The 55,157-nt window shown below is 63.3% G+C and carries 60 protein-coding genes, 1 tRNA gene and 1 pseudogene; 30 read left to right on the forward strand and 32 right to left on the reverse strand.

The window, feature by feature from the left end; genetic code table 11:
• Positions 1-563: 563 nt before the first annotated feature.
• The 7 genes from IVB42_RS11440 (at position 564) to IVB42_RS11470 (ending at position 4,059) form a co-directional block, all read left to right on the forward strand.
• Entirely contained in the window at positions 564-1,346 is a 783-nt protein-coding gene (locus tag IVB42_RS11440) for a hypothetical protein (protein ID WP_247470180.1), read from the forward strand.
• 250 nt (positions 1,347-1,596) lie between these two features.
• Entirely contained in the window at positions 1,597-2,052 is a 456-nt protein-coding gene (locus IVB42_RS11445; protein ID WP_247470182.1) for a hypothetical protein, read from the forward strand.
• Complete coding sequence (locus IVB42_RS11450; protein WP_247470184.1) at positions 2,049-2,393, forward strand: hypothetical protein; 345 nt, start codon at positions 2,049-2,051, stop codon at positions 2,391-2,393. The genes IVB42_RS11445 and IVB42_RS11450 overlap by 4 nt, the downstream gene beginning before the upstream one ends.
• Positions 2,390-2,851: a hypothetical protein gene (locus IVB42_RS11455; protein WP_247470185.1), complete on the forward strand. Its 462-nt coding sequence runs from the start codon at positions 2,390-2,392 to the stop codon at positions 2,849-2,851. The genes IVB42_RS11450 and IVB42_RS11455 overlap by 4 nt, the downstream gene beginning before the upstream one ends.
• 13 nt (positions 2,852-2,864) lie before the next feature.
• Positions 2,865-3,026, forward strand: a complete 162-nt coding sequence (locus IVB42_RS11460) for a hypothetical protein (RefSeq protein WP_247470186.1) — start codon at positions 2,865-2,867, stop codon at positions 3,024-3,026.
• A 111-nt stretch (positions 3,027-3,137) separates the two neighbouring features.
• Positions 3,138-3,548 (forward strand): hypothetical protein, encoded by a 411-nt coding sequence (locus IVB42_RS11465; protein ID WP_247470187.1) that lies wholly within the window; start codon positions 3,138-3,140, stop codon positions 3,546-3,548.
• A gap of 49 nt (positions 3,549-3,597) precedes the next feature.
• Complete coding sequence (locus tag IVB42_RS11470; protein ID WP_247470188.1) at positions 3,598-4,059, forward strand: hypothetical protein; 462 nt, start codon at positions 3,598-3,600, stop codon at positions 4,057-4,059.
• A gap of 60 nt (positions 4,060-4,119) precedes the next feature.
• On the opposite strand, the gene IVB42_RS11475 is transcribed toward IVB42_RS11470, so the two are convergent.
• The 8 genes from IVB42_RS11475 to IVB42_RS11515 form a co-directional block, all read right to left on the reverse strand.
• A tRNA-Thr gene (locus tag IVB42_RS11475) sits at positions 4,120-4,195 on the reverse strand.
• 269 nt (positions 4,196-4,464) lie between these two features.
• Complete coding sequence (locus IVB42_RS11480) at positions 4,465-4,692, reverse strand: hypothetical protein (protein WP_018455400.1); 228 nt, start codon at positions 4,690-4,692, stop codon at positions 4,465-4,467.
• Between the two features lie 3 nt (positions 4,693-4,695).
• Complete coding sequence (locus IVB42_RS11485; RefSeq protein ID WP_018455399.1) at positions 4,696-5,427, reverse strand: Crp/Fnr family transcriptional regulator; 732 nt, start codon at positions 5,425-5,427, stop codon at positions 4,696-4,698.
• Positions 5,428-5,603: 176 nt separating this feature from the next.
• Complete coding sequence (locus IVB42_RS11490; protein ID WP_247362006.1) at positions 5,604-6,017, reverse strand: GFA family protein; 414 nt, start codon at positions 6,015-6,017, stop codon at positions 5,604-5,606.
• A 74-nt stretch (positions 6,018-6,091) separates the two neighbouring features.
• Positions 6,092-7,930 (reverse strand): PQQ-binding-like beta-propeller repeat protein, encoded by a 1,839-nt coding sequence (locus IVB42_RS11495; RefSeq protein ID WP_247362004.1) that lies wholly within the window; start codon positions 7,928-7,930, stop codon positions 6,092-6,094.
• A gap of 102 nt (positions 7,931-8,032) precedes the next feature.
• Entirely contained in the window at positions 8,033-8,746 is a 714-nt protein-coding gene (locus tag IVB42_RS11500; RefSeq protein WP_247362002.1) for a class I SAM-dependent methyltransferase, read from the reverse strand.
• Between the two features lie 67 nt (positions 8,747-8,813).
• Complete coding sequence (locus tag IVB42_RS11505) at positions 8,814-9,533, reverse strand: class I SAM-dependent methyltransferase (RefSeq protein WP_247362000.1); 720 nt, start codon at positions 9,531-9,533, stop codon at positions 8,814-8,816.
• A gap of 826 nt (positions 9,534-10,359) precedes the next feature.
• Positions 10,360-10,524 carry a hypothetical protein gene (locus IVB42_RS11515; RefSeq protein ID WP_007602663.1) on the reverse strand — a complete coding sequence of 55 codons (165 nt, stop codon included), beginning with the start codon at positions 10,522-10,524 and terminating at the stop codon, positions 10,360-10,362.
• 102 nt (positions 10,525-10,626) lie between these two features.
• On the opposite strand from IVB42_RS11515, the gene IVB42_RS11520 reads away from it, so the two are divergent.
• Both IVB42_RS11520 and IVB42_RS11525 read left to right on the forward strand, forming a co-directional pair.
• A complete protein-coding gene (locus IVB42_RS11520) occupies positions 10,627-11,001 on the forward strand; it encodes a hypothetical protein (protein WP_018455392.1) in 375 nt (124 codons plus the stop codon).
• A 304-nt stretch (positions 11,002-11,305) separates the two neighbouring features.
• The gene (locus IVB42_RS11525) at positions 11,306-11,560 is read left to right on the forward strand and encodes a hypothetical protein (RefSeq protein WP_018455390.1); all 255 of its coding nucleotides are present in this window, start codon (positions 11,306-11,308) and stop codon (positions 11,558-11,560) included.
• Between the two features lie 39 nt (positions 11,561-11,599).
• Here IVB42_RS11525 and IVB42_RS11530 read toward each other — a convergent pair whose 3' ends face one another.
• From IVB42_RS11530 to IVB42_RS11545, 4 genes are all read right to left on the reverse strand, one after another.
• Positions 11,600-11,842, reverse strand: a complete 243-nt coding sequence (locus tag IVB42_RS11530) for a hypothetical protein (protein ID WP_018455389.1) — start codon at positions 11,840-11,842, stop codon at positions 11,600-11,602.
• A 253-nt stretch (positions 11,843-12,095) separates the two neighbouring features.
• On the reverse strand, positions 12,096-12,803 hold the full coding sequence (locus tag IVB42_RS11535) for an outer membrane protein (RefSeq protein WP_085384994.1): 708 nt from the start codon (positions 12,801-12,803) through the stop codon (positions 12,096-12,098).
• Positions 12,804-13,089: 286 nt separating this feature from the next.
• A complete protein-coding gene (locus IVB42_RS11540) occupies positions 13,090-13,485 on the reverse strand; it encodes a hypothetical protein (protein WP_247364644.1) in 396 nt (131 codons plus the stop codon).
• 389 nt (positions 13,486-13,874) lie between these two features.
• A complete protein-coding gene (locus IVB42_RS11545) occupies positions 13,875-14,234 on the reverse strand; it encodes a hypothetical protein (protein WP_247299728.1) in 360 nt (119 codons plus the stop codon).
• Between the two features lie 242 nt (positions 14,235-14,476).
• On the opposite strand from IVB42_RS11545, the gene IVB42_RS11550 reads away from it, so the two are divergent.
• Complete coding sequence (locus IVB42_RS11550) at positions 14,477-15,019, forward strand: tetratricopeptide repeat protein (protein WP_247396136.1); 543 nt, start codon at positions 14,477-14,479, stop codon at positions 15,017-15,019.
• 115 nt (positions 15,020-15,134) lie between these two features.
• Positions 15,135-16,523: a serine hydrolase domain-containing protein gene (locus tag IVB42_RS11555; RefSeq protein ID WP_247396134.1), complete on the forward strand. Its 1,389-nt coding sequence runs from the start codon at positions 15,135-15,137 to the stop codon at positions 16,521-16,523.
• Here IVB42_RS11555 and IVB42_RS11560 read toward each other — a convergent pair.
• Positions 16,510-18,075 carry a peptidase S10 gene (locus IVB42_RS11560; protein WP_247361993.1) on the reverse strand — a complete coding sequence of 522 codons (1,566 nt, stop codon included), beginning with the start codon at positions 18,073-18,075 and terminating at the stop codon, positions 16,510-16,512. The genes IVB42_RS11555 and IVB42_RS11560 overlap by 14 nt on opposite strands.
• Positions 18,076-18,330: 255 nt before the next feature.
• On the opposite strand from IVB42_RS11560, the gene IVB42_RS11565 reads away from it, so the two are divergent.
• The 3 genes from IVB42_RS11565 (at position 18,331) to IVB42_RS11575 (ending at position 20,353) form a co-directional block, all read left to right on the forward strand.
• On the forward strand, positions 18,331-19,110 hold the full coding sequence (locus IVB42_RS11565; protein WP_085351151.1) for an NAD kinase: 780 nt from the start codon (positions 18,331-18,333) through the stop codon (positions 19,108-19,110).
• An 87-nt stretch (positions 19,111-19,197) separates the two neighbouring features.
• Positions 19,198-19,743, forward strand: a complete 546-nt coding sequence (locus tag IVB42_RS11570; protein WP_007611745.1) for a response regulator — start codon at positions 19,198-19,200, stop codon at positions 19,741-19,743.
• 31 nt (positions 19,744-19,774) lie between these two features.
• Entirely contained in the window at positions 19,775-20,353 is a 579-nt protein-coding gene (locus IVB42_RS11575; RefSeq protein WP_247361991.1) for an Hpt domain-containing protein, read from the forward strand.
• Positions 20,354-20,477: 124 nt separating this feature from the next.
• Here IVB42_RS11575 and IVB42_RS11580 read toward each other — a convergent pair whose 3' ends face one another.
• The 4 genes from IVB42_RS11580 to folE form a co-directional block, all read right to left on the reverse strand.
• Positions 20,478-21,653, reverse strand: a complete 1,176-nt coding sequence (locus IVB42_RS11580; RefSeq protein ID WP_247361988.1) for a DUF2336 domain-containing protein — start codon at positions 21,651-21,653, stop codon at positions 20,478-20,480.
• A gap of 204 nt (positions 21,654-21,857) precedes the next feature.
• Positions 21,858-22,895, reverse strand: coding sequence for a lytic transglycosylase domain-containing protein (locus IVB42_RS11585; protein WP_247335680.1), 1,038 nt, complete (start codon positions 22,893-22,895; stop codon positions 21,858-21,860).
• A gap of 131 nt (positions 22,896-23,026) precedes the next feature.
• Positions 23,027-23,449, reverse strand: coding sequence for a phosphoribosyl-AMP cyclohydrolase (hisI, locus tag IVB42_RS11590; RefSeq protein WP_085351148.1), 423 nt, complete (start codon positions 23,447-23,449; stop codon positions 23,027-23,029).
• A 27-nt stretch (positions 23,450-23,476) separates the two neighbouring features.
• Positions 23,477-24,169, reverse strand: coding sequence for a GTP cyclohydrolase I FolE (gene folE, locus IVB42_RS11595; RefSeq protein WP_007602630.1), 693 nt, complete (start codon positions 24,167-24,169; stop codon positions 23,477-23,479).
• 230 nt (positions 24,170-24,399) lie between these two features.
• Between folE and IVB42_RS11600 the strand changes: the two genes are divergently transcribed.
• Entirely contained in the window at positions 24,400-24,855 is a 456-nt protein-coding gene (locus IVB42_RS11600; protein ID WP_247470189.1) for an iron-sulfur cluster assembly scaffold protein, read from the forward strand.
• A 58-nt stretch (positions 24,856-24,913) separates the two neighbouring features.
• Here IVB42_RS11600 and IVB42_RS11605 read toward each other — a convergent pair whose 3' ends face one another.
• Entirely contained in the window at positions 24,914-25,813 is a 900-nt protein-coding gene (locus IVB42_RS11605; protein ID WP_247361986.1) for a hypothetical protein, read from the reverse strand.
• A gap of 253 nt (positions 25,814-26,066) precedes the next feature.
• Here IVB42_RS11605 and yidD point away from each other — a divergent pair, with 253 nt between their 5' ends.
• Positions 26,067-26,405: a membrane protein insertion efficiency factor YidD gene (yidD, locus tag IVB42_RS11610; RefSeq protein ID WP_247470190.1), complete on the forward strand. Its 339-nt coding sequence runs from the start codon at positions 26,067-26,069 to the stop codon at positions 26,403-26,405.
• Between the two features lie 91 nt (positions 26,406-26,496).
• Positions 26,497-26,709: a hypothetical protein gene (locus tag IVB42_RS11615; RefSeq protein ID WP_026232939.1), complete on the forward strand. Its 213-nt coding sequence runs from the start codon at positions 26,497-26,499 to the stop codon at positions 26,707-26,709.
• Here the strand turns inward: IVB42_RS11615 and IVB42_RS11620 are convergent, their stop codons facing one another.
• Positions 26,710-27,924: a hypothetical protein gene (locus tag IVB42_RS11620; protein ID WP_247371675.1), complete on the reverse strand. Its 1,215-nt coding sequence runs from the start codon at positions 27,922-27,924 to the stop codon at positions 26,710-26,712.
• A gap of 2 nt (positions 27,925-27,926) precedes the next feature.
• Positions 27,927-29,294, reverse strand: a complete 1,368-nt coding sequence (locus IVB42_RS11625; protein ID WP_247470192.1) for an amino acid permease — start codon at positions 29,292-29,294, stop codon at positions 27,927-27,929.
• Between the two features lie 326 nt (positions 29,295-29,620).
• On the opposite strand from IVB42_RS11625, the gene IVB42_RS11630 reads away from it, so the two are divergent.
• Positions 29,621-30,955, forward strand: a complete 1,335-nt coding sequence (locus IVB42_RS11630) for an alpha/beta hydrolase (RefSeq protein WP_247470194.1) — start codon at positions 29,621-29,623, stop codon at positions 30,953-30,955.
• A gap of 68 nt (positions 30,956-31,023) precedes the next feature.
• On the opposite strand, the gene IVB42_RS11635 is transcribed toward IVB42_RS11630, so the two are convergent.
• Together IVB42_RS11635 and IVB42_RS11640 are read right to left on the reverse strand one after the other, a co-directional pair.
• Positions 31,024-31,413, reverse strand: coding sequence for a hypothetical protein (locus IVB42_RS11635; protein ID WP_247470195.1), 390 nt, complete (start codon positions 31,411-31,413; stop codon positions 31,024-31,026).
• Positions 31,414-31,505: 92 nt separating this feature from the next.
• The gene (locus tag IVB42_RS11640; protein ID WP_247470196.1) at positions 31,506-32,678 is read right to left on the reverse strand and encodes an MFS transporter; all 1,173 of its coding nucleotides are present in this window, start codon (positions 32,676-32,678) and stop codon (positions 31,506-31,508) included.
• Between the two features lie 186 nt (positions 32,679-32,864).
• Here IVB42_RS11640 and thrS point away from each other — a divergent pair, with 186 nt between their 5' ends.
• The 3 genes from thrS (at position 32,865) to IVB42_RS11655 (ending at position 36,935) form a co-directional block, all read left to right on the forward strand.
• Positions 32,865-34,946 (forward strand): threonine--tRNA ligase, encoded by a 2,082-nt coding sequence (gene thrS, locus IVB42_RS11645; protein WP_247470197.1) that lies wholly within the window; start codon positions 32,865-32,867, stop codon positions 34,944-34,946.
• 93 nt (positions 34,947-35,039) lie between these two features.
• A complete protein-coding gene (locus tag IVB42_RS11650) occupies positions 35,040-35,603 on the forward strand; it encodes a nitroreductase (RefSeq protein ID WP_247470198.1) in 564 nt (187 codons plus the stop codon).
• A gap of 63 nt (positions 35,604-35,666) precedes the next feature.
• Complete coding sequence (locus tag IVB42_RS11655; RefSeq protein WP_085351139.1) at positions 35,667-36,935, forward strand: serine hydrolase domain-containing protein; 1,269 nt, start codon at positions 35,667-35,669, stop codon at positions 36,933-36,935.
• A gap of 390 nt (positions 36,936-37,325) precedes the next feature.
• Here the strand turns inward: IVB42_RS11655 and IVB42_RS11660 are convergent, their stop codons facing one another.
• The 3 genes from IVB42_RS11660 to IVB42_RS11670 all read right to left on the reverse strand — a co-directional run bounded on the left by IVB42_RS11660 (position 37,326) and on the right by IVB42_RS11670 (position 39,476).
• Positions 37,326-37,748, reverse strand: a complete 423-nt coding sequence (locus tag IVB42_RS11660) for a hypothetical protein (RefSeq protein WP_247335668.1) — start codon at positions 37,746-37,748, stop codon at positions 37,326-37,328.
• Between the two features lie 65 nt (positions 37,749-37,813).
• Complete coding sequence (locus tag IVB42_RS11665; RefSeq protein ID WP_247335666.1) at positions 37,814-38,053, reverse strand: hypothetical protein; 240 nt, start codon at positions 38,051-38,053, stop codon at positions 37,814-37,816.
• A 349-nt stretch (positions 38,054-38,402) separates the two neighbouring features.
• Entirely contained in the window at positions 38,403-39,476 is a 1,074-nt protein-coding gene (locus tag IVB42_RS11670) for a hypothetical protein (RefSeq protein ID WP_204511590.1), read from the reverse strand.
• Positions 39,477-39,718: 242 nt separating this feature from the next.
• Between IVB42_RS11670 and IVB42_RS11675 the strand changes: the two genes are divergently transcribed.
• Positions 39,719-40,759: a patatin-like phospholipase family protein gene (locus IVB42_RS11675; protein ID WP_085361736.1), complete on the forward strand. Its 1,041-nt coding sequence runs from the start codon at positions 39,719-39,721 to the stop codon at positions 40,757-40,759.
• A 16-nt stretch (positions 40,760-40,775) separates the two neighbouring features.
• On the opposite strand, the gene IVB42_RS11680 is transcribed toward IVB42_RS11675, so the two are convergent.
• Together IVB42_RS11680 and IVB42_RS11685 are read right to left on the reverse strand one after the other, a co-directional pair.
• Positions 40,776-41,204 (reverse strand): CBS domain-containing protein, encoded by a 429-nt coding sequence (locus IVB42_RS11680; RefSeq protein WP_085351136.1) that lies wholly within the window; start codon positions 41,202-41,204, stop codon positions 40,776-40,778.
• A 189-nt stretch (positions 41,205-41,393) separates the two neighbouring features.
• Positions 41,394-42,170, reverse strand: coding sequence for a rhomboid family intramembrane serine protease (locus tag IVB42_RS11685; protein WP_018455359.1), 777 nt, complete (start codon positions 42,168-42,170; stop codon positions 41,394-41,396).
• 526 nt (positions 42,171-42,696) lie between these two features.
• On the opposite strand from IVB42_RS11685, the gene IVB42_RS11690 reads away from it, so the two are divergent.
• Complete coding sequence (locus IVB42_RS11690; protein ID WP_247470199.1) at positions 42,697-43,251, forward strand: PAS domain-containing protein; 555 nt, start codon at positions 42,697-42,699, stop codon at positions 43,249-43,251.
• Positions 43,252-43,264: 13 nt separating this feature from the next.
• Here the strand turns inward: IVB42_RS11690 and IVB42_RS11695 are convergent.
• A pseudogene (locus tag IVB42_RS11695) lies at positions 43,265-43,650 on the reverse strand (hypothetical protein).
• Positions 43,651-43,795: 145 nt separating this feature from the next.
• Here IVB42_RS11695 and IVB42_RS11700 point away from each other — a divergent pair.
• Complete coding sequence (locus IVB42_RS11700; RefSeq protein ID WP_247335658.1) at positions 43,796-44,305, forward strand: GNAT family N-acetyltransferase; 510 nt, start codon at positions 43,796-43,798, stop codon at positions 44,303-44,305.
• Positions 44,306-44,370: 65 nt separating this feature from the next.
• Here the strand turns inward: IVB42_RS11700 and IVB42_RS11705 are convergent, their stop codons facing one another.
• Positions 44,371-46,368 (reverse strand): DEAD/DEAH box helicase, encoded by a 1,998-nt coding sequence (locus tag IVB42_RS11705; RefSeq protein WP_247470222.1) that lies wholly within the window; start codon positions 46,366-46,368, stop codon positions 44,371-44,373.
• Positions 46,369-46,736: 368 nt separating this feature from the next.
• Here IVB42_RS11705 and IVB42_RS11710 point away from each other — a divergent pair, with 368 nt between their 5' ends.
• The gene (locus IVB42_RS11710; protein WP_247470224.1) at positions 46,737-47,477 is read left to right on the forward strand and encodes a metallophosphoesterase family protein; all 741 of its coding nucleotides are present in this window, start codon (positions 46,737-46,739) and stop codon (positions 47,475-47,477) included.
• Positions 47,478-47,529: 52 nt separating this feature from the next.
• Positions 47,530-47,883 carry a cupin domain-containing protein gene (locus tag IVB42_RS11715; RefSeq protein WP_247470200.1) on the forward strand — a complete coding sequence of 118 codons (354 nt, stop codon included), beginning with the start codon at positions 47,530-47,532 and terminating at the stop codon, positions 47,881-47,883.
• Between the two features lie 37 nt (positions 47,884-47,920).
• Here the strand turns inward: IVB42_RS11715 and IVB42_RS11720 are convergent, their stop codons facing one another.
• The 3 genes from IVB42_RS11720 to IVB42_RS11730 all read right to left on the reverse strand — a co-directional run bounded on the left by IVB42_RS11720 (position 47,921) and on the right by IVB42_RS11730 (position 50,241).
• Positions 47,921-48,433, reverse strand: coding sequence for a hypothetical protein (locus IVB42_RS11720; RefSeq protein ID WP_085385015.1), 513 nt, complete (start codon positions 48,431-48,433; stop codon positions 47,921-47,923).
• 114 nt (positions 48,434-48,547) lie between these two features.
• Entirely contained in the window at positions 48,548-48,976 is a 429-nt protein-coding gene (locus IVB42_RS11725; protein WP_247470201.1) for a VOC family protein, read from the reverse strand.
• 113 nt (positions 48,977-49,089) lie between these two features.
• Entirely contained in the window at positions 49,090-50,241 is a 1,152-nt protein-coding gene (locus IVB42_RS11730; protein ID WP_247410743.1) for a zinc-binding dehydrogenase, read from the reverse strand.
• Between the two features lie 250 nt (positions 50,242-50,491).
• On the opposite strand from IVB42_RS11730, the gene IVB42_RS11735 reads away from it, so the two are divergent.
• The 4 genes from IVB42_RS11735 (at position 50,492) to IVB42_RS11750 (ending at position 54,596) form a co-directional block, all read left to right on the forward strand.
• Positions 50,492-51,739, forward strand: coding sequence for an MFS transporter (locus tag IVB42_RS11735; protein WP_245288415.1), 1,248 nt, complete (start codon positions 50,492-50,494; stop codon positions 51,737-51,739).
• A 52-nt stretch (positions 51,740-51,791) separates the two neighbouring features.
• Positions 51,792-52,958, forward strand: coding sequence for an MFS transporter (locus tag IVB42_RS11740; RefSeq protein WP_247377286.1), 1,167 nt, complete (start codon positions 51,792-51,794; stop codon positions 52,956-52,958).
• A gap of 68 nt (positions 52,959-53,026) precedes the next feature.
• A complete protein-coding gene (locus tag IVB42_RS11745; protein WP_007602573.1) occupies positions 53,027-53,638 on the forward strand; it encodes a PilZ domain-containing protein in 612 nt (203 codons plus the stop codon).
• 331 nt (positions 53,639-53,969) lie between these two features.
• A complete protein-coding gene (locus tag IVB42_RS11750) occupies positions 53,970-54,596 on the forward strand; it encodes a transglutaminase-like cysteine peptidase (protein WP_026232931.1) in 627 nt (208 codons plus the stop codon).
• Positions 54,597-55,157: the final 561 nt, after the last annotated feature.

Genomic DNA, 55,157 nt, shown 5'->3' on the forward strand with positions numbered 1-55,157 from the left:
ATTTTGCTGCCAGTTTCCGTCACAGTGCAGCTTCCATAATTCTTGTTTTCGTCTTCTGGACAGCTTGGGCAGCCTCTCTACTCCCCTACAGAAAAATACATCAGACATGTTTTACGGCGTAGGGGAATAGGAGACCTGCCCAAGCTGTCCAGCCGAAATTATGGAAAAGAGCGATCCACAATTTCATGAGGTCGCAAGTGTGATCGAAATCGCGATCAGGTTCGTGATGGTGAAACATCCCCCATTTGTTACCCCCGCCAAATTGCTATTGCGGAATTGCTGCATTTAAAGCGCTACGTGGCTGTCCGGCTTCATTTTGCTGATTTGCTGCTCAATGCTGCGATGGTGATTGCGTTTGTCGTCGTGATGGTCAAGTGATGATTGGGTGGCATTACTTGCGATATTCTTTGGTCGCCTTTTTCTTCACTCATCCCTTCGGTACATCGATGATATTCCTGTGTAATTACAAGTAATTACAAGAATAAACAGTTTGACAATACTTCCCCCTCGACTCATGTTCGACGCGTCAAATCAGCCGAACATGTCAAAAGGGATTTTTGGAAATGGCGAAACTCTCCGTTGGATCGCAGCAGACTGAACGCGGCCCGATGATCTCTGTAACCGTGGACGGTACAGGCGGCCCAACACGGTCACAGCACTTGTTCTTTCCCCGAGATTTGCCGCCCGGCGTCGATCAGGCCGCCGCTAGGTTGTTTGCCGGGTTCGCGCTGTTCAACGGCGAGGCCGCCCACGCTTCATCCACTCTGCTGCCCGAACTCATTGGACCGCATATGATGAAAGCCGTTCCCCTGCTCGCGAGCCCATATGCAGGCTTCGTTGATGCGGTTGGCGCGGCGGCGCGAGAAAATAAGAAAGTCGTTGCGGACCTTGGCGCGGTTCCGGCAAGCACGGTTGCCACAGCGGCAATTCGGCAGCGGGCCGTTCAGATGTTCGATGCCGCGCCAACGATCGCTGACCAGATCAGGTTTGCATCGAATGCCACCCTTCCCCAGTTACAGGGCTTGGTCGAGGTCGATGCGCTTTCGATCCTGCCCGACAACGCGCAATCGGCAATCATGGATCGCTATTTGATGTTGTCCTACGCATCGAAGTACGGCATTGCCAGCAAGTATCCCGCTATCGCCACGCCAGACAATCCAATCCCAGCGGGCATCAATAACGATGCCGTCGAGAGCGAGGCAAAAGCGATGATTACCGCGATCCGCGCCCTTACGAAGAAAATCGACAACTGTTCGCAAATTGCACGGGATTGCATCGCTTATGTTTCGATCGCGTGTCAGTGCCCGGTCGGGCAGGCATTCGATCTGATCACGAAGCAGGCCTAATCACCATGGCGAACGCGCGCGGCCCTGTGAAACTTCCTAGCTCGATTTGCTTACGGCCGATCGACGCAATGGACGCTGCACAGGTCCGCTCCGCGTTGAACGCCAGCCGTTCCAATATCTGTTGGTGGCGGAAACACGATCGCTTTCCGCGAGGCTTTCGCACTGGCAACGCTGTGATGACGCGCACCGCTGATCTTGCAGGCTGGTGCGCTTCTCGCGGAATTAAAATCGAATGGCTGTAAACAGACCGATGAGCACGCCGCCGAACAACGTCACTACGCTAAACAGCGCTTCTTTAAGCGTGATACCGCGCGTTGAAAACGGCCACTTTGCAAAGGGTGGGCCGGGCCGTCCTCCCGGATCACGCAATAAGTTGTCGGCCATGATGCTCGCCGACATCAAGCAAATGGGGCCAGACGCAATCATCAAGCTTCGTGAACATCTGAGCGACAAAGACAGCCCATCGCACTGGAAAGCGCTGGAAATCATCCTCCGCTATTGCCTACCACCGGCCCGCACAGTTGAGTTGGATGACGCGGAACCCGCTACAATCATGCAAAGTTTCATTGATGGTACCTTGTCGGCAGACGAGGCCCGCGCACTCGCCATCGCAATTGAGAAGCTTAAGAACGTCGCAGATATGGATGACATTCTGCGTGAGTTGCAAGAACTAACCGCGATCACAAAGCAGCAATCGAGCAAGTGACGACACTCGCATCCATCAGGAAACAGGTTGCGGCGTTGAAGGCGATTGTAAGGCCCGCGCACAGCATAGCAGCACGATTGTACGCGCTCTCTGACGACGACCGTGCAGCATACGAACGTTATTCCGAACGCATGTCAGATTGGATCAAAGCATGCGAGGCGCGGAATGAAATGGACGACATTGAACCGGACGCACGTCCATACGCGAAAATGATCGATGGTTATGGGCCGCAGTTGCCGTCCGCAATCACAGTCGCACTGCTTGGCAAATTGCCGAGAATTTTGACAACGATGAGCGACGTTGAGGCAGCACAAATCTGGTTTGATGAGGCACAGCAATGATTAGGATTTATGTTGAACAAGCCGATTTGACTTTCGAAGTTGAGGACGGATTTGTTCTCGGCATCGCGAAAGGTCGCCGTCCAACACCCGACATCGAATGCGAGTTTATTGACGCGACGTTGGAGCGCCTGCACGTCACGCGAGCGCCAAAGACGCTGCATCTCGATTGGCTTGCGCTGACCGATTTGGCCGCATGGCTCTACCGCAAGTATCCGAACGCGACAGAAAAGGGATATATGAACCGGCTGCTTGATCTCTTTCCCGGCTCAATGAACGTCAACGACGTGATGCGCGCATTGATGCGATGCATCAGCGATAACGAACATCTGGCACATGGCGAGGACGCACATTTTTGCGGGCATATTCGCCGCACGCACAAGCTTGAATTTGAAGAAATCCGCGCAGCGTGGTTTGCGCAGATACGGCAATCCGGACGGCCGTTCAACAACGTCCAATAGAGGATAACACCCCATGGCAGCAAAAATGAGCGATAACGATCACCGCGAAGCCGGTAAATCGCATCTCGAATATATGCGCGAATTGCTATCGAAGCATGGCGACGAAGCCAAAATCGATCTGCATGCTGGCCACATGCGATCCCTGCTCGCGTTCGCATCTCCCGACAAACGCTAATCGAATGCACCGGCAGAGGTTAGTCGCTTCTCCATTGCCGGTGCATACAACCCCGCTTGCAGGCCGGAAGTACGCTTGCAAGCGGGTTTGTATTTCTGAGAGAACAGCGCAATGACTGGACGCAACGACGGCACGCTTGCATTCTTCAACCGCGTCCAAGAGCGGTGCGCAGAAATCGCATCGCTACCACCATCACGGCAGGACGCGGCGATTTCGAAGCTTTGCAAGGAAACCGGTCTAACGCCGATAACCATGGCACCGATCGTTGAGCGCTACGCCCATCAACGTGTTCCGGATTATCCATCGCTGGCGAAGCAATTCTGTGAACGGATGGGGCGCGAAAAGGTCCGCGCCATGCTGGCAACCAACCACGGCATACGCGACCTAAAGCATAACGTCCAAGTGATGCTTACCGACGAACGATTAAGCCTCACAGGACCGCGCGTGGCGCTGTTCATTGACGCGATCAAAGCTGAATTTCAAACTGCATCACCGTCCGAGTTGATCGCTTTGGCTCATTGACCGGAAGGATAATTACCACCAAACTCTCACCTATTTTTGGGGGCCTATTATGAAGCTAAAAGTAATCTTCCTCGCAATGATTCTAACGACGCCATGTCATGCGGAATGGACAGTCAATTCGTTCAATGATCGAATGACTGACAGCACTATTAAGACGGCAACAGTTGCAGCAAAAGCCCCGGATCATGGCGTGTCCGCAACAATCCGAGTGAGTTGCTTGAAATACGCAAGCGAGGCTAATCTTATTGTAGCGATCGAAACCAACACAGCGTTCACACGCGGACGGATGGGGTTGGTCTATCGCCTCGATAACGATGAGCCAACGCCGCGTTATATGCCAGTTGACGCCAACGGGCGCGGAATGTCGCTGTGGATGCAGTCGGACGAGCTTCCCGGCAAAAAGCGCCTTCGCGTCCAATTAGAGCCCGCAAGATCGCCCAATCTGTTCTTTGAGTTCGACATCAGCGGCGTGGATAAAGCCTTGGCGGCTGTTCCATGCAAGGGCAGGTGACACGCCCAGCGGCCCGCCGCAGCGTCGTCCAAGGCCCATTTGGGCAAGCGCGTCTTGGAGTGGTGCTGGCAGCAGGGATCGAACCCGCGACCCCGTGATTACAAATCACGTGCTCTACCAACTGAGCTATGCCAGCGACGGCCCGGTCATATCAGAACAGCGACGTTCGCGGCAACGACGGTGTGTTGATTTACCCGAGAGGTTACCCCTATCAAAACTAACGCCGAAATCTTGCTAAATTATGCAGAAATAACAAGTACATAGAGTTTTAGAGCTACTGTTTTGTAAACCGAAGGTCGGGGGTTCAATCCCCTCAGCCGGCACCACCGATTTAGCCGACACCGCGGCCTGATAGATCGGGGCACTCCTCCGTCTAACGACAGCTAGAATCGATTTCCCACGCAATCACGTCAGAGCTTTCCGGGCGACCGTTACACTCAACTCGAGCAGCGGGTGCTTCTCGTTCCTGACTATAATGAGGACCTGCGCCCCCTTTGCCGACGCAACGTCTCTGGCAATCGAGGTCGCCATTGCGATCGCCTCTTTTTCGGCGGCTTCCGGGCCGGGCAAATCCACCCCATCCTCGTCGACCGCAGCGAAAAAGTCGTCCTTGATATCGAAGTAGAACTTCATGGCTCAGAGCGACGGATTGAGATGAAGGTAAAGCACGTCGAAGTCTGCTATTTCGCGCAACCTGGCTTCATCAAGGATCGATATTCTTCCCCGCTCCAGGTCCAACACGCGCTGAGCACGTAGCTGCTGAACGACGCGATTCATATGGACCACACTCGTGCCGACGGCGTCGGCGAGGAGTGCCTGAGAGGCCGGAAAGTCGAAGGACAGGCCGTCCGCTCGACCGATCGCCTTCAATCTGGTGTAAAGCTCAAGCACGAGATGCGCCACGCGGCTTGTGGCTTCGCGTTGACCAACGTTGCAAATCCACTCCCGGAAGATCGCGGCGTCGGTCAGTGTATCGCGCCAAAGCGCTTCGGCCACGTTAGGCCGCTTTCTTATCAGTGAGCGCACCGCTGCATGCGGAATGAAGCCGAGAACGCTATCGCCAAGCGTGCTGACGTCATGGTCCATCACATGTAGAAAGAGACCCTGCAGATCGGGGATGTCGCCGGGTTGGTGAAAGGCCATGATTTGGCGGTGGCCATTGCCGACGATCTTTGATCTCAGGATAAAGCCATCAACGACAAGGCAGCACGCCGAAGGTCGATCTCCGAGAGAAACGACCGGCTGACCGCCAGCCATCCGTTTCACCGTGATTGGCAGATGACGGATAGCGGCCTCGTCCTCTTCATCAATTTCGGTGCTGACCCGCAACCGCCTCAAGAAAGGTTCGAAAATTTCCGCGTTATTCATCGTTAGCTCCGGTCGGCAAACGAATTTTTGTGACGTTCGTTCCAATCCGGACGGCTAGCTATTGTCTCACGCGAAGCAGAGGGACCGCCGCAAATTCCAACCCTCGGCGGAACCCACGGGAACGGCGTCAATTCATCTTGCCGCGAAGCCTTGGAGCGAAATTTGACGCGCAACGCTCACTTCGAATGCTTCGGTGCGCTGCTTTGCTGGAAGTGCTCGGCGCCTGATATCTCCACCCAGGCATGTTTCGACTGTTCGAAAACCGAGCTGATGGGCGCCGGGTAGTTCGGAACCGCGATCGCGCCCAGGGCAACGCCGATCATCGCAGGCAGATTGTCCGCTTTCCAATAGACCGTCGAACCGCACTCGGGGCAAAAATAGCTGCGGACCTTGCCGCCGCTTGCGGCTGTCCGGACGTACTCCTTCGACGTCCCTGAGATCGTGACGCCCTCCGCCGGATAGAACGCACCGACCCCGAACGGCGCGCCGGTTCGACGCTGGCAGTCAATGCAGTGGCAGGCGACGACGAGGCTGGAAGGTCCTGGAAGCGACAGCGCGAGAGCGCCGCACCTGCATTGGGCATCGATCATCGAAGCTCTTCCTCCTCAGTTGGCTGACAGGTTCTGTCGCTCGGCTGGAGCGCAGGGCAATCCAGGACTGACCCTCACTCCTTCGCAACCTCGAACGCCAGCAGTGCGTTGCCGGCGACGCCGCCCCACTGGCCGTAGCCGGAATTGGTGTAGAGCATTCCGCCGGCGATGATCGGCCCCGGGCCGTCGATCGCGCCGCCATGAGCAGGGGCGCCGTTCACCGCCGTATAGTCTCGCGCCGTGTCGTATTCCCACAACAGCTTTCCGTCGGCTGTCGCGTAGGCGCGCAGAAAGCCGCTGACGCCGCCGGAAAACACGACGCCGGGGATCAGGCTCACGGCAGCCGACAGCGCAGGGCTGCATTGGAGGCGATCGCCACAGGCGACAGGAGATACTTCCATCGCAATTTTCCCACTGGCGAGGTCGAGGCCGAACAGGCCGCCGCCTTGGGTGGCATCGAGCCGCCGCGTACCATCGCGCAGGAACCGCACGTCTGAGTTCGCGACATAGATGCGATCCTGGTCGGCGGCCGAGCCCCACTCGCTGCCGCCGAGCGCACCGCCCTTCCCGATCCGCGTCTGCCATAGGATCTTGCCGCCATCATCAGGATCGAGCGCGTGCACGACGCCGGACTTCTGCGCGATGGCAAGAACGCGCCTGCCGTCACGCAAGGTCACGAGGATCGGCGACTGGCCAAAATCGTGGTCGGGCCCGTGATCTTCAGGACAATTGGTCTTGTCCGCGCCGAAGCACGCGACGATGAAGGCGTCGCTCGGGGTCGCCTGCTGCTTCCAGAGCAGCTTACCTGTCGCAAGCTCGAAAGCGAGGACCGCATCGGCGGTTGCGGCGGGTGGATTCGAATAGGAATTGCTAGTCGCGACGTAGACGGCGTTGCGTTTCGGATCTATCGTCGGTGCCGACCACACCGCCGCGCCGGACGGGCCGAACAGCTGCGTGCCTCTCGCATTCTTGCCGGTCGGATGCGGCACCTCGGGGATCGTGTAGGCCTGCCACACCGGCTTGCCGGTCACTGCCTCGAGCGCGACCACGCTGCCGCGGAAGGTACAGCATTCGTAACTGGCCTGCGAACCGGCGGCCTCCTCCAGCGAGGAGACCGGGATATAGAGCACGCCGGAATGCAGCGTCGGCGCGCCAGTGATGCGCGCTGCCGGATGCTCCTCGACCTTCGTCTTCCAGATCAGCGCGCCAGTCAGTGCGTTCACCGCATAGGCATTGGCGCGCAGGTCACCGAAGAAGATCGCGAACTGATCGGTGCCGGGAAGCGGCCCGAAGCTGATCGCCGCGCGCACCGCGGCATCGGTCGGCAGCGTCCACCTCGTGCAGCCGCTTCGCGCGTCGAGCGCGTGCACCTTGCGGTCAGTGCCGCCGATAAACAGCAGACCGCCCACGATGGTCGGCGGCGCAAACGACACCGAGGCGCCGGGAAAGGCATAAGCCCATTTCAACCGCAGGCGCGGCACCTCTTCCGCGGTGAGGCCGGCCATTTCGGCCGACTGGAAGCGCCTGTTGGCAACGTCGACGCCCCAGCCATTCCAGCGCGGACCATCGAGCGCTTGCGGAAAGAAATTGACCTGCTGCGTGCAGCGTCCCTCCGCATCGACTGCATTGTCGCCCACCGCGGCCTTGCCGGTGACAAAGGCGGCAATCGCACGCCGTTCCGAGTCGCTGCGGTCCTTCGCCATCGCCGCCATGCTTCCAGAAGTCAGCGTTCCCAGCACATGATCGAACGACATCGCCTGCATGGCGCCGCGGCCTGGCACACGGCTCTCGCCATCACCGCCATCGTGACATTGCGCGCAGTGGCTTGCGTAGAGCGCAGCGCCGTCCTGCTGCGCCAACGCGGGCGCGCAGCACCAGACCAGCATGGCGACGGCGACAACACTCGGTCTCATGGCGTGCTCCAACATCGTCACCGCAATGCGAGACGGCATCATGCAACCCAAAGTATAGCGCGAGGGCAATCACTCACGCAACGGACGTTCCGCCCGCGTCCGTCATATCCCCCGGGCAGTGAGGACAGGATCGGGCAGTTCATCGAGCCGCCACAGCCCGAGGCTCTTGTCGCGCCAGCCGCCACTGCCCTCTTCGCAACGCTCGTTGATCAGCTCGCGCGGTGCCGGCCAGTCGAACGGCGCCTTCTCCATGTTCAGCGCCCGCCAGTCGCCGTCCTCGCAATCGCAATTGTCGTCCCATTCGGGAAACGTCGTGACCAGCAGGAAACGCGCACCGCTGGCGCGAAAGTTCGCGACGGCGCGGACGATGTGGTCGAAACTCAAATGGACCAGGCAGTCCCGGCACAGAACCACGTCGGCACGCGGCAGTGCATCGCGTGTGATGTCGGCAACGAGAAACCGGCCTGACAACTCACCGCCAGCCACGCGCTTGCGATTGGCCGCGATCAGCGACGGCACGATGTCGATTCCGGTGTAGTCGAGATCCAGCTTGATGCGACCGATCCAACCCGCGTCGCCGCAGGGCGCATCGAGCAGCGAGCGCGCGCCGAGCTGTTGCAGGAGTGCAGGAAGCTCCTCGCGGATTGCTGCGGTCGCGGGATTCTCCGAGCCGAGGCCCGACACCGAACTGGCCGCCCCCCACAGGTTGGTCTTCTCGATGCGCTCGAACCGCGCGGCCAGATCGAGGCCGACAAAATTCTCGCGGTCGGCGGTGAACCGCTCATGGGCGAGCACGGGTGGGCGCTTGGAGATCATCGTCCGGACCTTAAGACTACGTTGTGAACACTGTGGTCATGCGTTCCATCCGAATCTCATCCCATCCTCAAACCGGTTTCTGCCACTCCATGATGTGGAAGTAAGGCACCCGGCGATGAAAGGCATTCCTGTCGGGGTCGCCGCCGCTGGGCTGCGGCTCGACGAAAAGGCGCAACAGGAGCCCCTGATCGAGTAGCAGCGTCATGTAGGTGCTGAGCGGACGATGCCAGTTCAGAATTCGGATGCCGCGCCAAGTCACCCAAGTCGGCCGCTCCTCCATGTAATGATCGATGTTGAAGCGCAAGGCGCCGTCGCCGTCACGCGTCCAGCCGTCGGGCGGACCCGCGGTGTTGAAGCTGGTCAGATTGGCAATCAGCAGCGTACCGCCCGGCCGCAGCGCTGCCACGATCTTCCCGATCGCCGCACCGAGATGGGGCATGTCGACCAGGCTGAGATAGCTGACGACCAGATCAAATGGCGCTTCGATCTCCATTGTTTCAGCTCGGCCAAGCCGGTAGTCGCCCTGCGGGTCCAATTCCATGGCACGCGCGAGCAGCGCTTCGGTCGGGTCGATGCCGGTGGTGCGGATGCCGGCGCGCTGCATGATGGGACAGAAGCGCCCCTCGCCGCAGCCAACGTCGAGCGCATTGCGGAAGCCGCGCCCTTCGATCCGCGCTCGCATCGGCGCGTCCAGCACGAAGCGGCGACCATAGTCGCCGTCTTCACCCTGCTCGACGATCCAAGCAGCCGCGGACGCGGTCCAGCCGTCGCTGATATCCTCGTTCATGGATCGACCTTCGGGAATGGACGTTGGCCGCACGCATTTCGGGCGCGGCTACTGACCACAGATTGGATCAGAGTTGAACATGAGGTAGCATGCGCATCCCATGCGTCCCTATACCAGCCGAGAGATCGCCAAGATCACCGCGGGTGCTGTCGCGGCGATCGTCGCAACGGGCTTCCTGTTCGCGATCGCGATGTCCCTCTTGCTGCCGCAATAAATCAGCTGCTTGCCGGGGCGCCGTGCCGCCGGAGTTTGTGCCACCCAGCCGGTTGCTGTCGCTCACCAGCATCTTGGCCGTGGAAAGCACTTGGCCAGCGTCGAGGACGACGCTTCAAGCTCGGTGGACGCCGCGCCCACCGTCTTGATCTCGCCGGCTGCGCGCTCAAAGCCGTCGGCAAGGTTGACCATATCGCGCTTGCGCTGATGGGCGGCTTGCTTCTCAACCTCGATCTGCGCTGCCGTGAGACGACCTCGATCCGTGGTTTTTGAAGATTTGTCTTTGCAGATTTGTCCTGGCCATGTCCCGATCGCGTCCCGCCGGCAGTTTGGGGAGCGATCCGGGCATGGTCAGGCGGAACCCGTCAAGGGCGTCGGCCGTTGTCGACCCATGCGGATCAGGGAAGAAAATCGAAACATGTTTCTGCTGGCCACGGTAACGCTGTGCTGTAGCGCCTTGGCCGGGGCTGTTGCGCTGTTCGAACAGGGTCCCTGGCCGGCTCCGGCAAAGCAGCGGGCTGAAACGGTAGCAATAGACGGGACCACGCCGACGCCGGTTCGGGTGGTCGGGGCGCCGTTCGAGCCCAACCTCAATCCGCGGGAGCGCTAGCGCTCACCCCGGCGAGACGTCGGCGCCCTCCTCCGGACGGCGTTTGGCGCGGGCCAACTCCTCAACGAACGCGATCACCTCCGCCCGTTTGTCGGGCGGCAGCGATAGGAACGCGCGGACGAGCCTCAAGCCCTCGGCTTCGGCTGAATGGTCTGCTTTGGCATCCATTCCCCACTGTCGGGCGGCCGGGAAAAATATGCAATCCCCCACCCAACACCTTCTTGATTCGGCCGGCCAGCTTTGCTGGAATGGCGCCAACAGGGGTGCACCATGAAGTGGATCGCGGAACGCGACGCGCTGATCGCGCAGACAATGGCTTTCGTCCAATCGGTAACCGGCAAAAAGGATGACTTGCATCCACCGGAGATCCCGACGGCGACAGTGGCGGCGTCGGTGCAGATCGCCCCCGTCAACACCATCATCGGGACCGAGCCACTTAAGGCCGCTCCGCCGCAGCCGTTACCTCTCCCGTCGCCCCGGGTGGCGAGCCACGACGTCCGCACCGAAATACAGGCCCGCATCGCCAATTTCCGCAAGCATCAGGAGCGGTTCGAGCGGGAGCGCGAGGAATATTGCGCGGCCACCCTGACCAAATTGCGGGCCGCCATCCGCGAGCCCTCCTCCCGTCCACCGGCTGACAAGTAAAGCCGGATCTCCCGTCGCTGGCCTAAAGCCAGGACCACACTAGCCAGAGATTGGCCGCGCAGGCGCCGAACAGGGCCAGCGTGAGGGGCAGCAGCATGTGCCCGCAAGAGGTTTTCAGGTCCGTCGTCATGACCGAAAACATCCGCTGATTCCGCCAAATGAGTCCCGTGGATTCTTTTTTCCGGGATTCAGGACTCGTTAAGGACTCAGGACCCGGCGGCCCTGATCACGGCCGCGTGATCGACCGGCGAGCGGAACCCCTACCCCGTCAAATTCGTTAATGCGCTTTCCAGGAGCGGGAACAATGCCCTACGCCCTGTTCTGCAACGATGCCCAGATCAGCAAGGCCTATCCTGACGAGTCCGACGTCTGGAGGCTCGCGCAGCGAAGTGGCCTCGTCGTGGACGTAACTGCGGATGACAACCGTCCCGGGCCACGCCGGGTGCTCGACAACGATTACGAGATCAAGCCGTGCCGGGCCGCACAGGGCGAGGACCCGGCCCGGAACAAGGCCGAGGCTGATCGCCAAGCGAGGATGGAGCTTGAGCTGAATTCCTAAAGAGGAATCGAAGCTGGGAAGCCAGAGCTCAGGAAAAGCTTAGGGGGTCGCGGTGGCCAGTGACGCCTGCTCGCCCGCCAGAGCCACGCAGGCCTTCCGGCGATGCAGCCCACGGATCGCGCCGGTGACCTTCAGCACCTTACCGGAGGAGCACGAGGCGTCCTTGACGAAGGCCACCTCGTAGGGTGCCAGCATCAGAGGCTCGGATTTGAGGATTGTTTGGGCAGCGCACGGCAAACTGACGAAGCACGAGAGCACCACAGCCGACACCAAGATACGCATGTCCGTCGTCCCACCAGCCCGGTAATTGTCATATAACGCGTTCCGGCGCGCGAGTTCCGTAAGCTGCAAAAATTATTTTTGCTTTACCCGAGCTCCATGACGCGCGCGAGAAAGCGCCCGCCAGAACGTTTGCCTGCAAATGACGCGCCAGATGGTTGACGCGATGCAAACAAAGGACTTGCGAACGAGGGCTGGGCAAACGAAAGGCCGGCGAGAGCCGGCCTTTGTCAGGTCGTGGGTCGCTGGTGGCGCGTCAGTAGCGCGAGGCTGCCGGACCGCCCCAGCCGAAGCGGTAATTCACGCCGACCTTGACGGTATGCTCGTCCTCCCGGCCGCGGACGCCGACGACGTCAGCCGGACCGGAGGTGATCGTCGTGTTGCCGAAGTTGTAATATTGGTACTCGGCCTTGGCCGACCAGTTCGGCGCGAACATGTATTCGAGGCCAGCGCCAACGGTATAGCCGTCCTTGCTGTTGCCGGTGGCGGTGAAGGGCTGCGGGACGCCGGCGACATTGACGCCAAGACCGCCATTGCGCCAGGCATAACCGCCCTTCGCGTAAAGCAGCGCCGGTCCCCAGGTGTAGCCGATGCGACCGGTCACCGAGCCGAGCTGGTCGGTATTGGAGGTCACCTGCGTGCCCAGCGGGAACGTAGCGCCGCCGTTGTTGGTCGGCAGCCAGGAATACTGGGCCTCGACACCCATGACCCAATTGGGCGCGAACTGGTAGTCGAAGCCGCCCTGAACACCGCCGAGGAAGCGCGCGTCGCTCGACTGGAAGCTGCTGTCGCCGGCAAAGGCGCCGCCGACATGGCCACCGATGTAGAAGCCGGTCCAGTTGTAGATCACCTGCGGCGGCGTGTAGGCCGGAGCCTTGGTGTAGGTGCGCGCCTGCATGTCGGCTGCGGCAGCCGGCGCAGCCAGCGCGAGCAGGGCAACCGCGCCCAGCAAAATCCTCTTCATGATTATCCCCGTTCTTTCAATTCGACACTCAGGAAACAACGTGGCGTGAATTGGGTTGCTTCGAGGCGATGCCGGAACGTTGATCGTTCGTTACTGTGACGGAGCGGCAACAACGCGATTTTGTTCCGTCCGACAGGCGCGTGCCGACGGTTTTTTCCGTCGGAAACAAAACCTTCCGTAACGATTAGTCGCAACGCGAAACCACCCCGTTCAAAGCTCCCCGAAATGTGATCCGGCAGCTCCGGCGGGCTTTGTCTATCACCAAGCGATGAAGGTGGGCTTTGCGCTACCGCGTCATCTTTTCAAGTTCCGGAAAGGGTACGTAAACCGCGCCCGCGCACAGCTCGCTGGCGCGATCGACGACGCGGTCCGCCCGGCCGTTGACGAAGATCACGGCGCGCTCCCTCGTGGCCTTGTAGGTGCCGTCGGTCTCGCGTGGGGTGAAGTGCAGGCAACTGACGTAGAACTGGCGGCCTCCGACCTCGCGCTGCGCCGGCTCGGCCATGCTGGCGTCACGCACGCCGACGGGATTGTTCAGATAGCTGCGCATCAAGGCCAGCGTGTCGCCACGGAAATTATCCGGGAACGGTTGTGGACCTCCGGCCTGGGTCCCCTCCATCAGGGTTGGACGGTCACCATCGCTGCCGAAACATCCCGTGAGCGCCAGCGGCAGTGCCAGCATCAACGCCAAGCTCACTGCGCGTTCCGCTAGTCCCCGCACCGCTTACGCTCTCCGCTCGATCAGTCTCGGAGACGTTCCAGCCCCAAGGTTGCAATGATGCATGTCTACAGGTGTTTTGCCCGACGAGTCAAACAGATTCGTAAAATCCGCAAATACGCCAACCCTTAAACCATTGATTTATCTACGACCCGCTACTGTGCATGGGGTTGTTTTCGAGGTTTTGTTTGCGGCCGCCAAATCTGGGACGTTGCTTGCGGGCTTCAGCATGGTCATACCGGCCCGCCGCCAGCACCTCGAGCTTTCGCGCAAGGCGTGACGAACGGGCCGGGCCTGAATTCCTCACGCGGCGGCCGGGGCAATGCTAGGACGCCGCCGCGCAGGCTCAGTCGTTAGCTGCGCTTCTCCATCGTCGCCGGCTTGGTCACGTCCGGCTGCGTCTTCAGCGACTTCTTCGCTGACAGATGCTTGTGGTGGTGGCGATGCTTGCGCACGGTCTTGTGCTCGTCCGGTGTGACGGCGGCGTTGGCGTTCATCGCCTTCGACTTGGTGTCCACCTTGGCATCGGCCTTGACGTCCGAAGCCTTGACGTTGGCCTTGAGGCCGGCATCGGGTTTCGCGGCGGTGGTCGACACCTTGGTCTGGCTCTGGTCTGCCTTGATCACCGGCGTGGTCGTGGCGGTCTCGGCTGCGAAGGCCGGGGCTGCGATCACGGAGGCTGCGAGCAAGGCTGCGGAAATGGTCTTCAACATGGCTGGTCTCCTCTTGGAAGGATCTTGAGGCGGGCGCCCTCTCGCCAACCCTTTGATCGTAAGTTGGAGCCTAGGAGGCTCGCACTGAACCCAATCTGAAGCCCACAGCAGGCTCCCGTTCATCTGGATGACAAGTTTGTCATCCGCCCTAGGCCAGGATGCCGGGAATGTTTTTGCCTGATGGGTGTTCCGGTCTTTGGGCAATCGTGTAGGATCGCCACGTTCCATACCGGAGAACTTATATGCGCAAACTCTCAATGCTTCTTGTGCCGGGACTTGTCGCCGTGTCGGTGGCAGCGGCGCCGGTGCTGACCAGCGCCTATGCCGCCGGCAGCGATGAGCCCTCCTCGCCACCGAAATCCGACACCTCGACCAAGAAGGGCAAGAAGAAGAGCTCCTCAGTCAGCGATCCGAAATTCCTTGCTGCCTATCGCACCGCCTACACCACGATCTATGACAATCACGACTACACCGGCGCGATCGGCCAGCTGAAGTCGCTCAAGCGCGACGACGTCGCCGACGTCGCCAATCTGATCGGCTACTCCTATCGCAAGCTCGGCGACTACCAGTCGTCGAAGGTCTATTACGAGCTCGCGCTGAAGGACGATCCGAACCACGTCCGCACCTGGCAGTATTATGGCCTCTGGCAGCTCGAGCAGGGCAACCGCGAGCAGGCGCGGTATCACCTGAACAAGCTCGCCTCGCTCGCCGGCACCGACAGCTCCGAATATCGCTCGCTCGCCGCCGCGCTCGACAAGCCGACCGGAGCGACGCTGGTCTATTAAGAACAGAACATCGCATCTCCGAATGGGACGAACGGGCACAACCTCAGGGTTGTGCCCGTTCTGCGTTCTCGGTTAGCCTCTCGCATCAAACACTCTCCTGGTAAATCGGTGCGCAATGGACAAGTGGCTGCGATCCGCGATCGACTACATCGGCTCCTGGATCGAATTCCAGCACACCACAATCCACCAGCCGGGCGTCATGGTCGCCTTCGTCCATCGCGGCGAGGTGGTTGCCGAGCATGCGTTCGGCCTCGCCAATCTCGACACCGGCGAGAAGCTCACCCCGCGCCATCGCTTCCGCATCGCCTCGCACTCGAAGAGCTTCACCTCGGCCGGCGTCATGAAGCTGCGCGAGCAGCGCAAGCTCCGGCTCGACGATTCCATCGGCCAACATGTCGCCGGCCTGCATCCGCGCGTCGCCGAAACGACGATTGCGCAAGTGCTCTCGCACAGCGCGGGACTGACGCGCGACGGCGCCGATTCCGGCCAGTTCATCGACAGCCGTCCCTATCTCGACGCGAACGAGCTGCTCGCGGAATTGAAGCGGCCGACCGTAATCGAGCCGGGCACACGCTTCAAATATTCCAATCACGGCTTTGGGCTGATCGGTCTCGTCATCGAGGCCGTGACGAAGGAGCCCTACCCGGTCTGGATCAAGCGCGAGATCATCGAACCTGCGGGCCTGCGCGAGACCGAGCCGGACGCGCCGCTTCCCAAGGGCGCGTCGTTCGCGCGCGGCCACACTCGCAAGCTGCCGTACGGAGAGCGATGCGTGATCCCCGGCGACAATCCCGCGCACGCGATGGCCTCCGCCGCCGGCTTCATCGCGACCGCCGCCGATACCGCCCGCTTCTACGCGCAGCTCGCGCCCAATGCGAAAAAGAGCGTGCTATCGGTCGCAAGCCGCCGCGAGATGACGCGAAACCATTGGCGCGTGCCGCAAAGCTTCGAGGCCTATTACGGCCTCGGCGTCAACGCCGGCAAAACCGACGGCTGGGATTGGTTGGGCCATGGCGGCGGCTTTCAAGGTTACATCTCCAGGACCTGCTCCATCCCCGCTTGCGAGCTCGCGATCAGCATCCTCAGCAACTCCATCGACGGCGCGGCCCCGTTCTGGATGGACGGCGCGATGCAGATCCTGCGCGTCTTCCAGTCCCGTGGTGCACCCGACCGCCGCGTGCGCGACTGGACCGGCCGTTGGTGGACGATCTGGGGCGCGAACGACCTCGTGCCGGTCGGCAACCGCGTGCTGGTCGCCAATCCCCAGTTCAACAACCCGTTCATGGACGCCGCCGAGATCGAGGTCACCGGCCGCGACACCGGCAAGCTCGCCTGGGCCGCCGGTTACTCCAGCCACGGCGAGCCGGTGCGCCGCGTCCGCGACAAGCGCGGCAAGGTCAGTGACGTCTGGATCGCGGGCGCCAACATCAAGCCTGCGGCCGTCGTGGCGCGTGAGATCGGACGAAGATACAAGCCGCGCACGCGACGGCCTACTCCCGAATGAGAGTCTCGACTTCGCTCCGAAGAGCCTGCCGCGAGCCGTCGCGCGAATAGAACATGTGGCCGCCGGGATAGACCACGAACTTGACCCGCTGCGTTGCGAAGGCCGGCAACTGGTCGAGCACCCGCTTCGATCCGAAATAGGGGGTGGCGAGATCGAACAGGCCGTGCGCGACCAGCACGTTCAGCTTCGCATCCGTGGCAAGGATCTGGCGCAGCTCGGAGACTGATTGCGGCGGATTGATGCCGCGGCCGAAATCCCAATGACCCTCGACGGCGCCGTTCAACACCTCGTAGGAGCCGTCGGGCCGCCAGTTGAGCTTGTGTGTCAGCAGGTCAACCGCCGCACTCGTCAGCGGCGCCTGCAGCGCATCGCCGGAGGGATCACCGAACCGCGAGCTGCTCGAATCCGGATAGGGATCAAGGCCGCGCACCGAGCCATCGTAGCGCCCCGTCACCTTGCCGTTCTTGCGGTCGAATTCGCGGCGGAATTCGCCGACGTCGAAGCGGCCGGCAAGCCGACGGCTCACCGCCTGGTCGACGCCGGTGAGCTCGGCGACCTTGTCGGCAAGACGATTGGTCGCCTCCTTGTCCGCCTCGCCCTTGACGAGGTCGGCCAGGAATTCGCCGCGCGCGTAGGCCTCGACGTCGGCGAGATCGGCGCGCTTGACCGGGCCTTTCGCCTCGCGCGCCACCGCCACATAGCTCGGCAGCGTCGCGACATATTGCAGGAGGCTGGTGCCGGTGAATTCGCGGAAGTCCAGGAGCGGCGACACCAGGATCAATCCCCTGACGCCGACGCCGTGCTGGAGCTGCAACTGGCGCACCACCTTCGGCCCGCGAATGCCGCCATAGCTTTCGCCGGCGACGTATTTCGGCGAGGTCAGCCGGTCGTGCTTCTCGAGCCAGCGGCGGATCACCAACGCGATCGAATTGACATCGCCGTCGACGGAGTAGAACGATTTGCGCGCGTCATCGCTGCTCGCGACGAAGCGGCTGTAGCCGGTGCTGACGGGGTCGATGAAGACGAGATCGGTGAAATCGAGCCAGGTCTCCGCGTTCGGCTTCACCTCGGGCGAGGCGGACGGCGACAGCGCTTCGCCATCGAGCGGCAGCCGCCACGGCCCGGCCGCGCCGAACTGGAGCCATGCCGACGACGCACCGGGCCCGCCGTTGAACAGGAAGGTCACCGGGCGCGTCGCACGGTCTGCGCCGTCGAGCTCATAGGATGTATAGGCGATGTCGGCCACCGGCTCACCCTTGCCGTCGAACACGCGGATCGAACCAGCGGTCGCTGCGAAATTGAGGCTGCGGCCGGGAAGATCGAGTGTCTGCTTCGTGGTCGAATCCGACGGAAGACGGTGCGGCTCGGCGGATGGCGATGCATTCTGCGACGCGCTTTGTGCGCCGCCGCGCCCGCCCTTCTGTCCGGCTGGCGCTGCCGCCTCGGCGCGCGGCTGCGGCGGATCGTCGGCGCGCGCCAATCCTGCGAGCGCGAATGCCGATACCGCCAGCACCAGGGTCGCACGGCGGAGCACCGGCATATTCATATTCATGGTCGTTCTCCCTGCCCGGCGACGACCACCGGTGCGGACCGCAAGGCTAGCGCGGAATTGCGACGGTTTGGGGGATCATGGCTCCGGCGGCGCCTGAAGAGCCCGGTGGGGCACAAATCGACCCGGTTTCATCCTCAAATCGGAATGGGCAGTTGCCGGACTGCTGTGAAGGGTGGTCATCCTCGACAATCGGGGTCGAGATCGTTAGACGAGCCCGGCGGAACTTTCTCGAGCCAGCGGCCCTGCCCGGAAACCATGACCAAGCCAGCGCGATACGACCGGATCGCCTTCGTCGCCAGCCCGAGCAGCGAGGCGCAAGCCGCCTTCGGCCAGCTCACCAGGGACTTCGGCAATTGCGATCCGAAGGACGCCGACATCGTGGTCGCACTCGGCGGCGACGGGCTCATGCTCCAGACGCTGCATCAGCACATGCATACGGGCAAGCCGATCTACGGCATGCACCGCGGCACCGTCGGCTTCCTGATGAACGAGTACTCGACGGTCGATCTTCGAGCCCGCCTCGAGGCGGCGCAGGAATCAGAAATCCACCCCCTCCTGATGCGCGCGACCGACGCCAACGACCGCGTCCACCTGCATCACGCCATCAACGAGGTCGCCCTTTTCCGGCAGACCTACCAGGCCGCGCGCCTGCGGATCCTGATCGACGAGCGCGAGCGCATGTCCGAGCTGATCGCCGACGGCATCATGGTGGCAACGCCGGCTGGCTCGACCGCCTACAATCTGTCCGCCCAGGGACCGATCCTGCCGATCAATGCCGCGCTGCTGGCGCTGACGCCGATCAGCGCCTTCCGCCCACGGCGCTGGCGCGGCGCGCTGCTGCCGAACACGGCTTATGTCGTGATTGAGGTGCTGGAGGGCGACAAGCGCCCCGTGGCGGCGGTCGCCGACCACGACGAGGTGCGCGATGTTCGCCGCGTCGAGGTGCTCTCCGACAAGACCATCTCGATGCGCATGCTGTTCGACCCCGGTCATAGCCTGGAAGAGCGCATTCTGCGCGAACAGTTCGGCTCCTGAGCCGCCCGCCGGACTGCCGATCGCAACCCTTCATTAACCCCCGGCGAGATATGGTTAACGAAAGTTGACCACTTCGGCCCGGGCTCCATGTTCCGCATCGATTTCAACAAGCTGCGTTTCCTCGTCTGCGACGACAATCCGCACATGCGCCGCATCCTGCGCACGCTGCTGCATTCGTTTGGCGCGCGTGAAGTCTACGAGGCCGAGGACGGGGCCACGGCGCTGGAAATGTACAGCCATTACGTGCCAGACATCGTCATCACCGACTGGGCGATGCCGATCTTCGACGGGCTCGAGCTGGCGCAGATGATCCGGCAGCCGGAATCCAAGGGCAATCCCTACGCGCCGATCATCATGCTGACCGGTCATTCCGAGAAGCGCCGCGTCACGGTGGCGCGCGATGCCGGCGTCACCGAATTCCTGGCCAAGCCGATCTCGGCCAAGGGGCTCTACCAGCGCATCCTCAACGTGGTCGCCAGTCCCCGCCCCTTCATCAAGACCAAGACCTATTTCGGCCCGGACCGCCGCCGCAACATCAACTCAGCCTATATGGGCCCCGAGCGCCGCGTCGGTGAAAAGCACGAGGTGCTGCAGCAGCCCTCGCTGCTCGACAAGGCCCGCTCCTCCATCTAGCGCAACGTCTCTCACGATCGAGGCCGATATCATGGCGAAGAACAGCGCAAGAGACATCGAGATCACGGCCTTCGCCACGCATCAAATCATCACGCAGCCCAACCCGCTGCGGTCGGTCCTGCGCCGCGTCGAAGACAAAGGCATGGACGATCCGATCGGCCGCGCCGAACAGGCGCTCGCGGGCCTTGCCGGCGAGTTCAAGGACTGGATGGCGACCGAGATCAACCGGCTGTCGGCCGCCTACGTCGCCATCCGGCACGACGGCTTCAGCAAGGACAGGCGCGACGAGTTGTTTCGCGCCGCGCACGACATCAAGGGCGATGCCGCGACTTTCGGCTATCCGGCGGCGGCGGGCGTAGCCGAGAGCCTGTGCCGCGTCATCGAACACGCGCCCGATCTCGAAAAGGTACCGGCCGAGCTGTTCACGCACCACATCAACGCCATCCTTGCCATCGTGCACGAGAACACCAAGCTCGACAGCATCAGCGTCTCCGCCGAACTCAGCCGGCGCCTGCGCAAGGTCGCCGACGACTATCTCGCCGACGCCAACCGCGATCGCCCCGAGCATCTCGAGGTGATCCTGGCACCGAGCATCGCGCCGGCGGGGTAGCGTCGCCGTTCGCGAGGTGTTGTAGGGTGGGCAAAGCGAAGCGTTGCCCACCAATCGACATGAATTGTGCGGAGAGACGGTGGGCACGGCGCAATGCGCCTTTGCCCCGCCCTACAGCGTCTCGTTACGCAGCAATCAGATCGTCATACACCGGATCAACCGTCTCCTCCGCGACCAGCTCGTCGCAGAACAGCCTTGCCTCTTCGCGCGCGGATTCGGTGGCGAAGCGGCGCAACAGGACCATCAGCGGCTCGGTCGCGCCGCGGTCGGTCTCGCAATGAGTGAGTACGCGCTCGACCATGCGGCGGCGCAGCCTCGCTGCATTGTCGTCGCTGTCGACGAAGCCTTGCTCGTGGCAGGCATCGAGCGCGACCTGGAAGGCTGCAAACGTCGCCTCGGGAAGCCCGGCGCGGCGGAGCAGCGCGTGCAGGCTGTTGCCGCCGCGATCGTGCAGCAGCGCGGACACGCGCGCCAGCGGCAGCTCGGCGAGCTCAGCCAGCGCCGCATCGAACAGGTCGAGATTGTTCGACAGCAGCGCGCGCAGAATGAGACCCGCGGTGAGCTGGCCGGTGATGCGCAGGTGCCGAACAAGCCCTTCCATGTCTTCGCCGCGGGAGCGCGCCGCAATGTTCATGGTGGAGCGGTCGCGCGCCTCGGTCGCGATGCGCTCGGCGCGGTCGGCACTCAGCCAGTTCCGGGCCACGACGAATTGAGCCAGCGTCTCTGAGAGTTTGGCCACCAGCGCGGCGCGCGTGGCAGACGGCAGATCCTCCAGCACCAGCATCGCCTCGCGGATCGCGGCAAGATGGCCGTGACGCTCGACGATGCGATCCCAGGAGAACGGCGCAAGCTCTGCATGAGGATTTTCGATCAGCTCGAGCGCTGCCGCCGCGCAGCCGACTTCGGCAATGGCGGCGCAGACCGATACCGGCAGCGCGATGCGGCGCGCGACCGCGCACTGCACCTCGTCGTTGCCGGTCGCGACGATGTCGACGAGATCGGCGTCGATCAGCAGCGGAGAATGTTCGAGCACGGGCAGCGCGACGGTCGGCTGGTCCGCCGACAGCGCCCGCACGATCGACGCCGGCGCTTCGGTACTGCGCGCGAACGCCTCGGCCATCGCCTGCCGCACCAGCGGCGAGGGATCGTCGAGCAGCATCAGAAGCGCGCCTTCAGCGGCAATACGGTCGTCATGGGAAAGGTCTGAGATCAACCAGGCCCGGGCCAGTGCCCGCGTCGCCTCGGCCCGCTCGCCGGCGGGCGCCGTCCTGATCCAATTGATGAACTGCCGAACGATCATGGTGCTTCCGGCTTACGCAACGAAGACGAAGCGGTGACGGCTTGTCACCTGCAACACAAAATAAACCACGACGCTTAACAAAGCGTTCACCATAACTGGCTGGTTTTATTGACGTTTTGTTAAGGGAACAAAGGCGGCCGGTTCACGTCTGGCGCTGCGCAGCAGCGTTCACGCTGCGACGTGTCCGAGATACGGGAGTGCGTATTAGCTTGAGAACGTGCCGCTGCGATCGCTGAAGAGATCAAGCGGCTGGGGCGGCCGGACGTCGGGCGTTGCCGATGGGACCGAGGTCGCGGGTGCGACCGAGGTGAGCGAGGCATTGTTGCCCCACAATTTCTGCACGGTCGTCGAGACCGGCTGGGTGGTGTCGCCGGGCTGATAGATCGAGCGAAACACCGGCGTGATTGGCGCATTGTCCGCGATCGTCGTTGGCGCTGTCGCGCTGACCGGCATCACCGCGCGTGTGTTCGGAAAGGTCTGGAGATACGCGGCATTGTCGATCAGCGGCGCGGCAGGCTGTACGCCGTTGGCGCTCGCGACCTGCGTGGTCGACGGCGTGCCGCCATACATCGCCATCGCGCTGCGGGTGGTTTTCGAATTTGCCGCGCCGGCGTAGCGTGCATCCAGCACGGAATAGACCTCGGAGATGCTGCGCGCGCGGCCGTCCTTGGCGTAGAAGATCGAGCGATTGGCGGACGCCGCGTTAGGAAACAACCGCGCGCCAACCGCTTGCGGATTGTCCTCGGCATTGGCGATCAGTTTCGCGGCGCCGCCGACGCCCATGAAATGCGCCATGTAGAGTTCGCTGTCGGACGGCCTGCGGCCGAGCAGGCCGGTGAGCTTGAAGCTGTTCGACTGCGTCAGCGCAGCCGCCATGCTGGAGGCGGCCTCCGGATCGTCGCGCAGCTTCATGATCGACCGCTTCATCGCGGGATCATCGACGGTGTAGGTGCCCGACGACGTCCTGGTGATGGCGTCCGAATAGTTGCCATAGCCGAGCTGGGTGCCCGCTTCCTTCACCGTGCCAAGCCAGGTCTGGTCGATGAACTGGTAGAGCCCGTGCGCGGATGACGTAGTCGCCCCCGCCGTGGGATCGAAATCCGATTCCATCTTGGCGGTGGTCAGCATGTACTGGAAGCTGACGCCACCTACGTTCGAGGCCTGCTTGATCGCACTGGCGACGCGTGCCCGCGACGGATCAAGGACCGCCGCCTGTGAGACACTGGAATTGTCGACCGACATGATGAAGTGCCCGCCCGCATGGCGTTGAGGCGCGCCGGCAATTCGACGCCCTGTCGTCTCACCGTGGGACAGATATGGTTAATGCGGGGTAAATTCGGGCCGCCAGCGCCGCCCTCCGCATGACGGCAGGACTACTTCTTGTACACCGCGTCCGGATCGAACAGCCTGTCCGCATCGACAAAGACGAGCCTGGCGCCGCCGTCTTCGGCCTCGACCTTGCGGTAGAAGCAGGACCGGCGGCCGGTGTGACACGCAGCGCCGATCTGCTCGACGCGCAGCCAGACCGCATCCTGATCGCAATCGGTGCGGATCTCGAGCACGCGCTGGGTCTGACCTGAGGTCTCACCTTTTCGCCACAAGGCATTGCGCGAGCGGCTGAAGTACCAGGCTTCGCCGGTCGCGATGGTCTTGCGCAGCGCCTCGTCATTCATGTGCGCGACCATCAGCACGTCGCCGGTGGCAAATTCGGTCGCGACGACCGTGACGAGCCCGGCCGCATCGAATCTCGGAAGGAAGGCGAGACCTTCCTCGGTTTCATGGGAGTGAGCGGACACAACGCCCTCGCCGGTCTATTCGCGAGGTCAGCGCTGCAGGCCTCGCACCAGGGACAGAAAACGAGCCTGTTCCGCCGGATTGTCGCGGAACATGCCGGTGAAGCGGCTGGTGAAGGTGGAGGCACCATGCTTGGCGACGCCGCGCACCGACATGCAGGTATGCTCGGCCTCGATCAGCACGGCAACGCCGCGCGGCTTGAGGATCTCGTCGATCGCCGCCGCGATCTGCGCGGTCATGTGCTCCTGGGTCTGGAGCCGGCGGGCGAAGATGTCGGTGAGGCGCGCAAGCTTCGACAGGCCGACCACGCGTTCCACCGGCGTATAGGCGATGTGCGCCTTGCCGTAGAACGGCATCATGTGATGCTCGCATTGCGAGGTGAACTCGATGTCACGCACAAGGACGAAGTCGTCATAGCCGGCGGTCTCGCCGAAGGTGCGATCGAGCACCTCGGCCGGACACTGGTGGTAGCCCTGATAGAGTTCGTCGAAAGCCTCGACCACGCGGCGCGGCGTGTCGAGCAGTCCCTCGCGGTTGGTATTCTCGCCGATATAGGCGAGCAGTGTCTTCACCGCCTGCTCGGCCTCGGCGCGCGCCGGGCGCGGCTGGTCGGCGCGGACGGCGGCGGCGAGGAATTCGGAAGGATCGAGCTCCGCCGGACGGCTCTCGGGCTGCCGATCGGAGGGCTTGTTGGGGCGGATGGATTTGATGGTAGCGTCCATGTCGACTCCGTTCGACGGCCTTGCGGCCGGAGTGTCACCGGCAGACGGGGCGGCGAACCGCCGGACGCCTGAGCGAACAGTTTCTGCGAAAAGTCTGCAAGCCGTAACGCCGGCAGCAGGGTTCTGGATCACACCACTGCCGCAGCGCTGGACTGTTTTTCCACCAGTTCCGACCCTATATAAGGCCGTGGACGGCGCACGCCAAGGCCGGTCCTGCTGGACTCCATCACATGCTGAACGACATTTATAACAAGCGGATCATCGAACTGGCCGGGAATATTCCGCGGCTCGGGCGGTTGCCGGATCCCGATGCCACCGCCACCGCCCATTCCAAGCTGTGCGGCTCGACCGTCAAGGTCGACCTCAAGATGGAGGGCGAGAAGGTCACTGACTTCGCCCATGACGTGAAGGCCTGCGCGCTGGGACAAGCTTCTTCCTCCATCATGGCAAGTCAGATCGTCGGATCGACTGCGAGCGAACTCCGTGAGTTACGCGAAACTGTTAGCAAGATGCTGAAGGAGAACGGCGCGCCTCCTGAAGGCAAATGGGAAGAGATCAAGTTCCTCGAGCCGGTCCGCGACTACAAGGCGCGCCACGCCTCGACACTCCTGACCTTCGATGCCGTGGTCGATGCCATCGGCCAGATCGAAGCGAAGGCGAAGCAGCCGGCTGCGGCGCAAGGCTGATTCCGGAGGCTGATCCCGGGCTCGTCGCAGGGCCCGGAAATAGATCAGAGATTCGAGGCTACTTCTGCGACGCCGCAACCGGCGTGGCCACGCCGCCCGTCGGCACCAGGGCTTCCGCCGTCTTGGTCGACTTCGCAGCCTGCTCCGGTTCCGCACCGAACCTCGCCTGGGTCTTTGGTGCAAGCTCCGCCATTGCCGGCGCGGAGATGTCGACATGCGGCAGCACATCGGCCACGAGATCCGTCGTCACGAGATTGGTGAGCTTGAGCTCGCCTGCATCAAGCTGGTGCAAATCTTCCCAGGGCGGGACGCTAAGCGCGAGCGACAGCAGATCGCCGGCACCGCCCATGTCGAACGTGTATTTGGCAAGCCGGCCGATGTCGCGCTCCACGATCATCAGGTCCTGCGCGCTGTAGCTCGCCGCCTTGGCATCGTCGGCGCGATCGCCCATCCAGATCTGATGAACCCGGACATGGGCCGCGTCCGGCACGTAGCGCTTCTTGCCGGCCAACAGCAGGAACACGCACATGGATTCGCAATAGGCCTCCGGCGCGACTGCAGGACGGGCCGACTGCCCGCCGCGGTTCTGAACGCTAATGCCGACCGTGGTCAGAAGTCCGAGATTGCGGAAGCGCCGGCCGAGCGTGATCGCGTCGTTGACGGAACCCCCGCTGGAATCCAGCACCACGGTGGCGCCGCCGAGCTGGCGCCCGCGGGAAAACTCTTCGAAGTCCCGGGGCGTATCGGCGGTGATGATGCCGACTGCACTGACCCAACCGCGGCAATTCGGCTCGCAGGCGACCCAATTGAACTTCATCGGCAGCTTGCGCTCTTCGAGGGCAGCACCGGCCCGGGCAGACGACCCGAGCATCGCGACGGCACCAGCCAGCACGACTCCACAAGCGGCGATTCCTACCAGCAACCAGCCGCGAAGATTGAGCGCCTTCAGAAGTTTCAAACTGGTCCCTTCCCCAAGTCCCAAGCCTTAGCCCAAGCCTTACGGCGAGCCGACTCAGCCAAGCCCCGTTCTGACGTTCCAATGAGTCTCACATGGGCGTCACAAAAATGGTATCCGGGGGAATACAGCTCGTCCATAGGCATTTGCTGCACTGCTCCCAAAAAGCACGCAAAATGTGACGTACAAACAACAGCTTACAGTTCCCTGCACCGGAACCGCGCAAAACCTCGCTCACGATCTCAGCAAAGCGCCCATGAAGCAATCAGCCTGCGAGCACTGTTCCAATCCCGTCGCGGGCGCGCTCCGGCTTCCACGCAGATTCGGCCGCGCGCTGATCTGGCTCTACCGCCACACGCTCTCGCCGCTGGTTGGCTACAATTGCCGGCACCTGCCGACCTGCTCGGCCTATGGCGACGAGGCAATCGAACGGTTCGGGCTGTGGGCCGGCGGCTGGATGACGCTCGCGCGCCTGCTCCGTTGCAACCCTTTCGGCACCTCGGGCATCGACAACGTGCCCCTCACCGCACCACAGGGCGCGCGCTGGTACTTGCCCTGGCGCTACGGCCGCTGGCGCGGCGTCAACGCATCCTGAGCATGATGCGGCGCCTCAGGCGTCGCTACCTTGAGTGGAACCGAAACTCTCTCCTCGCGTTACTGTGATGCTCCCGCGGGAGGAAACAACAATGCGCTGGAAAATCAGCCCTCATTTTCACGTCAGACTTGGACCGGATTCCCGGGGTGGTTCGCGAGGCCACGATCCCAGAACCCTCGACATGCTCGCCATCATCGCCCTGCTGCTGCTCGTGGTCGGTTCCGGCTGGTATCTGGAGACGAGTCTTGCCACGCCGCCTAGCACAACGGCGTTCATCGTGCCGAGCCAGAGCGTGCACTGGTAATTAGCGGGACCAGAAAAAGCGTCCGGGTGGCGGCGGGACCGGCTCAGGCGGACGTGGCCGCTTCGGACGCAGCGGTTTCGGCGACGGCTCGGCGGACGAGGTGGTCTCGGCCCCCGGCGCCGTCTCGCTTCCCGGCACCTTCACCGCCAGCAGCAAGTTCGACTCGTGCATCCGCCAGCGGTAGCCGACGCCGAAATCGATCGGCTGGGCGCGCGTGAACAGCGCGGCGTAGCGTTCCTGGTAGCGGCCGGGAAATTCGCCAATCGGTCCGAGATAGCGGCCGAACGGGAAGAACCGCCATTGCCGCGAATTGTAGCTCGAAAGCGGAATGCCGGAATCGTCCTGGACGATGGTCGCGCTGTTGGCGAGCAACCAGTCGCGCGCCACGGTGAAATTGCCGGAGTGCAGCAGATAGGACGCACTCTTGATCAGGCTGTTGCCGGGTCCGAGCGTCTCGCAGAACTTCAGGAATCCTGCCGCGCGTGCACCTGAATTGGAGAGATCGGTCGAGAAATAATACAGCGTGCGCGCCTCGCCGTCGGGGCCCGCAAAGGTGATGCGGGCGCCGCGCGTCGCGTTCGGTCCTGGATTGTCGTTGCCGACATGCACGCCGCCCTTGTCGTCGAGTGCGACCATCTCGACATTGCGGATGATCTTGCCGGAGCGGACGAGGAAGACGTAGAGGATCGGCAAGGTGCCGTTGACCTGGTTGGTGTGCAGGTCGACCTTCATTTGCTTGGTGATGAAGAAGGAAAAACTCAGGATCGAGCCGAGCGAGCGCTCGACATTATAGAGCGCGGCGCCGACCGAACTGCGCGGCAATCGCGTCAGGTCAGCCACTGCACCGACCGGCTCCAGCGCGCCAAGCACGTAAGTGCTGGCCTTGGGATAGAAGGCGTTGGCGTAGAGGAAGTCGGGGCCGCTGAACCAATAAAACATGGTCGGCCTGGGCGCCGCCAAATTGACGTCGGCCCAGTTGCGGATCTTCGCGAGCTGGCGCTCCTCGAGCTGGGCGAAGGCACTGTCGAAGAATCTCGCGTGGCGTTGCCAACCCGAGTCCTTTGTGAGCGGCACCAGCGGCGAATCCGCCGAAGGCTGCATGCCCGCGAGGAAGCGCGCGGTGTCGTCGAAGGTTGCCTCGGCAGCACGTGCGGACGAGACGGCCGCAGCCAGCAAGGCGAGAGCCACGGCCGCAATTCTCATGGGTCGAAACATGTCTATTCGCGATTGTGTGACGTGCCAGCGGCGACCGGCCGCCTGCGGAAAACAGCATAAATCAACAGGCCCGAGACCATGACGAGCATCCCCGATAGCGATTGCACAGGCCGCTCAGTCAATAAATAGTACATCATCAACGCGGTCACGAGCAGGAACACGAGCGGCGTGAACGGGTATCCCCAGGCACGATAGGGCCGCGGCAAATCGGGATCCGTGATGCGCAGCTTGATGACGCCGGCGACCGTGAAGAACGAGCAGAACAGCAGCGCGAACTGGATGAAGTCGAGCACGGCCTCGAAGCTGCGCGTGAACAGCAGCAAATTGGCGACGGCGAGCTGAAACAGGATGGCATAGGCCGGCGCGCCGCGCACCGATCTCCGCGAGAACACGCGCAGCGCCGGAATATCCTCCCCCATCGTCATCATCACGCGCGGGCCGATCCACATCATCGCGCTGATCGAGGAGATCAGGCCGAAACAGATCATCGCGCCGACGATCCGGCCGCCGAGATTGCCGAAGATCGCGCTGCCGGCAACGCTGGCAACGTCGAGCTGTCCCGCGAGCGCGCTGACCGGCGTGGAATGCAGAAACACCGCATTCAGCGCGACGTACAGCACGAGCACGATCAGCGTGCCCGCGAGCAGCGCACGCGGCAGGTCCCGCTGCGGCATGTTCATCTCGCCGATGATGTAGGTCGCGGCATTCCAGCCCGAGAACGAATACATCACGAATACGAGCCCGATCGCGAAAGGCGCGCTGACGATATGCACGAGATCACCCGCCTGCGGCGTGAAGGCGATCGGCTGCGGCACGCCGACGATGAAGCCGGCGACCAGGAAGGCAACGATCAGCAGGACCTTCAGGATGGTCGAGATCAACTGGAACGTCGAGGAATGCCTGACCCCGGTCAGTTGCACGAGCGAGACCAGCCACACCACGGCGATGGCAAGCGGGATCGGCGGCACATCGGGGACCACCGATTTGGCGTATTCGCCGAAGGCCATCGCGGCGAGCGCGACGGGTGCTGCAAAGCCAACCGTCGCCGACACCCAGCCGGCGAGAAAGCCGAAGGCGGGATGATAGGCTCGGCCGAGGAAATTGTATTCGCCGCTCGAGCGCGGAAACATCGCGCCGAGCTCGCTGTAGGAGAATACCCCGCATAGCGCGACGATCCCGCCGACCGTCCAAAGCAAGAGAATCGAGAAGCCCGAGGGAATGTCCTTGACCTGGAAGCCGAGGCTGGTGAAGACGCCGACCCCGATCATGTCGGCCACGACGATGGCGGTTGCGACCAGAACGGAGACCCCGGACCCGCTTCCGGTGAGCCGGCCGGTCCAGGGTGCAGTACCCGCATCTGATGCCGTCATCGCCGTCCTCAACCTCAGGCGTCACGCCTCGTGGGAAGCAGTGCAGCTCGGTCCAGTCAATTCAAGCAGGGTTAACAAGGGTTAAATGAGGCGGGGCCATATCGGTACTGCAGCACCATCAATGCACGAACGGGCAATAAAGCGTCGTAAACACCGGGACATCCCGTCTCCCTCCCCCACAATCACGACACGATTGCGTGGTCCCTTTGAGCGTTCCGGATGTGGGGAAGTTTCTCCGGACACTTAACGTCGCCTAAACGCCCATCGGCTCAATTGCCTTAATGATTGCCGATGGACTTGTGGTCATGACTTGGGGTCATGGGTGAATGGTCGGGGCCGTTCCGAAACCGAGAGCTGACATCCGCGCCGACCGGACCACGTCCGGCGCACGCGGTCGTGCGCTTCGGACCGCTCTGATCTCAGCCTTGGTGCCGTTGTCGCTGACGCTGGTTCAATGCGGCAAGGCACCCAATCCGGCAGCACTCGCGGCGAACTCGCAGGCCAACGCCCAAGGCAACGTCCCAGCCAACGTCCAGGTCGTCGCGAAGACAAACCAGCTCGCAAGCAGCGACACGTTCGAGGATCGCTTCCCGGCCCCCCAGTTCAGGGAGCGCTTCCCATCCGCGAGCGAGGGTTTTCTGCAACGGCAGATGTCGGACTTCTCACCCAAGCGCGCCGTGCAGCCGGAGCAGGCGCCTTACAAGGTTGCTTCGCTCGCGCCGCAGGCCCCCTACCAGCGTCCGCCACGCGAGGACCTGACGACGCTCGTCAGCATGAAATCGTCAGCCTTCCCCTATTTCGGCAACAACCCTGCCTCCGACGCGCCATTCCTCAACATCTCCAAGGGCGACCGCCGCGGCCACCGCAGCTATTCCGGGCGCGTGTTCTGGCAGGACGAGACTTACAACGATAACCGCGTCCTGATGCACGTGCCCGAACATTTCGACGTGCGGAAGCCAGGCGTGATCGTGGTGTTCTTCCACGGCAATCGCGCGACGCTGGAGCGCGACGTGCGCGACCGCCAGCTGGTGCCGCAACAGATCACTGATTCCGGCGCCAACGCCATCCTGCTCGCACCGCAGATGGCGGTCGATGCCGCCGATTCCAGCGCAGGAAAATTCTGGCAGGCTGGCGGCCTCAAGCGCTTCATCGACGAGTCGGCGAACCATCTCGCCCGCCTCACCGGCGATCCCAACAGCGCCCGCGCCTTCGCCAACATGCCGATCGTGATCGTCGGCTACAGCGGCGGCTTCCTGCCGACGGCCTGGAGCCTCGAGGTTGGTGGCATCAGTGACCGTGTCCGCGGCGTCGTGTTGCTCGACGCCGTCTATGGCGAGATGGACAAGTTCGCCTCATGGATCGAGAGCCACCGCTCCGGCTTCTTCGTCAGCTCCTACACCCGCTACACCGCACGGCGCGACCGCGAACTGATGAGCACGCTGCGGCAGAAAGGCATAACCGTCTTCGAAGACATGGACGGCCCCTTGCGTCCGGGCAGCGTGGTGTTCGTCGAAACCGGGGACGGCATCACGCATCGTGACTATGTGACGCGAGCGTGGACGCGGGACCCGCTCAAGGACGTCCTGGTGAAGATGTCGGCAACGCCATCACTCGCGCTCACGCGCGTGGCCTCCACCAATCCATCCCCGTCGAGCCGGTAAGCCCGCGATATTGCGCCGTCGGTATTTTGGCTAGGTGGGCCTGTAACTGTCGCAGGCCCTGATCTGCCTCAGGTCTTTGGCAGCTTCGGAATGCTTTCGGCAAAGCCGTTGAAGCAGGCCAGCCGCTCGTCCTCTTCCTTGAAGAAACGGCAATCGGCGTAGCCCTTGGCCTTGGCCGGCTTCGGCTTTGGCGTCGGCGGGATCACGGCGTCGTAGCAATTGAGCCGGTCCTTGGTGCCGTCATCGAGCTCCAGGCAAGCCTGCAGCCGCGCCGCGATGGATTGTGGCTTGCCCTTCGGCGCGGCAGCCGGCTTGGCCGCAGCCTCCTTGGTGCCCGCCTTGGTCCCTTTGGGCTTGACCTGCACCAACGGCTTGTCCCCGATCATTGGTGGCTTGTCGGCTTGCGCGAAAGCGGAAGCTGAATAGAGCACCGCGGCAATCGCCAGAATCATCCTCATCTCAGTCAACCCTCTTTGGTCCCCATGACCGGCCTTCTAGCCTCCCGGCGCGCGGTTTGCCAAGCACCTTGCGCACACAGGCACGCTTCCGTTCAGGCCGGGGCGGCTGTTGCCGGCCGGGGCCGGGTCAGGACGACCAGGATCAGCGCCACCACCACCAAACCGACTGCGACGAAGCCGAGCGTATGCAGGAGCTCGCGGGCGAACAGCAGTCCGCCGACGGCAGAGCCGACCGCCTGGCCGATATAAAGGACGGAGGTGTTGAGTGCGACGGTCGCCGATGCCAGCGACGGTGCGGCCGAGACCAGCCGCACCTGCTGCATCGAATTGGTCGAGGCAAAACCGAGGCCCCAGATCGCGACCGCACCCGCCATCAACGCGAGCGTGCCGGCGCCGAGTGCCCAGCCCGTGATTCCTGCAAGCAGCAGGCAGGTGAACAGCAGCGAGGTGTGATAGGGTCCCGAGGTGTCGACGATGCGGGTCGCGATGACAACGCCGAGGAAGCCGCAGACGCCATAGAGAGCGAACACCAGGCCGATCGCATTGGGCCCTGCGCCGGTCAGCTTGTTGAGCAGCGGCCCCATGAAGGTGAACACCACGAACTGCCCGGACATCTGCAACATCGTGATCGCAAGCAGAAGCAGGATCGTTCTGTTGCGACCGACCGCGCTCCAGGTGTTGAGATCCACCGGCGTCCCCTTCAAGCCCCCCGGCAGCCGCATCAGCAACAGCAAGAAGCTGACGCAACCGAGCGCGCCGATTCCGCCATAAGCCGCGCGCCAGCCATAGCGGCTGGCGATGAAGGTGATCAGCGGCAGGCCGACGGCGGCAGCGAGCGACCAGCCGAGGAAGATGTAGGCAATCGTGCTGCCGCGACGCTCCACCGGCACGATCAACGCCGCCGTACCGGCGGCCTGCGGCGTGTAAAGCGCGCCGACCGCGAGCATCACCAGGCGGATGACGAGGAGGCTCGCATAGTCGGGCGCAAAGGCCGAGGCCAGATTGCCAAAAGCGAGCACCGCCAGCGTCGTGGTGAGTAACGCCCGGCGCTCGATCCGGCTGGTGAGCCAGGCCGTCAGCGGCGAGCCGATGCAGAGGATGACAGCCCCGAAGGTGATCAGGAGCGCAGCCGCATGGATGCTGACGTCGAGCCCCGTCGCCAATTCCGGCAGCATGCCCGCCGGCGCCAGTACTGAGCAGCCGGTGACGAGATTGCCGAGCATCAGGGCGGTTGGCGCGAAACGGCCGGCGCGTGCATTTTCCATGCAAACGCATGTAGAGCCGCCTTGCGACCAGTTAAAGGGCGTTGCCCGGAATAGTTCGTGCAGCGCCTCCGCTTTTGCGCGCCGGTTTCTTGGAAATGCCGGATTGCGCAGGCCGACTCGCCTGATATATCGCTCGTTCCCGCTTACCTGCGCTCGTTCGCAGGAGTGAGCCTCAGGAGACATGCCATGACCGACCAGCCCAAGGACCCATCCAAGGACCAATCCAAGTCCGAGCAGCCCAAATCCGAATCCGGCTTCCAGTACAGCCTCAGCAATTTGAGACCCGTGACCCCACCGGAAAAAATCACCCTCACCTTCCCCGACGGCGCCCGGCGCGAATACGCCAAGAGCATCACCGGCCTCGAACTCGCCAAGGGAATTTCGCCGTCGCTGGCCAAGCGTACGGTCGCGATGGCGCTCGACGGCGTGGTCTCCGACCTCGACGATCCCATCGAAGCCGATGCCAGGATCGAGCTGATCAACCGGGACGATCCGCGCGCGCTCGAGCTGATCCGCCATGACTGCGCCCACGTGCTGGCCGAAGCCGTGCAGACGCTGTGGCCGGGCACGCAGGTCACCATCGGCCCCGTGATCGAGAACGGCTTCTATTACGATTTCTTCCGCAACGAGCCGTTCACGCCGGAAGACTTTGCCGCGATCGAGAAGAAGATGCGCGAGCTCATCGCGCGCGACAAGCCTTTTACGAAGGAGGTTTGGGATCGCGAAAAGACCAAACAGGTGTTCCGCGACAAGGGCGAGGCGTTCAAGGTCGAGCTGGTCGATGCCATTCCCGGCAACGAGCCGATCAAGATCTATTACCAGGGCGACTGGTTCGATCTCTGCCGCGGCCCGCACATGACATCGACCGGTAAGATCGGCAACGCCTTCAAGCTGATGAAGGTGGCCGGCGCCTATTGGCGCGGCGACAGCAACAACCCGATGCTGACCCGCATCTACGGCACGGCATTCGCCAAGCAGGAGGACCTCGACGCTTATCTGAAGCAGATCGAGGAAGCGGAAAAGCGCGACCATCGCAAGCTCGGGCGCGAGCTCGACCTCTTCCATTTCCAGGAGGAAGGTCCGGGCGTCGTGTTCTGGCACGCCAAGGGCTGGACCATCTTCCAGCAGCTGATCGCCTATATGCGACGCCGCCTGGCCGGTGACTATAGCGAGGTCAACGCCCCCCAGATCCTCGACAAGTCGCTGTGGGAGACCTCCGGCCATTGGGGCTGGTACCGCGAGAACATGTTCGCGGCGCAGTCGGCCGGCGAGGAGGCCGAAGACAAGCGCTGGTTCGCGCTGAAGCCGATGAACTGCCCAGGCCACGTGCAGATCTTCAAGCATGGCCTGAAGAGCTACCGCGACCTGCCGCTGCGGCTCGCCGAGTTCGGCGTGGTGCACCGCTACGAGCCGTCCGGCGCGATGCACGGATTGATGCGCGTGCGCGGCTTCACCCAGGATGACGCGCACATCTTCTGCATGGAGGATCAGCTCGCCGACGAGTGCCTGAAGATCAACGAGCTGATCCTGTCGACCTATGCCGATTTCGGCTTCACCGGCGATCTCACTGTGAAGCTGTCGACCCGGCCGGAGAAACGCGTCGGCACCGACGCGATGTGGGATCACGCCGAGCGCGTGATGGCGACGGTGCTGCGCGAGATCCAGTCGCAGAACAATCACATCAAGACCGAGATCAATCCGGGCGAAGGCGCCTTCTACGGACCGAAGTTCGAATATGTGCTGCGCGACGCCATCGGCCGCGACTGGCAGTGCGGCACCACGCAGGTCGACTTCAACCTGCCGGAACGGTTCGGTGCGTTCTACATCGACCACGACAGCGGCAAGAAGCCGCCGGTCATGGTGCACCGCGCGATCTGCGGTTCGATGGAGCGTTTCATCGGCATCCTGATCGAGCACTATGCCGGCAACTTCCCGCTCTGGCTGTCGCCGGTGCAGGTGGTGGTCACCACCATCACGTCGGAAGCCGACGAGTATGCCAAGCAGGTGCTGGAGCAGGTCCGGCGTGCGGGACTTCGAGCCGAGATCGACCTGCGCAACGAAAAGATCAACTACAAGGTCCGCGAGCATTCGCTCGCCAAGATTCCGGCACTGCTCGTGGTCGGCAAGAAAGAGGCCGAGACGCAGTCGGTCTCGATCCGCCGGCTCGGCAGCGACGGGCAGAACGTGATGCCGACAGTGGAGGCGCTTGCCGCTCTCGTCGACGAAGCGACCCCGCCGGATGTGAAGCGGGCGCGCGGCGCGGCCTGACATCTGAAATCGGTCTAAACTCGCTTTCGGTTGCGGGCGTGCATGCTTATCTCGGCATAGCACGCCCGACGACCAGCCGAAGAGGAAACCGCAGTGCCCGACGCCATCGAACTCCTGAAGACCCGCCGCTCGGTCAAGCCGCGCGAGATGTCCGGACCTGGCCCCTCCCCGGCCGAGCTCGAGACGATCCTCACCATCGGTGCGCGCGTGCCCGACCATGGCAAGCTCGCGCCCTGGCGCTTCATCATCTTCGAGGGCGATGCGCGCCAGCGCGCCGGCGAGGTGATCGCGAAGGTGTTTGCCCGGAAGAATCCCGGCGCGCCGGCGGCCGACGTCGAGACCGAGCGCAAACGCCTCACGGATGCGCCGCTGGTGATCGGCATCGTCAGCTTCACCAAACCGCACCCGAAGGTGCCGGCCTTCGAGCAGGAATTGTCGGCCGGGGCCAGCGTTATGAACATCGTCACGGCCGCGGCGGCGCTCGGCTACGGCGCCTGCTGGCTGACCGGCTGGTTCGCGTTCGATCGCGACGTGCTGGATGACCTCGGCCTCAAGCCGGACGAGAAGCTCGCGGGCTTCGTCCATATCGGCAAGCCGACCAGGCCGAGCGAAGACCGTCCGCGACCGGTCCTTTCTGAAATCGTGACGCGATTTTAATCGAAGGCGTGTTGACGCCTTCGACGTCTTGCGGCTTTGATCCCGGTGAGGGAGGAAGCCCGGATGAAGCGTCGTGAATTTCTGGTCGGAGCCGCGCTGCTGGCCGGCACGATGGCGCGAAGCCGCGCCGCCGACGTCCCCGCGCCGTCGTCCGACGGGCTCGACCGTATCACAGCGTATTTCGACAACGAGGTGACGAATGGCCGGCTGCCCGGCGCCGTGGTGCTGGTCCAGCAGCACGGCAAGCCGGTCTATCTGAAGACTATTGGCGTGCGCGACACCAGGACCGGTCTCGCGATGACGCCCGATACGATCTTCGCCATCCACTCGATGACCAAGCCGATCACCTGCCTTGGCGCGATGATGCTGATCGACGAGGGCAAGCTCGCGCTCACCGACCCCGTGTCGAAATACGTTCCCCTCTTCGCCGACACCAAGGTGGGCCTCGAGGTCACCAATCCCGACGGCACGTTGCACCTGGATCTCGTGGCCCCGGTCCGTCCCGTCAACATCGAGGATCTGCTGCGGCACACCTCGGGCATCAGCTACGACTACATCGGCGGCAAATGGGTCGAGCAGGCCTACAAGGCCGCCAATATCTTCGAAGGTCAATTCAACAACAGGGAATTCGCCGAACGCATCGCAAGGCTGCCGCTGGCACGGCAACCGGGAACGCTGTGGCGCTACGGTCATTCCACTGACGTCCTCGGCAGCGTCATCGAGATCATCTCGGGCCAGACGCTGTACGAATTCCTCAAGCAGCGCATCTTCGATCCGCTCGGCATGAGCAGCACCAAGTTCGCGCTGGCGACCGAGGACGAGCTTGCGCGGATGGCGCGGCCGCTGCCGAACGACAACATCCTGCTCGCCGCCGAGCGCGAGCGCCTCGATCACCCCGAATGGCAGTCCGGCGGCGGCGGGCTGCTCTCGACCATCACCGACTACCAGCGATTCGCGCAGATGCTGCTCAATGGCGGCGAGTTCGACGGCAAGCGCTATCTGAGCCCCGCTGCCTTCAAGGCCATGACGACCGATCACGTCGGGCCGGGCTCGGGCGTCGGACGCGATTACTTCTATTTTCCGGGCGACGGCTTCGGCTATGGCTATGGCCTCGCGGTGCGGACCGATCCCGGCAACGCCAAACCGCCGCCGCCGGGCTCGCTCGGCGAGTTGAAATGGGACAGTGGCAGCGGCACCTATTTCGGCGTCGATCCCAAGCTCGACATGGTCTACCTGCTGATGCAGCAGACCCAGAACGAGCGCAGCCGCATCACGCCGGCCTTCAAGGCGCTGGTCTACGACTGCTATCCGTCCGAGTTACGCCGTCCGTGAATCTCGCTCGCCGAAATCGGCGAGCAGCTTTGCGATCTCGGCGGCGTATACTCCCATCATCCTCGTCATTGCGAGCGCAGCGAAGCAATCCGGACTGCCCACGCGGAAAGACTCTGGATTGGTTCGCTGCGCTCGCAATGACGGAGTCTGTGGGTGGAAGCGTCGCACTTTCATCGCATTCCGGATCGCAGACGCACCTTCGCATCCTCGCGGCTTGTTCGCCCGAGCTTTGCCTCGATGCCTTACCCTCAAATGAAAGAGGGCGCAGGGAAGACCGGGTGCCGGCTGGCACCCGCGGTCCACTGTGCGAGATTGTCGTGAACAAAATTGCACAGCAGCATACAGGTGAAGCCAAAACATCCGGCCTTCCCTGCGCAGTGGCTTTACGGCTTATGTCGCGCTCTCCCCGGGGAGCGATGCACTATTGCCCCCGTCGCCTTGCGGATGGCTGACGCGTGCGCCCGGTTGGGCAACCCACATCACCGCAACGCTTGACGCACAGACCCCGGGCGTCAGGACCACACGATTTTGCCGTACGCCGATCACACCGGTCGTGTGCGCGAGGCCTTCGCTCACGGTTGCCCGCCCTGCGAAGCCGATCGCGCCGATGTGACTAACGTCCACCGCCGTCCGGCCCGCGTTCGTGACGATCGCGATACGCCCCTCTTCCTTGGGCCGGGTTGCGGCGACACATACGTCGTTTCCGAAATTCGGTAAAGCGGAATATTTTCGCGGCTCGCGTTGACCGACAATTTGGGTGTTTTGCCCGTCGGGCAACGCAAGGTCTTGTAGCCCGGATGAGCGAAGCGACATCCGGGATTCCGACCACGAGCTGTCCTGGGTATCGCTTCGCTCACCCGGGCTACGGGACTTATCGACTAGTCCTCGCTGGACGTCGCCAAGCGGTTGCGCAGATGGGCCTGCGACAACAGAAAGAACAATGCGCGCTCGCCATGATATTTGGCGGACGGCCGAGTGCGCTCGAAGCCATCGGCAAATTTCTTGCCGGATTGGTCGCACACCTGCCACCGCCAGCCGAACCGCTTACGCCTGGTGAGGATCACTTCGAACATGCCGACGAGCTTGGTCCCCTGCTCCTTGCCGTCTCGCAGACGCACGAGCCTGCTCCGGCCTCCCCCGTTGGAGTGATGTCCGACATATAACGCGGCAGGATGGAAAGCGAATAAAATTGATTATCGGAAATAGGTATCTTGCACCGGCTGTGAGGAAGTCGCGGCGCCGCTGGAATAAGCCGGCGGTGCCGGTGTTGATCGGTCCTGCTTGGTAGCGCTGCCAGAGCTGTTCAAATCGAAACGCCAACAATCGCAACAGCGGAGCAGCGGAAAACATCTGCTTTCGCACACGGGACTGGCGGTAATAAGATATGGGAATCCATGCGCTGAATGAGAAGTGTTCACCAGGCAAGAAGACCAGCGTCGGGCCGCATGCGGCATCACCGCTCAAGCACTACCGCGCGACGACCTCGACTTCGCCGTCGACGCCGTTGACGACATTGAAGCCGCGCTCGTAGACCTTGCCCTCGTTCTTGGCGATGGCGCGGTATTCGCCTTCTGAGAGCACAACGCGCGGAAAGGCGCCGATCGATTCCTTGATGACGTCGCCGCCCGGGGTCAGCACCGACCAGGCGGTGTTGGCGAGCGCCTCGCCGCCCCTGTCGCTGACGAGCTTGAGCGTAATGACGGCAGCGCGGTGGGTGATGGTGACGTCGGTGAGCTTGCTGGCCTGAACGCGGATGTCCGAGCGCACCACCGAATTGGCGTCGCCGTAATTCGAGATGATGTAGTAGGTGCCCTCCGGCAGCAGCACGACGTCGCCGGCGGCGACGTTCGGCACCAGGGAGGCGCGCTCGCCGGATTCGAACTGGCTGCCCTTGTAGATCGCGAACGAGATCTGGTTCTGCGGAATGCGGCTGGTGCCGACGCGGCCCTCGATGCGCAAGCCGCCGGCGGGCAGCACGAAGGATTCCCGATCGGTCTCGGCTTTCAGGCTGACAGTGCGCACAGCGCTGACGAGGCCAAAGGCGACATGCACGACGTAATTGCCGGGCGGCAACACGATGTTTGGCGTGGCATTACGATCTTCGCGAATCAGCTTGAAGGTGCCGTTCTCGTCGGGACGATCGGCAAACACGCGCCAGACCAGGCCGCTGGTGATCGGCGGGGTGTCCTTGCCGTATTTCGCGGTCAGCGACAGCACGCCCTGTCCGGGCACCGCCGCGTTGAGCGGCGGGGCGGATGGCACAGTCGTGACCGCGGGCGGCGGCATGCTGGGCGTGGTCGGCTGCAACAGGGTCGGCGGCAGGCTCGGCGGTCCGGCACCCGGGCCGGAGGGCGGCGCCAGACTGACGGCACCGCCGGGATCGGGCACCGAAGCGGGCGGCACCGGCGGCGGACGATCGGAGAAAAGCTGCGCCTGCGCAGCATTTTGGCCAAGAGTATAGAGGCAAGCAGCAAGGACCAGCACCGGCAGCAGCGATGTGCTGCGCCGCCATCCGATGATGCCGTCACCCCCGAGAGTCATGCCACCTGCTTTTCACCGAAAACGCGGCAAATTCAAGCCTCTGGATCCCCGAGAAATACGGCCAATACGGTTCTTTGGAACCCGGCTGACGCCTGCGTGATTACCCCAGGGGCACCCGTCCCTCGCCATACTCCTGCCCCGCGCGCTTCCCAAACCGGCATAAACCATGCTTCGGCCCGGTTCTGGCGGAGCGCGAGTGCGGTGCCTAGTCTGATGGCGGGTCCCGGCGTAGGAGAGTTTCGGTGCTGGACATATTGAAGGGTCGGGGTTCGAACAGCGATAAGGTCGGCGAGAAAGTCGGCTTGGGCAGCATCCGCCGGCCGGTCATCGGCCTTGCCCTCGGCGGCGGCGCGGCGCGCGGCTTCGCTCATATCGGCATTATCAGGACCCTGCTCGCCAACGGAATCGTGCCTGACGTCGTGGTCGGCACCTCGATCGGCGCAGTGGTCGGCGGCCTCTATGCAGCCGGCCGGCTCGATACGCTGGAAGAATGGGGCCGCAGCCTGCAAGGCATGCGCAACATCCTCGGCTATCTCGACATCCGCCTCAACGGCTCCGGCCTGATCGGCGGCGAGAAGCTGGCGACCCGGCTCGAGGCTGCCTGCGGCCAGAGCCAGATCGAGGATCTCCCGGTCAAGTTCGCCGCCGTCGCGACCGAGGTCCGCACCGGCCACGAGATCTGGCTGACGCGCGGCCGCGTGGTCGACGCGATGCGCGCCTCCTACGCGCTGCCCGGCATCTTCTCTCCGGTCCTGATCGGCGATCGCTGGCTGGTCGACGGCGCATTGGTGAACCCGGTGCCGGTCTCGGCCGCCCGCGCGCTCGGCGCGGAAATCGTCATCGCCGCAAATCTTTCCAGCGACATCTTCACCTATTCGACGACGGTCTATTCGCACGGCGCGATGCCTGAACCGGTGATCCCCGCGACCGAAGAGCCGGCGTCAAAGCGGCGCTTCCCGAGATTCTTCTCGCCTGAGAAGACGGTGAAGCGCGAGTTCTTCGGCGGCGGCAGCGCCCGGCCCGGCCTCTCCTCGGTGATGGTCGACGCTTTCAACATCATGCAGGACCGTATCACCCGGGCCCGCCTCGCCGGCGATCCGCCCGACATGCTGATCACACCGCGGATCGGCCAATTCGGCTGGTTCGATTTCCACCGCTCCGAAGACCTCATCGCGCTGGGCACCCGCGCAGCCGAGCGTGCGCTGGAGTCCATCCAGGAGGCAATCCACGAACTGGCGCCCGCGCCTGAGGGCGCCGCGCCCAAAGCCGACCAGCAGGCCTGATCAGGCGGTCTACTGATCAGGCAGTCTTGATGTAGTCGCGCAGAGCTTCCTGCTCGGCCTCGTATTCCTGCACCCGACGCTTGACGATGTCGCCGATCGAGATCAGGCCGACCACCTTGCCGTTGTCGACCACGGGCAGATGGCGGAACTTGCCGGTGGTCATCATCTCCATGAGCTCGGCGACCGTGTCGGTCTCCTTGCAGGTGACCACCTTGCGGGTCATGACCTGCGAGACCGGCTCCTCCAGCGCGCCGGCGCCGCGCTCGCCGATCACCCGGACGATGTCGCGCTCCGACAGGATGCCTTCCAGCCGGCTCTGGTTCATCACCAGCACCGCGCCGATCTTCTTGTCGGCGAGCAGTTTGACCGCGGCAGCCAGCTTGGCGTCGGGCTCGACGCTCATGATCTGGTGGCCCTTGGTGTTGAGAATCGAACGTACCGTCATTGTCGCCTCCCTGAATCGCAACCGTCCGCTGTTCGCGGTCCGGACTTGTTCTTCGAGTCTTCAACTAACAGTTTCAGCGCCGGTTTCACGCTCAGGCGCTTTGCGAAGCATCGCCGCTAGCGGCCTGTCGCTTCGGAACATTCTTCTCGGGAATGATGGATGAATTCGGGCGGCGCCGCAAGCGCCGCTTCAAATGCGGTCTGAAATGTCCCGTGATGACGCATCCGCAGCATCACTTCGCACGCGCGGCACCGGATCGAACAGCGCGAACAGCAACAGGCCGGCAAGGAAGCCGCCGATATGCGCCTGCCAGGCGACGCTCGTGGTCTCGCTGTCGACGCCAATCGCGCCGACGCCGAAGACGATGTTGACGCCGAACCACACCGCAAGAAAACCGAGCACCCGCCCGTCGCGCAACGCGCGCGACAGCGGCAGCGCCGGAACTCTTGCGGCGGTATCGGCATCCGATCGGCTGAACGACAGGAAGCTGCCGCGAACGAAGGCGAAGCGGATCGCCGCCGCCATCGCGCCGGACACCGAGGCCGAGGCGCCGATCATCGGCGCCACCGCGTGCTCATGGGTGACGAGATGGGCGAGCGCGCCGGCCGCCGCCGTCACCGCGAGGAACAGGAAGAACCTGATGGCGCCAAAGCGCCGCGCCAGCGCGCTGCCGAACGGCAACAGCCACAGCACGTTGAAGCCGAGATGGGTGAGATTGGCATGCAGAAGCGAATAGGTGACGAAGGTCCAGACCTTGGCGCCGGCTCCGCCGGGGATCTCCAGATTGAGCAGCGAGGAATCGTAGCGCTTGGGGATGAAGCCGAAGACGTCGATGGTCCAGTTCTCGAGCTCCGGCGGCAGCAGCACCCGCAGATGGATCACCGCGAGCAGGAGGATATAGGCGGTCAGCGCGAACGGCAGCGTCAGGATCGGCTCGCGCGGAGCCTCCTCAACGACGGCCGGCACCCCCAGCGAAGCATCTTGCGACGAAGGATCTTGCGGCGGAGAATTTGGCGGGAATTCCAAGGGCGGCTTCGCTTTCAGGCGCGATCGGAGCGACAGGCTTCACGACAGGCCTTGGAGATAGTCGCCTTTGCCCGCGCTGCGCAAGTGCACAAAAGGAAAAGGCAGGGCCCTGGGAAAGCCCTGCCTATCCGTGTCGGACTTCCGGTACCCAGAGAGACGGGAGTATCCCCACCCCTCCCCGCGGCCGGTGACCAAACTGTTTGACGCCTGTGTACAGGCCTCGCCGAGAACCTGGAGAAAAGCGGCGAGGCTTGCGACCGCGATCACCATAGCAGCGGGGCGGTGCACGGAAAGCGCATAGTTAATTTAACGTTAACGACGCAAAGGCAGCGCCAGGAGCACCGAAAATGCCGCTGCGGCATGGACGCTGCAAAGCCCCTCCTGCACAACAACACAGGGATCGCGGCTGCACTGAAGCGGGACAGGTTTGTCCCGCGAGGTTGCGCCCCGGGGTAAGCGTTCAGCCATGAAACATCCGTCGAGCCGCGAGTTCTTCGCATATTGGGACACCAAGCGGGGCACCGCGCGGGCCCCTGACCGGGCCGATATCGATCCGGCCGCCGTGCGCGGCCTGCTCGGTGACATCTTCGTGCTGTCCTGCGAGCCCCAGCTCGGCTTTCCGTTCCGCGTCGCCGGCACGCGCGTCTGCGCCCTCGCAGGGCGCGACCTCAAGGATGCGAGCTTTGCGGCGCTGTTCAACGAGGCTAGCCGCCGCGAGATCGAGGAGATCACGACCATCGTCGCCGATGAGAGCCTCGGGGCAATCGCCGGCGTCACCGCCGCGCGCGAGGACGGCAGCAAGGCGTATCTCGAGCTGCTGCTGCTGCCGTTCAACGCCCGCCCGCATACACCGGTGAGCGTGACGGGCGTGCTCGCGCCGTTCGACGACGAATGCGGCGCGCTGGGCCCGTTCGCCCTCACCTCCTGGCGCTATCTGCACCAGCCGGAAAAACTGCTGCCGCGCGCGATCCGCAAGCTGCAGATCGCACGCGGGCTGATGGTCTATGAGGGGCTGCGCTAGCAGTGCACCGCGCTCACGGCATCGCCAGATGCCAGGCGCCGTTCAGAAAGCCGTCGCCGGTGACGTCGCCGGGCTTGGTGTCCTTGGCAAAGGTGTAGAGCGGCTTGCCCTTGTAGGCCCACTGCTTCGAGCCATCGTCGCGCGTGATGACGGTGTAGCCGTCGGCGGCGGCATCGCTCGCCTCGGCCTTCAGCACCGGCCAGTTGGTCGCACACGGACCATTGCAGGCCGACTTGCTGTCAGCATCCTTGTCGAAAGTATAGAGCGACATGCCCTTGGCGTCGGTAAGCACGTTCCCTTTGTCGGTCTTGCCGGTCTTGGTCGGCGGTGCCGCGAAGGCAGCGGGAAGCAGCGCCAGCGATATTGCGACGTGAGCGCGAGGCGGATCGATGACGTCATGGTCTCTCCTGTCAGGCAATGGGCTTGCATGGGTAGGACGCCGCGCGAGCCGTCGTATTCCTGAGATCGCGGCAAAGATATTTTTCGCTGCAAGCCTCGTCGCATCGGAATAAACTGGGATGATGGAGATGGACGACCGATCGACATGAGCAAGCCGCATTGGCGTCCCGCCCGCGCCTCCGATCTGCCGGCGATCAGCAAGATCGCAGCGCAAATCCATCCCGATCTGCCTGAACGCCCCGAGGTGCTTGCGGAAAAGATGCGGCTCTATCCCTATGGCTGCCGCGTGATCGTCGCGGACGACGGGATCGTCGGCTACGGTCTGGCGCATCCCTGGATGCAGCACCGGATTCCGCCGCTCGACGGCTTCCTCGAGCAATTGCCCGGCGATGCGGATTGCCTCTATTTGCATGACATCGCGGTGCTGCCCGACTTTCGCGGCGGCGTCGCGCGCGACTATGTCGTTGCGACCGAACAGCTCGCGCGCGCGTCAGGAATCGCGACGCTCGCATTGGTGTCGGTCTACGCCACGCGGCCGCTGTGGGAGCGTCTCGGCTTTCGGCCGGTCACGGCGGATGCGGAGCTGCGGGTAAAGCTCGCGACCTACGGCGACAGCGCAACCTACATGCTGCGCGATCTCGCTGCTCACACCTGATTTCTGAGACGATGCCGCCGGCGCAATCCGGCGGCATCATTGCCGTCCGCGCTGGGCAGCGCCAGTCAGGCGCGATGCTTCTTTTTATTCTTCGGCTTCTTCCCGGCGGCGCCCTTCTCAGACCACGACGTGACCGAGGGCTCAGCGTGGCCCGGCTTGTTCTTGTGCTTTTTCTTCTTTGCGAAGGAAGGAGCATCGTCGAATTTCGGTGTGCGTTCGCCGTACGGCTTTTCGTGCGGTTTACCGTGTGGCTTGCCGTGAGGTTTGCCTTGCGGTTTGAACCCGTTCGGCTCGCGCGCGCGTTCGCCCTGGCGTTCACGATGATCGTTGTCGCCGCTCTCGCGCCGCGGCGCGTGGGGCCGCTCTTCCGATGCCGCCTGCCGTTGCGGCGCATCCGCCATCGGCTCGAGACGGATATTGTCTTCCTTGTCCGGACGCTTGATCTTCACGGCGAAGGATTCCGCGACCCGCTCGGAAATTTCGAACTCGGTCGTGGTGTCCATGATCTTGATCGCGCCGATGTCGTTCTTGTCGATGCCGCCACGACGGCAGATCATCGGCAACAGCCAGCGCGCTTCCGCGTTCTTTTTTCGTCCGATGTTGGCCCGGAACCAGACGCTGCCATCCGCCATGCCATGTTTCGACGACGATTTTCCCGCTTTTGGTCGAGCCCTTTCGGTCCGATCATCGCCGCGCGAAGCGCGGACATCGTCGCGCGGCGCGCGCGTATCGTTGCGGCCGCGATCCTCGCGCGGCCGGCCAGCTCGCTCGACGGGCTCCATGATGTCTTCGGGCGACGGCAGCCGCGCGCGATAGAGCCGTGCAAGTGACGCGGCGATCTCCTCGGCCGACCGCTCGGCCAAGAGCGCCTGCGCCAGCGCCAGATCGTCGGCGGTGGTCTCCTCCGTGAACAGCACGTCCTTCATGCGCTCGTGATCGAGCTTGCGGATCTCATCCGGCTGCGGCGCCGTCCCCCAGACCGCGTCGATGCCCGAGACGTTCAGCAGCATTTCCGCACGCCGCCGCCGCACGGGCGGCACCAGCATGACGCTCGTCCCCTTGCGGCCCGCGCGGCCGGTGCGGCCGGAGCGATGCTGCATGACCTCGGCGTCGTTGGGCAGGTCGGCATGAATGACGAGATCGAGGCTCGGCAGATCGATGCCCCGGGCGGCGACGTCGGTCGCCACGCAGACGCGCGAGCGTCCGTCGCGCAGCGACTGCAGCGCCGTGGTTCGCTCGTTCTGCGTCAATTCGCCTGACAAAGCGACCACGGAGAAGCCGCGCTCCAGCAGTGCCGCCTGCAAGTGCCGGACGCCGTCGCGCGTGCTGCAGAATACCAGCGCGCTCGGCGCCTCGTAGAAGCGCAACACGTTGACGACGGCGTGCTCGGCATCACCGGGCGCGATCCGGATCGCGCGGTACTCGATATCGGCGTGACCGCCTTCGTCGCCGGCGACCTCGATCCGGAACGCCCGCTGTTGATACTGCTTGGCCAGCGCGACGATGCCGCGCGGGAACGTCGCCGAGAACATCAGGGTGCGGCGCGTGTCCGGCGTGGTCTTGAGGATGAACTCCATGTCCTCGCGAAAGCCGAGATTGAGCATCTCGTCGGCCTCGTCGAGCACGACTACCTTCAATTCCGAGATGTCGAGACGGCCGCGGCGCAAATGATCGCACAACCGGCCGGGCGTGCCGACGACGATATGAGCGCCGGCCGCAAGCTCGCGCTGCTCGCGCCTGGGGTCCATGCCGCCGACGCAGGAAACGACGCGCCCGCTCGCATGCTCGTACAGCCAGGCCAGCTCGCGATGGACCTGCAAGGCAAGCTCGCGGGTCGGCGCCACGATCAGGGCAAGCGGTGCACCCGCCCGCTCGAACCGCTCGGCGTCGCCCAACAGGTCCTTGGCCATGGCCAGCCCATAGGCCAGGGTCTTGCCGGAGCCGGTCTGTGCCGAAACCAAGAGATCGCGGTCAGCGGCCTCGTCCGTGAGTACGGCGAGCTGAACGGGGGTCGGACGGTCGTAATTGCGCTCGGCCAAAGCTCGGGCGAGCGGCGCACTCATGGTCGGAAAAGACACGGGATAAACCTTGGTTGGTCCAGGCGCGGAACGTCGAGCCGCGCGACCTGAAGCTGCGTAGGCGGCAAATGGTCCAGCCGCACGCGTGGTGATCTGATTTGGACGCTCTTTACGCCAAGTGCGGGCAAATCACCATGCCTATGACGCATGGCTTTGGTGATGCCGAGAATAAGCTCACTGGCCAGCTCGACCCGCTACATCCAGCATTTTCGGGGCATTTTACTGCATATAGCGGGATTTTGGGGCGAGGCTGCAGATTTTCACGGCCACCTCGCTTAAATTATGCGCGGTTGGAGCTGCCGGAGACGCACAACAGGGCTAAGCTCAGGCCGATTGGACTAGGGAGCACGACGATGCGATTGGCAGTCATTTCCGATATCCACGGCAACCTTGCCGCGCTCGAGGCGGTGCTGGCCGACATCAAGGCGCGTGGCGTCGATCGTACGGTCAACCTTGGCGATTGCGTCACCAGCCCGTTGTGGCCGAAAGAGACTTTCGAAGCGCTCGAGGCGCTGTCGCTGCCGACCGTACGCGGAAACCATGATCGCTGGATTGAGGAGTTTCCGGACGACAAGCTCTCGTCGGCAGGTCTGTTTGCGCGCAACGCATTGACTGCGGAGCAACGTCTCGCACTCCACAGCCTGCCTTCCCAAATACGGCTGGACGATGGGATCCTGGCCTGCCACGGCACGCCCGACAACGATACGACATGCCTGCTGGAAGAAACGATCGACGACGGCCGCTTCGTACCGGCACGCCGCGACGTGCTGGCAATGCGCCTCGCGAGTGAGCCGACGGCGCGCGTGGTGCTGTGTGGTCATAGCCACCGCCAGGCCGTCGTTCACGGACCTCATGACTGTCTGGTTCTCAATCCAGGGAGCGTTGGTTGCCCGGTCTTCGCAGACATTCCCGTTGCCGCAAACCTGGAATACCGCTCGCCGCACGCGCGATATGCAATCCTCACGAAGCGACAAAGGGGCTGGCAGGCCGAACTCTTGGCCCTCGAATACGATTGGGACGCCGCATCGTCCCGTGCCCTCGCCAACGACCACCCGAAATGGGCGCGGGCCATATCGTCGGGATATGTCAAATAACTGCTGGCATCGCTCGACCCAAATCGAGCCGCACGGAAGAACGGGAGAACACATGGCCGACGGAATCTCGCTTGCCGACAAGCTCGCGACATTTGGGGATTTCTGGTGCCCACGCACGATCACGACCTTCAACGATTGCGACGTGATGGTGGTGAAAGTGAAGGGAGAATTCACCTGGCACAAGCATGACGACACCGACGATTTCTTTCTCGTCCTGAAAGGCAGACTGGATATCGAGTTGCGGGACCGGACGGTGACGCTCGGTCCGGGCGAACTCTACGTGGTGCCGAAAGGTGTCGAACATCGCCCGGTGGCGCGCGAGGAGGTTCATCTCATGCTGATCGAGCCGACCGGCACGCCGAACACGGGCGACAAGGCCACCGCCGCGGACCGCAAGCTCGCATAGATGGCAACTCGCCCAGCGCAGCTCTATGCCTGCAGCCTTAATCCCTGGAGGTCACCAGGCTGCTGAAGCCGCCGACCAGTCTAGCTCTTGCCCGCACAAGAGTGTCCCTGGCCGCGCGGCTCAGTGCGCGGATGGCGCGCCAGGCGTCGGTTGCCTGCAGCCACGCCTTCACCTCGGAGTACTTCCCATAGGCCCAGGCGAAGGCCGGAATCCGCATCAGCTTGTCGCGCGTGAGATGGAACAGGCGCTCGACCAGCACCAGCTTAAGCAGTTCGCCGACAAGAAAAGTCACGGCCCCCATCACGATTTGCCCGGTCGCCGCGAGATAGGCTGCCACGGGCTTGACCGGCTCCAGGATAATGACGGGTACCGAAAACAAGGCGAGCGAGCAATAAGGCGACAGCGATCTGATCCAGCCCCGCAATCGCTTCAATTGGAGATGCCGCCCGATCCAGCGCGAGATTGGCCTCGCCACGGCCATGAAGACCGCATCCACCAGGAAGTAGATGGCGGCCGCGATGTAGGTCAGGGGCTTCAGGTTCTGCTTCACGATGAACTCTCCCGTGAACTGAAAGCCGTAACCTGGGCCTAAGTTTCACCCCGGCTTGAATAACTCGCGGATTTTCGATGGAACTTTTCGTGTACGGGCCCGCCGCTGCCCGGTTCAGATCTCCGCATAGATCTCCAAAAGATTACCGTCGGGGTCGCGGAAGAACAGCGTCCGATGCCCGAACGACTGGTTCGTCGGCGGTGACAGCAGCGCCACGCCGTGGCGTGCGAGTTCGTCGGCACACGCATCGACTTCGGCCGCGGATACCTTGAAGGCCAGTTGCAGCGCGGCACTGCCCGCCGGCGTCGGCGCGTCAGTCGCGGTTCGGCCCGGCCTTGCGAGAGCCAGCGTGTTGGGGCCCAAGCCGTACTCGATCCAGTTCGGCGACAGCTCCCGCAGCAGCGGAAATGCGAGGACGTCTTCATAGAAGCGCCGCATCGCCGCCATGTCGCGCACGAAAATGACGGTGTAGTCGATCGCACGGATGGCGCGGAAGGGGGAGCGGGAGCGCTGACCTGGTTCGGTTGTGTGTTCTTCCATCATCGAGTCTTTCATTCCAAACGTCGGCGGGTAGCCCGTATGGAGCGTAGCGGAATACGGGGAGCTGTCGGCGAGAATTCCGCATTGCGCTGCGCTCCATCCAGGCCACGAACTTCTCACTCCACCAGCTCCGGCCACGGCACGATCGTCGACTTCACCGTCTTCATCGCCATGGCATCCCTGACCGCCTGCGCGACGCCGTCTTCCGTGAACGGATAGATCGTTTGCATCTTCAGCCAGGGATATTTGCCCGCCGTGCGATGGAGCATGTCGACGCCGAGCGGCAGATCGTTGGCGGTAAAACCCCAGGAGCCCAGCACGTTGATATCCTTGGTGCAGATGCGGTGCCATGAAGTCTCGATCGAGCCGGCGTCGGTGAACTGGCCCATCTCGACATAAGTGCCACCGTCGCGCAGCATCTCGACGCCTTCGGGGCCGGCGGAGGGGTGACCCGAGCAATCCATCACCAGATCGGCGCCGAAGCCGCCGACGATGTCGCGCACGCGGGCGATGCGGTCCCGCGCTGACTTCAGTTCCTCGATGTTCACTGTCGCCTCGGCGCCGAACTCACGCGCGAGCTTGAGCCGCGGCTCCTCCGGCGCACCGACGCAGATCACGCGCCCTGCTCCCATCTCCTGCGCGGCGGCGACCGCGAGAATGCCGATTGGACCCGAGCCCTGGATCACCACCGTGTCGCCCCAGGTGAAACCGCCGGCGCGGCTGGCGCGGTTGAAGGCGCGGATGCAGGACGTCAGCGGCTCCGACAGCGCACCCAGCCGCAGCGACATGTCGTCAGGCAATTTGTAGATCTTGGTGCCCGGCAGCATGTCGAGATCGACATAGACATATTCGGCCCAGCCGCCCCACATGTGAGGCGCTTTGTCGAAGCCGAGATAGCGGCCGTAATAGACCGGCGTCAGGCACTTGTTGGCGACTTGGGGATAATGGATGCAGTAATAGCAGCGGCCGCAGGGCATCAGCGGCGGGATCATCACTTTTGATCCGACCTTGAGCGGCTTGCTCATGAAGTCCTCGGTGAATTCGTCGCCGCATTCGACGATGATTCCGCCGAGCTCATGGCCGAGCGTGAACGGCCACGGCAGCGGCTTCGGCCAATGCCCCTTCAGAATGTGCAGGTCCGTGCCGCAGACGCCGCACGCGCCGACCTTGATCAGCGCGGCCCTCTTGCCGACCTTCGGCCACGGCACGGTGCGAATGACGGGTTCGCTGCCCGGCCCTGCGTGGGTGCAGACGCGGATCTGGTCCATGGCGTGTCCTCGCTGCCCGTCTGTTATGATTGATTGGTGCGGGCTGAAGCGAAGCGTATGTGAGATGCGCGGTGGTGCCAAGCCGCGGTCTCGTAACCCGCATGAGCGAAGCGACATGCGGGGCCAGCATTCCCGGATATCGCTTCGCTCATCCGGGCTACGGGACCCTGGTCTCCACACACCCAAGTGCCTTGAGCGCTCGACGGCGAACGTGTAGGCACGGCGCCAAAGTCCCACCCCAGGTGCCCGCTTGAACCCCCTCCCTCAAAATCCCGTGGTCGCGTCCGGCTCGTTCGCAGCGATGAGGTCGGTGCCCTACCGGCTCCAGTTCATCGCTTACGTGCTGGCGATGATGGCCGACAATATCGAGCATGTGATCAGCTATTGGGTGGTGTTCCAGAAATTCCATTCGCCGGCGCTGGCGGGTTTTGCCGTGCTGTCGCACTGGTTGCCGTTCCTGCTGTTCTCGGTCGCGGTTGGCGGGCTGGCGGACCGGGTCGATCCGCGCCGCATCATTCAATGCGGCATGCTGCTGTTCATCGTGGCCTCGGCTGGATGGGGTTTCTTCTTCATCACCGACGCCATCGAGATGTGGCACGCCATGCTGCTGCTGGTGATCCATGGCTGCGCCGGCGTGTTGTGGCAGACGCCGAACCAGCTGCTGCTCTATGATCTCGTCGGTCCGGCCGATCTTCCGAGCGCGGTGCGGCTGAATGCGATGGCGCGCTATCTCGGCATTTTGGTCGGACCTGCCGTCGGCGGCATTATCATGCTGACGCTCGGCACCTCGCATGGCATTATCTTCAACACGCTGTTCTATCTGCCGATGCTGCTGTGGCTGTTCTGGGCGCCGGTGCGGGACAAGAGTGTCGCCGTGCGGCGCTTCGCCGTGCGCGGCCTTGCCGACATCATGCTGACCATCCGCGCCATCGGCACGCAGCCGGTGCTGACGGCGATGACATGGCTCGCCGGCCTCACCTCCTTCATGATCGGCAATGCCTATCACGCCCAGATGCCGGGCTTTGCCGGCGATCTCGGCCACGGCGATCCCGGAATCTCCTACAGCGTGCTGCTCGCGGCCGATGCCGCCGGCGCACTGCTCGCCGGCATCGCGCTGGAATCCTGGGGGCGGCTCAAGGGCACGCCGCGCACCGCGATCATGCTCGCCATGCTGTGGAGCGTGGCGCTGCTCGGCTTCGCCTCGGTGCGGATCTATCCGGTCGCGATCGTGCTGTTGTTCTTTGCAGGCTTCTTCGAGCTGTCGTTCAATACCATGGCGCAGGCGCTGGTGCAGTTGAACGCGCCGTCCGACATTCGCGGTCGCGTCGTCGGCCTCTACAACATGGCGGGGCTTGGGATGCGGGCGTTCAGCGGCATCACGGTCGGACTGTTCGGTGCGGCGATCGGCATCCACTGGTCGCTCGGGCTCTCAGCCGCAGTGCTGCTGGCACTGCTATGTCTTCTCTATGGGCGCGCGACGAGGAAGACGGCCGGTTGACTCCGGCGTCTCCCCACCGCACGCTCGATACAGGGTTTGGGGAGATGAAGCGTTGCGCAATCGCTGGGGCATACTTGCGATCCTGTTCGTCGTTCGCCTCACCATCGCATTCCAGTTCCAGAGCGTAGCCGCGGTCGCGCCGCTGCTGCAGCAGAGCTTCGGCGTCGGGCTCGCCGATATCGGCATCCTGATCGGACTCTATTTCACACCGGGCATCGTGCTGGCGCTGCCGGGCGGCGCGATTGGCCGGACGCTTGGCGACAAGCCCACCACGATCGTGGCGCTGCTGCTGATGACGGCGGGCAGTCTCGTCATGGCCACCACCGACGTCTGGGGCTGGCAGATGGCGGGCCGGCTCGCCTCCGGCGCCGGCGGCGTGCTGCTGACCGTGCAGCTCACCAAGATGGGCACCGACTGGTTTGCGGGGAAGGAGATCGCTACCGCGATGGCGATCTTCGTCAACTCCTGGCCGGCCGGCGTTGCGATCTCGCTGCTGGTGCTGCCGGCGATCGGCACGGCCTATGGCGCGGGCGCCGTGTTCCTCGTGGCCGGCGCGCTCACCGCGATCGGCATTGTGCTGATCACGTTCTACCAAGCACCGCCGGGAGCAACCGCCAGCGCGGCCGGCTCCGGGCGGCTTGATCCGCTCGCGCTTCTGGCGGTGATCGTCGCGGGCGCGATCTGGGGCCTCTATAATGTCGGCTTCGCCATGATCTTCTCGTTCGGCCCCTCGCTGCTCGCCGAGCGCGGCTGGAGCATTGCCGCGGCGGGATCGGCGATCAGCCTCGTGATGTGGCTGTCGGTGATCTCGGTGCCGGCAGGCGGTTATCTCGCCGATCGCTTCAAGCGGCCGTTCGTGCTGGCTATCGTGGCCAGCCTGGTGGTGGCCGGGCTGCTGGCCTGGCTGACCCGGTCCGACGCCGTGATCACGATCCTCGTCCTGATCGGCCTGATCGGCGGCCATCCGGCCGGGCCGATCATGAGCCTGACCGCCCGCGTGCTCGTGCGGGAAACCAGGGCGATCGGGATGGGCGTGTTCTACACTCTCTTCTATGCCGCGATGATGCTGGGACCGGCGGTGGCGGGCCGGCTCGCCAAATCGGCCGGCACGGCCGCGGTCGCGCTTGACCTCGGCGCGCTGACAGTGCTGGCCTGCCCGCCCCTGATGTGGCTTTTCGAACGCATTGTGTCTGTTCGTCATCGCCGCGCCCGATCCTAACGCGGCATTAACCCTGTGCACCTTAGGGTCGTCCCGGACTCCGCCAGGCGGGGGGTCGGGTTGTGAAAATGGCGTTGGCGCACAAAAAATTTCTTCCGGCCGCCGAGGAACGTCGGCGTTTCCAGCGGGTGAAGGTTCACCTGCTCGGCCGCTACATGCTGCCGGACCGCCGTGAATTCCCCTGCCAGGTGATCAACATGTCGCCGGGCGGGCTGGCACTGCTGGCCCCCGGCATCGGCAATGTCGGCGACCGCGTGGTCGCCTATCTCGACCATATCGGGCGCGTCGAGGGCAAGATCACCCGCATCATCGACAATGGCTTCGCCATGACGGTCGGTGCCACGCCGCGAAAGCGCGACAAGCTTGCGGCACAGCTGACCTGGCTCGCCAACCGCGACATCCTCAATCTGCCGGAAGACCGCCGCCACGATCGTATCGTGCCGCGCAATCCGATCGCGGTGCTGACGCTCGAGGACGGCACCAAGATGACCTGCCGCATCATCGACCTCTCGCTGTCGGGCGCCGCCATCGCCGCGGAGAACCGCCCCCCGCTGAAATCGACGGTTTTGCTCGGCCGGGTGCAGGGCCGCGTGGTCCGAAACCTCGAAGATGGCTTCGCGCTCGAGTTCATGCATTCGCAGCCAATTGAAACTCTCGAAGAGAGCGTTACCGCGCGGTAAAGCGCGAAGGCACCAAAACCACTGCATTTCCAGTACTGAAGGCGGCCTCCGCGATGCGGACGCCGCCTTTTTCATGGGTGGCGTCGAGGCTCGCGCGGGTTAACGCGAAGGCTGCGGGAGCGTGCAAACAACGGTTCCGCTAGCGTTTCCGCGTTAATCCATAAAATTTGAATCAATTGCAGTCATATCGAATTTTATTCAAATTTGACTCAAGTATAGATCGAATTCGCCGCGTGTTTTACTTGCATTCGTCTCGACTTGACTTGACTGACTTAGCGGCAACTCAAAAGCTGCCTGCGCAATGTGGTCCCAACAAGAAACGGGGGCCGCAATGTTTGATTTCAGGGGACAGGGGAAGGGATTGGCGCTCGCCGCCATGCTCTTCGGAATGAGCGCGGCAGCGCAGGCCGGCGAAGGCCGTCTGCTCTACGCAAGCCTCGGCGACACCACGCGTGCGCCGATCGGCTGGGTCGAGTTCTGTGCAGACAATGCCGCTCAGTGCCAGGGCGCACCGACGCAACCGCGTGACATCGTGATGTCGCAGGCTGCATGGCGCGACCTCGTCAAGGTCAATCGCTGGGTCAACGAGACCGTCAAGCCTTTGACCGACCAGGAGCACTGGGGCGTGATCGAAAAGTGGTCGCTGCCGTCGGACGGTTACGGCGACTGCGAGGACTACGTGCTGTTGAAGCGCAAGATGCTGATCGATGCCGGATGGCCGCGCGAGGCCCTGCTCATCACCGTCGTGCGCGACAAGAAGGGCGAAGGACACGCGGTGCTGACGGTGAAGACCGACAAGGGCGAGTTCGTTCTCGACAATCAGAACGAGAACGTCGTTGCCTGGACGGAGACCGGCTACCGCTTCGTCAAGCGCCAGTCGCAGAGCGATCCCAATGTCTGGGTCTCGCTCGGCGACACCAAGCCGGCGGTCTCCACCGCCAGCGCAAGGGATCAGTAGAGACAAACGAAAGAGATACGCGACCCGGTCACATCCCCACCCCTCCCCGTCCCAGACCGGTTCGCGCGCGGCCAGCCATCCCCCAATGGCTGGCCGCAACTTTTTGGGCGCGGCGAGAACCGCCAAATTCCTTTGGAATCAAAGCAGTCTAGCCGCGTCCGTTAAGACGTCTCGGAACGTGTCGACACGGAACATTCCCCAAACACGACTTACCGACACGGGGAAAAACGGGGGAATTTGTTCTCTCTGCGTTCCCATTGGCACAATCGGTCGATGTCGGTACTTGATTGGCGGAGAACCGCACCCGACGACTACGCCGCTCTTTGGAACGAGTTAACGATCGACCCGATCTTCCGCTCGGTCGGCATTGGTGGCATCGACGGCCGGTCGTAAGCCACAGCGTATCGAGCGCCGCGGCGGCGCCCGCAGCCTCGCCGAGGCCAAGGCCCTCTTCCAAACGGCAAGGATCTGCACGGCCGGATCGGCTACGTCACAGCAAGCCACGCTTGATCCAGAGCCGACGCCGGCCGTGGCGCAAGGCCGGAACGAATCGTCCCTGAA

The organism is Bradyrhizobium sp. 45, from assembly GCF_023073155.1.
Classification (GTDB): domain Bacteria; phylum Pseudomonadota; class Alphaproteobacteria; order Rhizobiales; family Xanthobacteraceae; genus Bradyrhizobium; species Bradyrhizobium canariense_D.

Bases quoted from the DNA above. Each gene is read 5' to 3' on its own strand.
- IVB42_RS11440 (WP_247470180.1), top strand. From the start codon at position 564: ATGGCGAAACTCTCCGTTGGATCGCAGCAGACTGAACGCGGCCCGATG.
- IVB42_RS11445 (WP_247470182.1), top strand. From the start codon at position 1,597: ATGAGCACGCCGCCGAACAACGTCACTACGCTAAACAGCGCTTCTTTA.
- IVB42_RS11455 (WP_247470185.1), top strand. From the start codon at position 2,390: ATGATTAGGATTTATGTTGAACAAGCCGATTTGACTTTCGAAGTTGAG.
- IVB42_RS11460 (WP_247470186.1), top strand. From the start codon at position 2,865: ATGGCAGCAAAAATGAGCGATAACGATCACCGCGAAGCCGGTAAATCG.
- IVB42_RS11465 (WP_247470187.1), top strand. From the start codon at position 3,138: ATGACTGGACGCAACGACGGCACGCTTGCATTCTTCAACCGCGTCCAA.
- IVB42_RS11470 (WP_247470188.1), top strand. From the start codon at position 3,598: ATGAAGCTAAAAGTAATCTTCCTCGCAATGATTCTAACGACGCCATGT.
- IVB42_RS11480 (WP_018455400.1), bottom strand. From the start codon at position 4,692: ATGAAGTTCTACTTCGATATCAAGGACGACTTTTTCGCTGCGGTCGAC.
- IVB42_RS11485 (WP_018455399.1), bottom strand. From the start codon at position 5,427: ATGAATAACGCGGAAATTTTCGAACCTTTCTTGAGGCGGTTGCGGGTC.
- IVB42_RS11490 (WP_247362006.1), bottom strand. From the start codon at position 6,017: ATGATCGATGCCCAATGCAGGTGCGGCGCTCTCGCGCTGTCGCTTCCA.
- IVB42_RS11495 (WP_247362004.1), bottom strand. From the start codon at position 7,930: ATGAGACCGAGTGTTGTCGCCGTCGCCATGCTGGTCTGGTGCTGCGCG.
- IVB42_RS11500 (WP_247362002.1), bottom strand. From the start codon at position 8,746: ATGATCTCCAAGCGCCCACCCGTGCTCGCCCATGAGCGGTTCACCGCC.
- IVB42_RS11505 (WP_247362000.1), bottom strand. From the start codon at position 9,533: ATGAACGAGGATATCAGCGACGGCTGGACCGCGTCCGCGGCTGCTTGG.
- IVB42_RS11515 (WP_007602663.1), bottom strand. From the start codon at position 10,524: ATGGATGCCAAAGCAGACCATTCAGCCGAAGCCGAGGGCTTGAGGCTC.
- IVB42_RS11520 (WP_018455392.1), top strand. From the start codon at position 10,627: ATGAAGTGGATCGCGGAACGCGACGCGCTGATCGCGCAGACAATGGCT.
- IVB42_RS11525 (WP_018455390.1), top strand. From the start codon at position 11,306: ATGCCCTACGCCCTGTTCTGCAACGATGCCCAGATCAGCAAGGCCTAT.
- IVB42_RS11530 (WP_018455389.1), bottom strand. From the start codon at position 11,842: ATGCGTATCTTGGTGTCGGCTGTGGTGCTCTCGTGCTTCGTCAGTTTG.
- IVB42_RS11535 (WP_085384994.1), bottom strand. From the start codon at position 12,803: ATGAAGAGGATTTTGCTGGGCGCGGTTGCCCTGCTCGCGCTGGCTGCG.
- IVB42_RS11540 (WP_247364644.1), bottom strand. From the start codon at position 13,485: ATGCTGGCACTGCCGCTGGCGCTCACGGGATGTTTCGGCAGCGATGGT.
- IVB42_RS11545 (WP_247299728.1), bottom strand. From the start codon at position 14,234: ATGTTGAAGACCATTTCCGCAGCCTTGCTCGCAGCCTCCGTGATCGCA.
- IVB42_RS11550 (WP_247396136.1), top strand. From the start codon at position 14,477: ATGCGCAAACTCTCAATGCTTCTTGTGCCGGGACTTGTCGCCGTGTCG.
- IVB42_RS11555 (WP_247396134.1), top strand. From the start codon at position 15,135: ATGGACAAGTGGCTGCGATCCGCGATCGACTACATCGGCTCCTGGATC.
- IVB42_RS11560 (WP_247361993.1), bottom strand. From the start codon at position 18,075: ATGAATATGAATATGCCGGTGCTCCGCCGTGCGACCCTGGTGCTGGCG.
- IVB42_RS11565 (WP_085351151.1), top strand. From the start codon at position 18,331: ATGACCAAGCCAGCGCGATACGACCGGATCGCCTTCGTCGCCAGCCCG.
- IVB42_RS11570 (WP_007611745.1), top strand. From the start codon at position 19,198: ATGTTCCGCATCGATTTCAACAAGCTGCGTTTCCTCGTCTGCGACGAC.
- IVB42_RS11575 (WP_247361991.1), top strand. From the start codon at position 19,775: ATGGCGAAGAACAGCGCAAGAGACATCGAGATCACGGCCTTCGCCACG.
- IVB42_RS11580 (WP_247361988.1), bottom strand. From the start codon at position 21,653: ATGATCGTTCGGCAGTTCATCAATTGGATCAGGACGGCGCCCGCCGGC.
- IVB42_RS11585 (WP_247335680.1), bottom strand. From the start codon at position 22,895: ATGTCGGTCGACAATTCCAGTGTCTCACAGGCGGCGGTCCTTGATCCG.
- folE (WP_007602630.1), bottom strand. From the start codon at position 24,169: ATGGACGCTACCATCAAATCCATCCGCCCCAACAAGCCCTCCGATCGG.
- IVB42_RS11600 (WP_247470189.1), top strand. From the start codon at position 24,400: ATGCTGAACGACATTTATAACAAGCGGATCATCGAACTGGCCGGGAAT.
- yidD (WP_247470190.1), top strand. From the start codon at position 26,067: ATGAAGCAATCAGCCTGCGAGCACTGTTCCAATCCCGTCGCGGGCGCG.
- IVB42_RS11615 (WP_026232939.1), top strand. From the start codon at position 26,497: ATGCGCTGGAAAATCAGCCCTCATTTTCACGTCAGACTTGGACCGGAT.
- IVB42_RS11620 (WP_247371675.1), bottom strand. From the start codon at position 27,924: ATGTTTCGACCCATGAGAATTGCGGCCGTGGCTCTCGCCTTGCTGGCT.
- IVB42_RS11625 (WP_247470192.1), bottom strand. From the start codon at position 29,294: ATGACGGCATCAGATGCGGGTACTGCACCCTGGACCGGCCGGCTCACC.
- IVB42_RS11630 (WP_247470194.1), top strand. From the start codon at position 29,621: ATGGTCGGGGCCGTTCCGAAACCGAGAGCTGACATCCGCGCCGACCGG.
- IVB42_RS11635 (WP_247470195.1), bottom strand. From the start codon at position 31,413: ATGAGGATGATTCTGGCGATTGCCGCGGTGCTCTATTCAGCTTCCGCT.
- IVB42_RS11640 (WP_247470196.1), bottom strand. From the start codon at position 32,678: ATGGAAAATGCACGCGCCGGCCGTTTCGCGCCAACCGCCCTGATGCTC.
- thrS (WP_247470197.1), top strand. From the start codon at position 32,865: ATGACCGACCAGCCCAAGGACCCATCCAAGGACCAATCCAAGTCCGAG.
- IVB42_RS11655 (WP_085351139.1), top strand. From the start codon at position 35,667: ATGAAGCGTCGTGAATTTCTGGTCGGAGCCGCGCTGCTGGCCGGCACG.
- IVB42_RS11660 (WP_247335668.1), bottom strand. From the start codon at position 37,748: ATGTCGCTTCGCTCATCCGGGCTACAAGACCTTGCGTTGCCCGACGGG.
- IVB42_RS11670 (WP_204511590.1), bottom strand. From the start codon at position 39,476: ATGACTCTCGGGGGTGACGGCATCATCGGATGGCGGCGCAGCACATCG.
- IVB42_RS11680 (WP_085351136.1), bottom strand. From the start codon at position 41,204: ATGACGGTACGTTCGATTCTCAACACCAAGGGCCACCAGATCATGAGC.
- IVB42_RS11690 (WP_247470199.1), top strand. From the start codon at position 42,697: ATGAAACATCCGTCGAGCCGCGAGTTCTTCGCATATTGGGACACCAAG.
- IVB42_RS11700 (WP_247335658.1), top strand. From the start codon at position 43,796: ATGAGCAAGCCGCATTGGCGTCCCGCCCGCGCCTCCGATCTGCCGGCG.
- IVB42_RS11705 (WP_247470222.1), bottom strand. From the start codon at position 46,368: ATGAGTGCGCCGCTCGCCCGAGCTTTGGCCGAGCGCAATTACGACCGT.
- IVB42_RS11710 (WP_247470224.1), top strand. From the start codon at position 46,737: ATGCGATTGGCAGTCATTTCCGATATCCACGGCAACCTTGCCGCGCTC.
- IVB42_RS11715 (WP_247470200.1), top strand. From the start codon at position 47,530: ATGGCCGACGGAATCTCGCTTGCCGACAAGCTCGCGACATTTGGGGAT.
- IVB42_RS11725 (WP_247470201.1), bottom strand. From the start codon at position 48,976: ATGATGGAAGAACACACAACCGAACCAGGTCAGCGCTCCCGCTCCCCC.
- IVB42_RS11730 (WP_247410743.1), bottom strand. From the start codon at position 50,241: ATGGACCAGATCCGCGTCTGCACCCACGCAGGGCCGGGCAGCGAACCC.
- IVB42_RS11745 (WP_007602573.1), top strand. From the start codon at position 53,027: ATGGCGTTGGCGCACAAAAAATTTCTTCCGGCCGCCGAGGAACGTCGG.
- IVB42_RS11750 (WP_026232931.1), top strand. From the start codon at position 53,970: ATGTTTGATTTCAGGGGACAGGGGAAGGGATTGGCGCTCGCCGCCATG.